We start from the raw sequence: 57671 nt of genomic DNA, 5'->3' as shown, positions 1-57671 counted from the left end.
ATAACATCTCTAATATCGACTAATTTATCTCTATCAATTACTTTTTGTTTATTTTTCATAATAAAATCGCTCCTCTATTATTTTTATCTTTCTTTAAAACAAAAGACAAAACACTTTTTTTAAAATGTTCTGTCTTTTATATTAAAATTTCTATCAGACTACAATAATGCAGTCTGACAGAAATATATTTTAATGTATTTTAAAAATCTTTTCTTTTGTACTGTATTCTAATATAACAGGATTATATTGCTGGCTCATTCCCCAGTACGGAATATACAAACTGCTTCTAAAAGCTGTCACAAATACCACCGATACGTATATAACGCAGTTGACAAATCTGCACACGATATTCGCAGTATCCCTCATTTAGTATGTAAGGTACATAACAGTGACTTTCTAAAATTTATGAAATCGCTCCAATACTTTTTTGTATCATCTTGGCAATTCTTCATAATATTTAGAAATCATTTGTATACTGATATAAATAGTTCCCTATTTTTTGTCAAGGTACAGTAAAAAGGTATCACTTGAAACCCTCTTACTATATAGGTAACTTCTCGCCTTTTTTTACCCCCATTTTAAAAAAATTTTTTTAACTTTTTTTCAACGCTTACAACGGAATTGATAACACGGCTAACTCCGCACTTTTCCATTTTTGCAATTTCCGTATAGCTATAACCACAAATACGGTTTAAGTAAAATCTCCTTTGTTGTGTTTTTGTGCAAGTGCTTACAATTTTTTGGATTTCCTTTAACTGTTCTCTATTGATGCAGTAGTCCTCCAAATTTTCAGCCACTCTTTTCTGATGTACTATGTAGTCGTTCAACTCTCTCGCATCAATATGTTTTCTTCTTTCGTATCTTTGATGTTCTTGTTCCTTGTTTTCTTCCTGTAGCACTTCATATACTTCTTCGGATACTTCAACAGTAATCATTTTTCCGTTGCCGTCTTTGATTTCAATTTTCATTCTCTTACCCTCCAAATTTTGAATTTTTTCTGAACTCAAATTTGGATAGGTGGAGAACGACACTTTTTTTCAGACAAAAAAAGGCACAAACAGAATATGATTTCTGCTTGTACCTTTACAACAAAAAGTATTTTAATCAATATTAGCAAGACCTCCATCCCTTTTGTGTGAAAATCACACAGCATTTGGAAGTGGTCTTTAATGATATTATGTAAATAAACTTGACCATTCATTCAACAAGAAAATATTTTTAACTACAAACAGTTATCATTTGAAAAAGAATGAATGGAATATGCTTGTACATTTTTAAGTTTTATCGTAAGTAATTTGTTTCAAGGAAAATAAATGATTTATGAAAGATAATTTTCCAATTTCGATGTTTCAATAAAATTCAGCATTTCCTGTATTGCTTCTGACTGCATACGTTTTAATGTTCGTTCTGAACGACCATTTAGCACTCCCCATTTCTGTTCAAATAATTCTATTGTTTCACTCCATATGCACTGATTGATAAGATGTATTTCTAATACAAATTTGTGTGGCTCTTTCAATAAATTCAAACATTGATTGATGATTTTTAATTGAAGTGCTGCTTTTTGGCACTCCAATTTTATCTCTAAATTGTCATAAAGAATTAAACATTCTTTCCATATTTCCACTTTTGCTGACAGTTGTTTATAAGATACTAACATTTCCTTAACATCTGTTTTTGTCATACAATTTCCTCCTTTGTTTTTTCATTTATCCCAATATTCTTTTATTATATAAACAAAAAAAAAATCAACATTTTACTACAAAATGGCACTAAAATGTCATTGTTTTGTCACTTAATAAAACATATAGTATGTGTTAAAATAGTAATTGATACTAATGGTAATATTCCTCCTAAGTAATTTCATTATCCCTCTAAAACAGGAGGGATAATTCATAAAGGTAAATTTATTGATACAATTCTATTTAGAAACGAAACAACAAAAGTATTTTGAAGAAATTGTAATAAAATTCAAACCATTACTTCATTGTTATTCTAAAAAATTGTATGATTTAGAGTATGAGGACAGTTTTCAAGAATTAACATTAACTTTATATGAAGCAATTCTTCATATAAAACAAATAAAAAATGAATATTCTTGTCTTTTGTATATCAAAAAATCTATTTTACATAAATTTTACAGCCTTTATGACAAAAGTAAAAAATTGAAGCATGAAAAATCAAAAATAGATAACATATATTTTTTTAATCCTTTGGAATCTCAAATAGAAAACTGCTTATTTCAAATAGATATAAAACAATATTTAAAAAATAAAAGGAGGCTAGAATATATTGTATTTTATAAGGCGATGCTTGGATATACAGATACAGAAATTGCAGTTGAATTAGGATATTCCAGACAGTATATTAATAAAATAAAAAGATGTATTTTTTACGATACAATACAAAATTTCTCTTAATTTTAATACTATTAGTTTTATATATAACACTTATATTCACTGTATTAAAAGTAATACTTTTAGTATACTTTTTATACAGAATATATTTCGTAATAGTATAAAATTAAATGGAGATAGTATTGAATGGATGAAAAAGCACTCGGAAAACAGATTAAAAAATATAGAAAAAAAACTGGATATACACAAGAAAAACTTGCAATACAAATAAACAAAAGCTCTATATTTATATCTTATATTGAACGTGGCATAAAATTTCCAAGTTTGAGTACATTAATAGATATAGCAAATGCACTTGATATTTCTCTTGACATGTTAGTTGGAAACAGTGTAAATAGCAATTTAACGGCAAATTTGTGCTATATCAATAATAAATTAATACAACTTTCTCCAAATAGACAACAAGTACTTTTCAGAATAATGGAATCTATGTTAGATATTGAACTAGACAACCAGAAAAATAGTAATATAATAGAATCATAACAGGTTACTTATTGGGGAAAAGATATGTTAATACTTATTTTTGATACAGAGCAGGAAAAATGCAAATTTGAATTGATTTACGAAAAATATAAAAAGTATGTAATGTATACCATAAAGCGTTTTATTTGTGATGATTTTTTAGCAGAAGACTTATTTCATGATGTTTTTATTGTGATTGCAAATCATTTAGACAATATTAATATGGAACAGGAAAAAGAAACCAAAAATTTTATCATCACAATTACAAGACACTATACTATCAATCATTTAAAAAAGCAGAATCATATCAAAGAAGTGTCTTTAGAAGAACAAGTTCAAGAAAAAGATATATTAGATGAAATTGTCGTAAAAGAAGCAATGGAAAAATTGAAACAGCAAATCCATATGTTAGATGAAAAATATAAGACTGTGTTAGAATTAAAATATATCATCGGTTTTACAGATAATGAAATTGCAGAACTGTTAGGTATTACAAAGAAAAATGTGCAAATCCGCTTATATCGTGCTAAGAATTTATTACGCTCAAAATTAGGAGAAAAAGATGTATAAAAAAGAATTACAGGACGAATTGTTTGAGTCTTTGCTCAAGGCTGCTGTCATCGAAAACGCATTAGAAGAAATGAACGAATGGATAGATGACGAAACAATAGTAAAAGAAATAGAAGTCCCTAAATCATATGATGATAGAGTTATAAAAACATATCACAAAATCATAAAAAAGCAAACAATAAAAAAGTGGACTAACTACTCTAAAAAAGTAGCAGTCATGTTTTTGATAATAGTTTCTGGAATTTTTGGTTTGCTTTTGCAATCTGATAAAGTGAGAGCAGCTTGTTATCAAGTAATAGTAGAATTTTGTGACAAATATGTTGGCTTTGATTTCAATTCTTTTTCAGAATCTCCTAAAAAAATTACAGTAGGTTATATACCAGAAGGTTATGTGGAAATAGAAAATAATACTGATGATTTTAGAACTTCTATCATATATCAAAATGAGCAAGGAAAAGAAATTAGGATACGATACCTTTTTCAATCTCCAAATATTCAAATTGATAAGGAACATTATGTTATTACTTCTTATAATAACAATACAGAATATTTCTTTTTATCTCAAGAAGAAAATTTTCCAAATATATTATTATGGTATGAAGATACAGGTTGTTATAGAATACAAGGATATTTAGAAAAAGATGAATTATATAGAATAAAAGAAAATATTAAATAAACTATTGTATTCATGTAAAACAATATCTATTTTTTAAAGTAAAGGAGAGATTTTGATGAATAGTATAAAGAGATTATTCATCTCTACAACTTTAGCAAGCATTTCAATATGTTCTTTGAGTGGAATACAGGTATTTGCACAAGATAATTTTTATGAAGCAACAATAACAGAACAATCTGTTATGCCACGTTACAAGTATATTACTTCTGCTGAACTTAGTCTTAATGTTAGTAGTTCTGGAGCTAAATATAGCATATATATACAAGGAGATAGCATTACCAAAATTTCTGGTACATTGACATTATATAAAAATGGTGAATATGTATCCTCAAAAAGAATTTCAGAAAATAGTAACAAGGTTGATACCTCTGGTACATTAACTGCTTCTGGCAGGGGAAGTTATGAGTTGATATTTAATGGAACTGTTAGCACAAGAAATGGTTCTGAGACAATTACAATATCTGAAACAGATTCTTATTAAGCAGAAATCATTGAGTGAGAAGGATGAGCCAATGAGAACAAGCCCAGTGTTTATACAGATTGCAAGCAATTTTGTTTAGTGATTGGCAACGAAATGGCAACATTTTCTGAATTACCCACATAATAATTTATTTCAAATTCATAAAAACCTTACTGATTTTCAAAAAGAATTGGAAGTCAGTAAGGTTTTTTTATTTTCTTACTCATTACTTTTGTTATCCAATTCTGTTGTAAAAATATCATTGATTGCCTGCGATGGAACTTTTGCCCAATGATTGGAGGTGTCAAATTTAGGGTAATTGTATCTCCATTGGTCGTACTGCTCTTTTGTAATTTCGCCTTGTTCTAATTTTTCAGATTGCTCTTGCCACGCTTGAAACATCTGTAATAGGGAAAGGTCAGATTTATCTAAGTGTAGGCAAATTTCATCGTTTATAGTAGTGATTTTTAAACCATATAAATCTTCTAAAGCAAAAAAAGTATGTAGAAGTCCTGTATAGTTGTCTATATTTGGAACAGTAAGAGCATTAGGACTAACATCAAATATATCAGCTATCTTTTTTACAAGCTCTTGTTTGGGTATTCGTGCTTCTGCTTCATACTGTGCCATACGAACATCAGAAGTTTTGCCAAGAAAGCCGAGCGTTCTGCCAAGTTGTTTTTGTGTTAATTCTTTTTTCTTACGGAAAAATTTGATACGTTTGCCGATTGCCATAATAAAAACCCTCCAAAATAAAATATACTATTTTTAGTATAGCACAAGAAAAATGAAATAGCAATAAAAATTAAATAAAAAAAGTTAATATATTTTCTCTAATCCATTGACTTAACTAAAAATATTTAGTAATATAAATAATATACTAAACTAAACTATTTTATTTAATAGATAAGGAGGAGAAAATATGGAAAATAGAAACTTTATGACGGTCGATGAAGTGGCAAAAGAATTAAAAGTATCGAAGTCCTATGCTTATAAAATTGTAAAGCAATTAGATGAAGAATTAAATAAACTAGGCTATTTAACATTTTCAGGTAGAGTAAACGCAAACTATTTTTATAAAAAAGTTTGTTATACAGAGCAGTAGTTAAATGTAAAGCGAAAGGAGTTGACAACATGGCTGTTTATAAAGATGGTGACAAATGGAGGGTAATTTATCGTTATACGAATTGGAAAGGAGAGAAGAAACAGACACAAAAACGAGGTTTTGCAACAAAAAAAGAAGCTCAAGCGTGGGAAAGAGAAATCATGTTAAAGCAGCAAACGAAGCTAGATATGACTTTTGCAAGTTTTTTTGAAATTTACGAACAGGACAAGAAAAAAAGGCTAAAAGAAAATACTTGGGAATACAAAAGTCATATCATTCGTACAAAAATATTACCTTATTTTGGTGATAGAAAAATTGCAGAGATTGAAGAGAAAGATGTGATTGCTTGGCAAAATAAGTTAATGAGGGAAGAAAAGTATTCTCCGACTTATTTGAAAACGATAAAAATGCCTCAGTTTCTTTGTGATGAGGTGTAAGAATACATTAGTATGCTGTATGAAATAAAAGAGAATGAAAGATTATTTCCAGTTACAAAATCATATTTACATCATGAAATGGACAGAGGTTCTCAAATCGCTAATGTAAAAAGGATACGAATACACGATTTGCGACATTCTGCAATTTCGCTTTTGATAGAAATGGGATTTTCAGCACTTGCCATAGCTGACAGAGTGGGACATGAAAGTATTGACATCACATATCGTTATGCACATCTGTTTCCCAATAAGCAAACAGAAATGGCAGAGAAATTAAATTTGGAAGGAGGAGAACGCTTTGAATAAAAATTTAGACAAACAAGGAAGATGGAGAAATAAAACGGTTTCATTCAGAATGTCGAATGAAGAAATAACATTATTGAATAACCTAGTTTCGCTATCTGGATTAACAAAACAAGATTACATTATCAAAAGATTACTTTGTAAAGATGTTATAGTAGTAGGCAATACAAGAGTATACAAGGCTCTAAAAAATCATATAGAGCAGCTTTGTATAGAATTAAAAAATTATCAACTATGCAAGAAATTGACGATGTAGCACTGTCGACAATTCAATTTATTAATCAAATTTTAAAGGATATGAAGGAGGAAAAACAATGAATAAAGAAAAAAAGATTGTCCCTATTTCATCTGTTGGCACAGATAAAGGACAATCAATGTACACTAACAAAAGTATATCAGAAAGCCAGAAAAAAAGCAATTTACAAGCCACAGAAAATTTAAAAAATTTTGAACAGGGGGTGTTGGAAACGATTACAATGGAAGAATTGTATGACACAGTTTATCCACTAAAGGCTGCTGTTGTTGATAAATTAATTTATAATGGTACATACCTTTTTGTAGGTGCTCCAAAAATCGGAAAGTCGTTTTTGATGGCACAACTAGGCTATCATGTCAGTATGGGTTTACCTTTGTGGAATTATCAAGTCAGTCAAGGAAGTGTTTTATACTTAGCATTGGAGGACGATTACAGCAGAATACAAAAAAGATTGTCAAGAATGTTTGGTATGGAAAGTACGCCTAATTTTCATTTTGCAACAAAATCAAAAGCATTAAATGAAGGATTAGAAGAACAGCTTACTCATTTTATCAATGAGCATCCAGATACAAAGTTAATTATGATTGATACTTTGCAAAAAGTAAGAGAAATCAATGGTGAAAGATATAACTACTCCAATGACTACGATATTGTAATGAAATTGAAACAGTTTAGCGAGAAACACAACATTTGTATGCTTATTGTTCATCATACCAGAAAATTGCAATCAGAGGATTGTTTTGATATGATTTCTGGCACGAATGGTTTGCTGGGTGCCGCCGATGGAGCCTTTATACTTCAGAAGACGAAACGCATTGATAACAAGGGTATACTTGATATTGTTGGACGTGACCAACAAGACCAAAAAATTTATTTGGAGTTTGATAGAGAAAAATGCCTGTGGAAATTTATTAAAATGGAAACAGAGTTGTGTAAAGAACCACTTGACCCAATTGTAAAAATGGTTGGCGAAATGGTAATAAAAAATAAATCAGATTGGATTGGAACTGCTTCAGAATTAGCTGCACTGCTACCAAAGGAAATATCACCAAACGCTTTGACAAGACGTTTAAATGTTAATGCAGAGCGATTGCTTGAGGAGTTTAACATTTATTACGAAACAAACCGAAATAGGACAGGCAGACAAATCAAGTTGACATTGATAAAAAAATAAAAAGTGTGACGATATTTTGTTTGAATATCGTCACATAAAAAGAAAAATATCAAATAGCTAAAAACATTAAATTTACAAGGTTTTTAAGACATAAAAGTGGTAAAAAAATGATAAATGTGACGATGTGACGGTATTTTAGACAGCAGGGAAAATATAAAAAATATCGTCAATATCGTCACAGATACAAAAAATATAAAATAAGGCAGCAAGAAAACCTTGATTTTACAGCATTTTTTGAATGTGGAGTTTGAAAAAAAGCGTGACGATATTTTAAAATTTAACAAATAAAATATCGTCACAAAATTAAAAAATAGAGGTGTAAAATATGAAGCAAGTACAAATTAGTGAGGATTTATTTCTATTACTGATTAAATACCATATTTTGAAATGTCATAATGATGAGGAAAAAATTATAAAATGCTAAAGGAAAAATATGACAGCATAGTCAAGCGAAATTTGTATACAAGATATAAGACTGCTCCAACAGAAGAAGAAAAGGAAAAAGCTAGACAAGAGTATTTAGATAGAAAAGGAATGCACTCCAGTTTTCGATGGTAGGGTTTTTCTTTGTTTACTATTAACAGAAACGTGACACGTTTCTGTTTTTTAGTTGACAAGAGGAATTGCCTTTTTAAACACAAAAAGTAGTGATTTGAAACAGATGTATATTACTGGTGTCCAAAAATGTTGTATGTACAACGTTTTTAGAAATAAGTATAAATAGAAGTATATAAAGTCAATACAATAAAAACAGGCTTCAGAAGTGTTGTATCTACAACGCTTTGAAAACAAATATAAGGTATTCATATTATTTTATAAATTATAGAGGGGTATATATAATGTATGTATATATTATATATATATAGGGGATAGTATTGTTTTATCAATAATTTTCTTTCTTGATGGCGAAAAAAGAAACAGAAATTTTTTCTTTTTAGCTATTGAGAAAGATTTTTTTTGCAAAATTTATATGAAAATAGTTTTATTTTTTAATAGCAATTCTTATTGATAATACATAAAAAAGAAACAAAGAAATTTTCTATTTTAAGCTACTAAGAGGAAATTTTTTTTGTAAAACTTTTAAGAAAGTAAGGAATTTTTATGCAATAAAATTTTATTGAAAATGGTTTTATTTTCAATAGTAAATATTATATATAGTACAATAAAAATGATATTCCAAAAAAAGGGAAAGCCACGCCGTAGGCGTTTTGCAAATTTTTAAAAAATTTGCATTTGGGGTTTGGGGGTGCTGAATGTCCACTGGACATTCGTTTAGCACCGACCGGAACAAAGCGTAGACACGCCCCAACAAGCGTGGAAAGGGATATCCCTTTCCCCTGCTTGTAATTGTTGTAGAACTATGTTTGTATACACTGTTTATGTTTTCTAAATTATTTTAAATTTATTTATTAGTTTTTAAAGAATTTTTTGAATTTAAAATACTTTCAGTTATCTTTTTTATTCTTCTGATTAATAAGAAAAAATGATATACTAGATTCAATAAAAAAATTTTTTATAGCGATATATGAAAAGGATTGGTTAATATGAAAATATCTTTAAGGGAAGCAATCAGTTTTGGGGGATTATTTCATGCAGAAATTTTAGCAGGAGAAAATAAATTAGATACTATTTTTATTGAAAGTGTTACAACAATTGAAGTAACAGACCATTTAATTGGAGAATGGGTAAAAGAAAATCAATTATGTATTACGACAATGTATGCCATTCGAGATAATTTACAACAGCAGTTAAATTTAGTAAAAATATTACAAGAGAAAAAATGTGCAGCACTGGTAGTATGTCATGTAGGCATTTGGATAGAGTATTTGGATACTTCTTTTATTTCTTTATGTAAAACAGAAGGTCTGCCTTTAATAAAACCAGATATGCATGTTTCTTACTTAGATATATTAAATCCTCTTATTTATCGTCTTATGAGTAATGATAAGAAAAAAAATCTTTCTTATCATGAATTAAATAAAGAAATATTAGATATGATTATACAAGGGGAATCATTATCAAATATTATAAAAAAAGCAACAAAATATTACAAAAATCAAGTAACATTTTTGGATTCTTATTGTCATTGTATTTATTCTAGCAAAACATGGAAACAAGTGGAAGAAGAAAAAATATATATCCGCAAAAATTTTAATATTGTTTTTTCTCATTTACTCCGAAATAGTTTTTTAGACACAATAGAATTGCTGCCTGATAAATTGATTTATTTAGTACAAACAAAAAATAATGTATTAGGTTTTTTGATATTGGATACTCCCAAAGAATTAGAAAGAACAAAAAATAAAATATTGCAAATTGCAGAAACACTAAATACAATTTGTGCACTTGTAATAGGAAAACAAACACATACTATGCAGATGAAAGAATATTATATTCATGAATATGTTACAGATTTATTGGTATGGAATTTTAGAACAGAAAATGAAGCTATTACAAGAGGAATAGAAGCAGGAATTCAATTAAAAAATAAAAATATTTTTATACTAGTCAATCTAAACTCCTTCCGTAATTTGAATAATATTGATAAAGAAAGTCTTTATATAGAGCAAATTAGAGTTGAGATACTACCTAAAATCAATCAAAAAATCATGAAAATCGATTCAGAAGCTTTTTTACATTTATATAGTGACCAAATATTTATATTATTAGATTTAAAAAAACAAAAAGAAATATTAACTCAACGAATGGACGAGATTATTTATATATTTGATAAAAATAAAATTTCGGTATCTGTAGGAATTAGTGAAGAATTTGCATCTATTAAAAACATTCCAACAGCATACAAAGAAGCAACACAAGCATATAATTTAGGGCGACAATATTTCGGTGAAAAAAAAGCAATTCATTATTCAGATATTTATTTTTTTCAAGAGATTATGCAGTTGAAACAAAAAGAAGAAACAATTTTATTTAGCAATAAAGTATTACAAAAATTGATTGATTATGATAAGCAGCATCACACAGAGCTTTTGCATACACTTGCTATGCTGCTAAAATACAATGGCAACATAACAAGTATAGCAGAACTCATGCATTTGCATAGAAATACATTGTTATATCGAAAAAATAAAATATTAGAAATATTAGGATATTCTCCATTTGAAATGCCATACTATTTTAGTATTATAATTGCTTTGCAAATCAATGAAATGTTTTAAAAAAAAGTCCTATTGTGTAAATGCACAATAAGGGGACTTTTTTTTGTTTCACTAAACAGTGACAAAATAGCTGTATAAATGCTAAAATAAATGCAACTTAAGGTAAATCAATGTGCACAATAAAATACCAAAAGGAAATATAACTTCAAAATATACTTTCAAAGGAGGAAGAAATATGTCAAAAACAATTTTGAAAAGTGAACAAGAAATTCGTGATTTTATCAGAGGTTGTACTCTTTTGGGTACTGGTGGCGGCGGTTTAGAAGAAAATGGTGTACAGTCTTTATTGAGCGAATTTGCATCTGGTAAAGAAATTGGATGGATTGATGTAGAAGATATTCCAGATGATGCAATTACAGCGTGTCCTTTTTTAATGGGTTCTATCGCACCTCACACACCAGAATTGATTGAAGAAATGAAAAGTTATAATATGACAGAAGAAACATCACTTTATACAGAAAAAGAGAGAATTGCAAATTCTATTAAAGAATTAGAAGAATATACAGGTAAAAAAATTTCTGCTGTTGTTCCATTGGAGTTAGGTGGTGCTAGCACACCAGGTTGTATTGGCGCTGGTTTGGCTACAGGAATTCCTGCTGTTGACGGAGACTATACAGGCAGAGCAATTCCTGAAATTCCTCAAACAACACCCTATTTGCACGATAAAAAACTTTGGCCTTTGGCAGTAGTAGACGAATTTGGCAATACAAGTATTATTAAAAATGCTATAAATTATAGAGTTGTAGAACGCATAGGCAAAAAATTAAGTGAACCTGCTTTTGGTTTAACAGGAGATACTGGTTTTTTGATGACAGGTGCAGAGATGAAACAAGTTATATTGAAAGGGACACTTTCAAAATGCTTAAAAGTAGGTAAAATGATTAGAGAAGCAAACGAAAACAAAACAGACCCTATTCAGGCAATTGTAGACACTTTAAATGGCTATTTGCTGCTTCAAGGCACTCTTACGAAAAAAGAAACAGAGGATAAAGAAGGTTATTATTGGGGATACCATACTATAACTGGAAATGGAGAATGGGAAGGTCATACTATAAAAATATGGTTTAAAAATGAAAATCATATTTGTTGGAAAGATGATAAAGCAATTGTTACCAGTCCAGATTCCATTATTGTAGTGCAAAAAGACACAGGTATGCCTTGCACAAACCCAAAATTGAAAGAAGGTATGGAAGTAGCAGTAATTGGTATTCCAGCGGTAGAAGAATTTAGAAGTGTAAAAGGACTAGGGATATTGAGTGCAAAATATTTTGGATTTGATATTGAGTATGTTCCTATTGAAGAAGCAATGAAATAGAAAAAGAAATTAGGGAAATGGTCTATATAATAGCTCATTTCCCTATATTATAACATTTGTAAACACTTCTTTAAGGAGGGGTAAAATATGGAAAAAGATAAAATAACAATATCTGTTGAAGAATTTGGTAAAATGAACGACTATGCAACGACAAGAGTACCAATAGATGCAAAAATGTCCACCTATTCTATTACTATGGTAATTATTGGTCTTATTATTGCTTTGTCAGCACTTTATACAGGAGCAGCATTTGCACAAGGACTATCTTTAAAAGAAATGCTGATTGCTGATTTTTGTGGAAATCTTATATTATGTTTTTATGCTGGATTTATGGGGGTGATTGGTGCAAGAGAAGGAATGAGTGTTACAATGATTGCAAGACATTCTTTCGGCAGAGTTGGTTCTGGTTTAATTTCAGTAATTGTTGCAGTTTCATTAGGCGGTTGGTATGCTTATCAGTGTGGATTTTTTGGAAATACGATTTATGCTATGTTTCCTAAAGCTGGAATTATTACACAACCTGTTGTTGCTGGAGTTTGGGGCGGTATTATGATGATGCTGACAGCATATGTTGGCTCAAAAGGTTTGGAAAAATTAAGTTCTTTTGCAGCACCTTTAATTTTTGTTATGTCACTTATAGGAATGTATATTGCTATTCGTAATGTGGGCAGTTGGGGAGAAGTCGCACAAATTAGCGAAGAACTAAAACAAAATGCAAACAGCACTATAACAATCAGTACAGCAATCGTATCTGTTGTAGGGGCATTTGCTACAGGAGGTATTATACAGCCTGACGTGACAAGATTTAGTAAAACAGCAAAACAGTCACTTGTAGCAGCAGTTACAGGATTTCTTGTAGTACAGTTTGCAGTTATTTTAGCAGGTTATGTTATTTGTGTTAGTTGTGCAAATTCTGATATTGCCGCAGCTATGCTTCAAATTTTAGGGATATGGTCGCTTTTAATATTGATTTTTGCACAATGGACTACAAACGATAACAATTTATATTCTTCTTCTCTTGCTGTTTGTGCACTATTTCCAAATTTAAAGAAAAAGAAAGTTGTAATTATAATTGGTTTGATTGCAATAGCAGTTGGAGCGACTGGTATCGTCAATCATTTTGTAGTATTTTTAAATATTTTAGGTATCCTTGTACCTCCTGTAGGTGGCATTATTATTGCTGATTATTTTATATGTAAAAAAATGTATTATCATTTTGGGCAGGGCACAAAATATGGTTTTCTGTCTGTCACAGCAGTAGTTGCATGGCTAATTTCCTGTATTGTAGGATATTTTGTTTCTTTTGGTATAGCTTGTATCAATTCTATGGTAGTCGCATTTGTAATTTATCTCATATTGGAAACACTGTTTAAAAAATCACCAAACAAAAAATATATTGGCGGATTTTATGAAGAAGATGATTATGGTATGACAATGAAATGTCAATAAATGTATAATACGAAAGGAGCAGTTAAAATATGAATGATATTCATTCAGATTTTTGGAGAGACATTATTGAAAATCATCCATTAGAATATTTTAAAAAAATAGTACAAATTCCCCATCGTAGTACAGATGAAACGAATATTTGTCAGTCATTAATTTATTTTGCACAACAACATTGTTTACATTGGGAAAAAGATGAAGCTGGTAATTTGCTGATACAAAAAGAAGGAACAACAACACAAAAACAATTTCCTGTGATATTACAAGCACATATGGATATGGTTTTTGAAACAGAAGATATTGTGCAATATCCCTATGAAAAAGCAATTCATATGATACAGCAGGGAGATATTGTAAAAGCAAAGGGAACTTCACTAGGAGCAGATAATGGCTTGGGAATAGCAATTATATTGGCAATATTAGCTTCTAAAAATTTGCAGCATCCGTCTATAGAAGCATTATTTACTGTTGAAGAAGAAGATGGACTTATTGGAGCATCAAAAATTCAAAAAAACTGGCTGAGAGGAAAATATTTAATCAATTTAGATGGAGAAGAAGAAAATGTTGTAGTAGCAGGCTGTGCAGGTGCATTTCGTTCTGAAATTCAATTACCCATTGTTTTGGAAAAAATAGAACAACACCGATATTTTATGCTACAAATTTGTGGGATTTATGGAGGACACTCTGGTTTAGATATTCACAAAAATAGAAAAAATGCTATTGTGCTTCTTCAAAGATTACTTATAGATATTTATAAAGAAATTACTATTCGTATTTGTAAATTAGATGGTGGAAGCAGAATGAATGCAATCCCAACAAAAGCAGAAGCTGTAATAGCAGTTCCTGAAAGTTTGGTATCTTTATTAGGAAGAAAAATATTAGAATTAGAGAAAGAAATAAAAGTAGATTTAATCAAAGAAGATATGAATTTCAAATTTTCATTTTCTGAAGTATTAGAACAAAAATGCTGTAATGCAGAAACCACAAAAAATATATTTCAAATTTTTTCTGAAATTCCTAATGGTATTTTAGAACGATATGACAATAAAATAAATTCTGTAAAAACTTCGTCTAATGTTGGTATAGTAGAAACAAAAGATAATATGATGATTTGGATTAGTAATACAAGAAGTAGTAGCAAAAATAGTTTAGACAAAATAATGCAGCAAAAGCAAACATTAGCAAATAAAAGCAATGCAAATGTTATATTTGATTCTTATTATCCAGCTTGGGAATATCAAAAACATTCTTCATTAAGAGAATTATATATAAAAATTTATGAAAAATTATATAGTAATAAATTACATATCAATGTAATTCATGCTGGTTTAGAGTGTGGTATACTTTTAGAAAAATTTTCTGATATAGATGCGATTTCTGTTGGGTCTAATATATGGGATGTACATTCTGTTTCTGAGCATTTCTCTAAAGCGTCGTTTGAAAGAATTTGGAATGTAATACAAAAAGTTTTGTTAAAATTGTGTGAAAAAGAATGATAGAGAGGCATAAAGGTTACTGAAAGTAGTTATTATAATAAATTTCAATAACTTTTTTCATATGAAAACAGATATAGCATTTATCATTAAAAAATCGTAGAGTAATTAAGAAAAAAATTATGTTATAGTTATAATATAAAAAAATATATATTTTACTGTCAAAAAGGAGGTTATTTATATGACATCATTTAGTTCATCATTAGGTTCTGCTTTTAATAGAACAAAGTGACATGATACTGCCCATATTTGCATATTTTCAGGAATGTTTTCTATGTGTACAGTAAATTACTTGTGAAATTGGTCTTTTGGCAATAAGGGGGACAGATGCTGGTTATTCTATTACAACAGGAGAAAATTAAGTTGCATCTGAAAAATGTTATTTTATAGCAAATCCACTATAATTTAAAATTAGTGATGAAAATAAAAAATTACTTATAGCTTTCAAAAAAATAAGCTGATTAAGGATTATCAAGAAGATACTAAAAAGAAGGATATTACAAAATAATAAGATATAAAAACAGATGAAGGTATTATCAAAAGAATTAAAAAAAGATATATAATACAATGATATTATTTATAAAGAAGAAAAGTCTTAAAAAGAATGTAGTTATTTTACAGGGTAACCGAATAAAAATTTTTATCAAAAGATAACTTTTTGTTTTTGTATTCTTTGTTATGAATCAATTTTGAATAATATATTTTAAGAAAAAATTGAACGTTTTGAATTCATAATATGAATTTTTTTGCTTTTAAATAATATTTTTTTATGTGGTTGCCCTATTAATTTTATAAATATTATTGATTTTTTTAATGACTTTGGTATAATAAGCATATGGCAACAATTTGGCAACAAAAAATCAGTGAGTCAGAATAAAATATGGAATTGAAAGAAAATATCGGCAAAAATAATACAGAAATGAAGCATATACATTTAAGTTCTGTTTAAGTTTGCCGAGTGGGAGTAGTACCCAAAACTTCAGAAAGCCTTGAAATAACAGCATTTCTGAAACTGCTTTGTCCTCTCTGATATTAAAATGATATTAAATTTTAGATAGACCTTTTCGTTGATTTGTATAAAACGAAAGGGTCTATTTTTGTTTTAGGAATTTCTCCATTGTACAGATGGTGTAAATTTTCCACCACCATCACAAGTATAAGGAAAGTTTAACTTCCATTCAAAATATTCCTTTTTAGTAATTTGTCCATTTTTCAGCTCTGTTTTTCGAGTGAGCCATTCTGTTAAAAATTGGTTTACAAGGTTGTAATTGAGAAAAATACCTACTGGTGCAAGAGTAGTCCAATTATCAGAATTTTTGTATTCTACTTCTGTACTAAGTTCTTGGTTTTCAGTCATTTGAAATAGGTTGACTGTATTGGAATTTAACTCGTCCATCCAGAAAAAGGTCTGCATAATATCCTCTGCACTTCCAGAAACTTCTACATAGAAATTTAAGGAATTTACATGAAGTGCTTCGGCAATTTGATTCAAAAGTTCTTTTTTAGGGGTTCGATAGTTTGTTTCATATTGAGCAATGCGGTTTTCAGTCAAACCAACTGCAAGACCTAGCTCCCTTTGGGTCATTTCCCTAAAAATACGAATTCGCTTTATTTTTTCTCCAACAGTCATAAGATTTACCACCTTTTTTGTTATTTTATACTTATTATAACTGATATTTGGAAAATAGTAAATAAAAAAATTAACAAATATGTGAAATAAATACTTGCATTAACAAAAAAGATAATATATAATAAATATAGAAATTTTAACAAATAAGCGAATAGTAAAAGGTGGTTGGTAAGTATGAATAAAAATTTATTTATAAAAGCAGAAGAAATAGCGACAAAATTGGGTGTATCAAAGCCATACGCGTATAAACTCATAAGAAAATTGAATGAAGAATTAAAAAACAGGGGTTTTATTACAATTTCTGGAAAGGTTAGCAGACAATTTTTTGAAGAAAAAATTTATGGACTGAGAGAGGGGAAAAGTTATGTCAGCTTACAAAGATAAAAAAACTGGAAAATGGTTTGTATTTTTCTATTATCATGATTGGCAAGGAAAAAATAAAGGCAAAACAAAACGAGGATTTCAGACAAAACGAGAAGCGTTGGAATGGGAAAGAGAATTTAAACAAAAGCAGCAGCTTAGTCTTGACATGAGTTTTGAAAATTTTGTTGAAGTTTACAGTAATGATATGAAAGCAAGACTAAAGCTAAACACTTGGTTGACTAAGGAAAATATCATTCAAACAAAGTTAGTTCCTGCTTTTGGTAGCAAAAAAATGAATGAAATCCGTCCTGCTGATGTAATTGCATGGCAAAATAAAATGCTTGCTTACAAAGACGAAAAAGGTAACTCTTATTCAGAAACATATTTAAAAACAGTGAATAATCAGTTGAGTGCAATATTCAATCATGCGGTACGATATTATGAGTTGAAATCCAATCCTGCTTCAAAAGCTGGAAATATGGGCAAAGCTCAAACAAAAGAAATTGAATTTTGGACAAAGGAGGAGTATTTAAAATTTTCAGAAGCAATGATGGATAAACCACTTTCTTTTTATGCTTTTGAAATGCTTTACTGGTGTGGTATTCGTTTGGGAGAACTTCTTGCGTTGACACCAGCCGATTTCGATTTTGAAAAAGGTATAGTGACTATCAATAAACCTTATCAAAGGCTTCAATGTGAAGATGTTATTACTGAACCGAAAAAAGATATGAAGGAGGAAAACCAATGAGTAAAGAAAAAAAGATTGTTCCTATTATATCTGGTGCAACAGAAAAGGAACAATCAAAAGATGTTAACAAAAGTATAGCAAAAAAAGAACAAAAAAGCAATTTACAAGCCACAGAAAATTTAAAAAATTTTGAACAGGGGGTGTTGGAAACGATTACAATGGAAGAATTGTACGATACAGTTTATCCACCGAAGGCTGCTGTTGTTGATAAATTAATTTATAATGGTACATATCTTTTTGTTGGTGCTCCAAAAATTGGAAAATCATTTTTAATGGCACAGTTAGGCTATCATGTGAGTATGGGCTTGCCTTTGTGGAATTATCAAGTCAGTCAAGGCTCTGTATTGTATCTAGCCTTAGAGGATGATTATAGCAGAATACAAAAAAGATTATCCAGAATGTTTGGAATGGAAAGTACACCTAACTTCCACTTTGCTACAAAATCAAAGGCATTAAATGAAGGACTAGAGGAACAACTTATTCATTTTGTCAAAGAGCATCTATCGTCACACAAAAAGGAAATCATCAAATAGCTAAAAACATTGAATTTACAAAGTTTTTAAGACATAAAAATGGTAAAAAAATGATAAGTGTGACGATGTGACGGTATTTTAGACAGTAGGGAAAGTATAAAAAATATCGTCAACATCGTCACAAAACTAAAAAAGATAAAATAAAATTGTAAGAAAGCCTTGATTTTACAGCGTTTTTTGAATGTAAATTTTGAAAAAAAGTGTGACGATATTTTAAAATTTAACAAATAAAATATCGTCACAAAATTAAAAAATAGAGGTGTAAAATATGAAACAAGTACAAATTAGTGAGGATTTATTTCTATTGCTGATTAAATACCATATTTTGGAATGTTGTAATGATGAGGAAAAAATTGTAAAAATGTTAAAGGAAAAATATGACAGCATAATCAATCGAAATCTATATACAAAATATAAAACTGCTCCATCAGAAGAAGAAAAGGAAAAAGCTAGACAAGAATATTTAGATAGAAAAGGAATATACTCCAGTTTTCAATGGTAGGGTTTTCCTTGTTTACTATTAACAGAAACGTGACACGTTTCTATTTTTTAGTTGACAAGAGGAATTGCCTTTTTAAATACAAAAAACAGTAATTTGGAACAGATGTATATTACTGGTGTTTGGAAATGTTGTATGTACAACGTTTTTAGAAATAAGTATAAATAGAAGTATATAAAGTGAATAAAATAAAAACAGCCTTCAAAAGTGTTGTAGCTACAACACCCTGGAAGCAAATAAGGGTCTTCAGATTATTTTATAAATTTATAGTGGGTGTATAGTATGTAGTGTGTATATATTATTAATATAGGGTATATAACATTTTTTTATCAATAATTTTCTTTCTTGATGGCAAAAAAAGAAACAGAAATTTTTTCTTTTCAGCTATTAAGAAAGATTTTTTTTGCAAAATTTATATAAAAGTAGCTTTATTTTTTGATGGTAATATTATTTTATAGTATAAAAAGGAACAAAGAAATTTTCTATTTTAAACTGCTAAAAGGAAATTTTTTAATGAAAGATTTTGTTCAAAATCATTTTATTTTTAATAGTAAATATTATATATAGTACAATAAAAGTGACATTCTAAAAAAAGGAAAAGCCACGCCGAAGGCGTTTTGCAAATTTTAAAAAAATTTGCATTTGGGGTTTGGGGGAACACCAACAAGCAAGGAAAGGGATATCCCTTTCCCCTGCTTGCAATCAGTGCAGTTTTTATTTTTTATATCATTTTTATAATTACCAAGTTTTTATAAAATTATATAAGATAGAAATATATTTACTTTTTGGGGAAAGATTTTTTTCATTTAATGATAACATAATTTTAAATAAAAAAGTATAAAAATACTGTTGAAATAAAGAAAAAGTAATGATATTGTATTAAACATAGTAAAAGTTATAGAAGTTGTTTATAACGAAATAATGACATCTGAAAAACCAAATAAAAGCAGAATTCATGTTATAAAAATAATAAAGGAGAATATAAAAATGGCTGAAAAAATAAATAAAACAAATGCCAATATTGGATTTGAAAAGCAATTATGGGATGTTGCCTGCGTATTATGGGGACATATTCCTGCAGCAGAATATAGAAAAATTATTATAGGTCTTATTTTTTTGAGGTATATATCCAGTGCTTTTGAAAAAAGATATCAAGAACTTATTGAAGAAGGCGATGGATTTGAAGATGAACGTGATGCATATACAATGAATAATATTTTTTTTGTACCAGAGGAAGCTAGATGGAGTAAAATTTCTTCTGCTGCCCATACTCCTGAAATTGGAACAGTGATTGATAATGCTATGAGAGCGATTGAAAAAGAAAATGCTACTCTTAAAAATGTGCTTCCTAAAAATTATGCCAATCCTGATTTAGACAAGCGTATTCTTGGTGATGTAGTAGATATCTTTACAAATAATATTGATATGAGTAATACAGAAACAAATGAAGATTTATTAGGACGTACTTATGAATATTGTATTAAAAAATTTGCTGAAAAAGAAGGCACTAGTGGAGGCGAGTTTTATACTCCATCAAGTATTGTAAAAACGCTTGTTGAAATTTTAAAACCTTTTGAAAATTGTCGTATTTATGATTGTTGTTGTGGTAGTGGAGGTATGTTTGTACAAAGTGCAAAATTCATTCAAGCGCATAGTAGAAGACGAGATACCCTTACTGCTGCTATATATGGACAGGAAGCAAATTCTGATACATGGAAAATGGCAAAAATGAATATGGCAATTCGTGGTATTGATGCTAATTTTGGACCTTATCATGCAGATACTTTTACAAATGACTTACATCCTAATTTAAAAGCTGATTTTATACTTGCTAATCCTCCATTCAATTATCACCCTTGGAACCAGGATAAATTACTTGACGATAAACGTTGGAAATATGGTATTCCACCAGCAGGAAATGCAAACTTTGCATGGATACAACACATGATACATCATCTTGCACCAAATGGAAAAATTGGTTTAGTACTTGCAAATGGTGCATTATCTACGCAATCAAGCGGTGAGGGAGAAATTCGTAAAAAAATAATTGAAGACGATTTGATTGAAGGAATTGTAGCAATGCCAACACAGCTTTTTTATAGTGTAACAATTCCTGTTACATTATGGTTTATTACAAAAGGAAAAAAACAAAAAGGAAAAACACTATTTATTGATGCACGAAAAATGGGACATATGATTGACCGTAAACATAGAGATTTGTCTGATGAAGATATTCAAAAATTATCGGATACTTTTGTAGCTTTTCAGAATGGAACACTGGAAGATGTAAAAGGATTTTGTGCTGTTTGCGATATAGCAGAAATAGCAAAACAAGATTATATTCTTACACCAGGACGTTATGTAGGCATTGAAGAACAAGAAGATGATGGTGAACCTTTTGAGGAAAAAATGACAAGGTTGACTTCTGAATTATCCGAAATGTTTCAAAAAAGCCATGAATTAGAACAAGAAATTCGTAAAAAATTAGGGGCGATTGGATATGAAATATAATATTCCAGATAGGGTTTTAAAAGATATTACTTCTATGGCAAAGAAATGTAATATACAAAAAGTAATCCTTTTTGGCTCTCGTGCAAGAGGAACGCATAGAGAAAGAAGTGACATTGATATTGCAGTAAGTGGCGGTGATTTTGATGAGTTTTATTGGTTAGTAAATGAACAAGCATGGACATTACTGATGTTTGATATTGTAGACCTCAATAAAAGAATTTCAGATGAACTGAAAAAAGAGATAGAAAGAGATGGTATTGTACTTTATGAGAAAATATGATAATTTTTGTAAAGCATTAAATAATTTAAAAGAAGGAACACAACTTCATGAGCCTTATAATATTGCAGAGCAAACGGGAATGATTGGATTATTTGAGATTTGTTTTGAACAATCTTGGAAAATGATGAAAGAATTATTGGAACGACATGGTAGGTCTGAACAAAGAATCGGTTCACCTAGAACAATTATAAAAATTGCTTATCAATGTGGCATGATTTCCAATGAAGAAGGTTGGCTTGCTATTTTAAATACAAGAAATACACTTGCACATACTTATAGTGATGAACTTTCCCTAGAAACGATTAGAAATATAAAAGAAAATTACTTGTCATTGTTTGAAAATTTAAAAAATGAAGTGGATAATGATTGGCTTAATTATGATGAAAAATAAAATTAGGGAGAGATTAAAGGTGATAGAGTATGAAATATAAATTTGAAGATATTGCAGAGTTTAACCCAAAAGAAAATATTAAAAAAGGAACTCTTGCAAAGAAAATAGCTATGGAAAAGTTACAACCATTTTGTAGAGATATTCCTACATATGAAATAACTGAATTTAAAGGTGGCACAAAATTTAAAAATGGTGATACAATAATGGCAAGAATTACTCCTTGCCTTGAAAATGGAAAAACTGCAAAAGTTAATATTCTTGAAAATAATGAAATTGGTTTTGGCTCAACTGAATATATTGTTTTTAGAGCAAAACCCAATATTTTAGATGAAGATTTTTTATATTATTTAGTTTGTAGTTCTTTTGTAAGAGAACCAGCTATAAAATCGATGGTTGGCTCATCTGGCAGACAAAGAGTTCAAATTGATGTAATCAAAAAACTTGAATTAGATTTACCTTTATATGAGGAGCAAATAAAAATAGGAAGCATTCTTAAAAGTATTGATGATAAAATAGAACTGAACAATAAAATAAACAAGAATTTAGAGCAGCAAGCACAGGCTATTTTTATCAAAGAGTTTCTTTGTTTTGATGTTATTCCAGATACTTGGAAAGAAAGTTCATTAATTAATATTGCAAATTATTTAAATGGTCTTGCTATGCAAAAATTTAGACCAAATGAAAATAAAAATAGTTTGCCTGTACTAAAAATAAGAGAACTACGTCAAGGTTTTTGTGATAATTCAAGTGATTTGTGTTCGGCTAATATTCAACCTAAGTATATTATAAAAAATGGTGACGTTATATTTTCATGGTCGGGTAGTCTTTTAATTGATTTTTGGTGTGGCGAAATTTGTGGTTTAAATCAACATTTATTTAAGGTTACTTCAAATACATATGATAAATGGTTTTATTACTTATGGACAAAACACCATATTGAACAATTTACAATTATTGCTATGGATAAGGCAACAACAATGGGACATATAAAAAGAAATGATATTGAAAAGGCAAAAGTAATCATACCGCCGAAAGAGGATTATTTACGTATTGGTGCTATATTACAACCAATTTATGATATAATAATACAAAATCGTCTTGAAAATAATAAATTATCTTTATTGAAAGATACTTTATTACCAAAATTGATGTCTGGTGAAATTGATGCTTCCAAAATAAATGTTTAAATTGCAAAATTGTTGTTTAATTTAGGAGAAACATATAAATGAAAAATACACAGATAAAGATAAGTGATATTAGGTCAAATAGAATTGCACCTTTTGAAATTGATGATAAAAAATTGATAAAACTGTTCAGTTACTTCTTACATATTGCACCTACTATTAATAGTGGTACTGCTATGTCAATTGACTCAAGTAAACTTGAAGGAAATTGGAATAAATTTATCGAACAAGTATCTCCAAAACCACACCTTTTTAGAAGTTCAAGTTATCCACTTGAAAATTGTTTAAAGGACTATGATTTACACTCTGATGCTATTGTAAATAGAAAAAGTAAAGGGTTTATTTGCAAACGAAAAGATAATAAAGGTAAAGAAAAAGATTGTCAATGTTTCCTACGACATCTTCGTAATTCTATTGCACATAGTAATGTATTCATGCTTCATAAGGGAAATAGAAAATATTTACTCTTTGAAGATTTTAATAGAAATAATGCACGAACTTCTATAATACTTTGTTCTCAAACAGATTTACAAAGATTGAAACAAGAAATAATGAAACAGGAGAAATAATTATGTCAAATTTTTTTACAGAAGCAAATTACGAAAATGCCATTATAGAATTATTTCGAGAAATGGGTTATCATCATGTTTACGTTCCAAATATTGAAAGAGATTTTAATAATCCTCTCTATGAGGACGAACTAGAGCAAGCATTATATCGTATCAATACTTCTATGCCTGACGCTGCTATTGCTGATGCTCTCTACAAATTAAAAAATTTTGAAAGTGCCGAACTGATACAAAAAAATGCTCTATTTATGGATTACATACAACACGGCATAGAAGTACGATATTTTATAAAAGAAGAAGAACATTCTGGTATTGTTTATATTGTAGATTATAAAAATCCAGACAATAATTCTTTTATTATTGCTAATCAGTGGACTTTTATTGAAAAAAGTAATAGACGTCCCGATGTACTTATTTTTCTGAATGGTTTACCTGTTGTACTTATGGAATTAAAATCTCCTTCTCGTGAAGAAACCGACGTATCAGAAGCCTATCAACAAATACAAAATTATATGCAAGAAATTCCATCTATGTTTATTTATAATTGTATTTGTGTAATGAGTGACCTTTTAACTTCAAAAGCAGGAACAATTACATCTGGTGAAGACCGCTTTATGGAATGGAAAACACAAGACGGCAATTATGAAAATACACAATATGCACAGTTTGATACCTTTTTTAAGGGAATGTTCCAAAAAGAACGATTGCTTGATATTATAAAGAATTTTATCTGTTTTTCTAAGGAAGGCTTAAAACAATTTAAAATTCTTGCAGGTTATCATCAATATTTTGCTGTAAATAAGGCAATTCTTTCTACAAAAAAAGCAACAGAAACAGATGGCAAAGGTGGCGTATTCTGGCATACACAGGGCAGTGGAAAATCATTGTCTATGGTGTTTTATGCTCATCTTTTACAAGAAGCATTAAATAGTCCTACAATTGTTGTATTGACAGATAGAAATGACCTTGATAATCAACTTTATAGTCAGTTTGCAAAATGTAAAGACTTTTTACGTCAAGAACCGATTCATGCTGAAAATAGAGAACATTTAAAATCTTTACTTCATGGCAGACAAGCAAATGGTATTATTTTTACTACTATGCAAAAATTTGAAGAAGCCTTTGATACACTATCTGAACGTAGAAATATTGTTGTTATGGCTGATGAAGCACATCGTGGACAATATGGCTTAATTGAAAAAGTAGATTCTAAAACAGGAAAAATAAAAGTTGGTATAGCACGAATTATAAGAAATAGTCTACCAAATGCTACTTATATTGGTTTTACAGGAACACCTATTTCTATCAAAGACAAAAGTACACGTGAAGTATTTGGAGATTATATTGATGTTTATGATATGACACAAGCTGTTGAAGATGGTGCTACTCGTCCTGTTTATTATGAAAGTCGTGTTATTAAACTAAAATTAAATGAGGAAACATTAAAGCTCATTGATGCAGAATATGATTTTATGGCAAATAACGCTGACCCTCAAGTGATACAAAAAAGCAAAAAAGAACTCGGTAAAATGGAAGTTGTACTTGGAAATGATGAAACGATTGCTTCTCTTGTAGATGATATTCTTTTTCACTATGAAAATAACCGTGAAAAACTTTTAACTGGAAAAGCAATGATTGTAGCATATTCTCGTACTATCGCTATGAAAATATATAAAAGAATTTTACAACTTCGTACAAATTGGACAGAAAAAGTTGCTTTAGTTATGACAGAAAATAACAAAGACACTAAAGATTGGAAAACTATTATAGGAAATAAACGATATAAAAATGAATTGGCACAAAAATTTAAAGATAACACAAGTCCTTTAAAAATAGTTATTGTTGTGGATATGTGGCTAACAGGCTTTGACGTTCCTTCTCTTGCTACAATGTATGTGTACAAGCCTATGAGTGGGCATAATCTTATGCAAGCAATTGCAAGAGTAAACCGAGTTTTTCAAGATAAAGAGGGAGGTTTAGTTGTTGATTATGTCGGCATTGCTGCTGCTTTAAAAGAAGCAATGAATGATTATACCTCTCGTGATAAAAAAATTATGGCGATACAGATATAACAAAAGTTGCGTATCCCAAATTTTTAGAAAAATTATCTATTTGTCGTGACATATTTTACGGTTATAACTATTCTGAATTTATATCTGGTAATGACCTAAAACGTTCCAAAATTATTACTGGTGCTGTAAATTTTATGCTTGCAGTAGATAAAGAAAAAGAACAAGAAGATTATATAAAAGAGGCATTAATGTTAAAACAGGCGTTATCTCTTTGTTCCTCATTAGTAGAAGAAAAATTACGTATGGAGGCTGCATTTTTTGAAGCTGTTCGTGTACTCATTATGCGTTTTATTAACAAAGGAAGTGGAAATAAATTTTCATTGCCTGAAATAAATGCTCGTATCAATGAGTTACTAAAAGCGAGTATCAAAAGTGAAGGTGTGATTAATTTATTTTCTGATATATCACAACAAGTTTCACTTTTCGACCCCAAATTTCTTGAAGAAATCTCAAAAATGAAAGAAAAAAATATTGCTGTTGAACTTTTAAAAAAATTAATTGCAGAACAAATACATATTTATAGACATACAAATGTTGTAAAATCTGAAAAATTCAGTGAAATAATACAAAATGTAATAAACAAATATTTAAATGGTATGCTCACAAATGAACAAGTTATTGAAGAATTGCTAAATTTAGCAAAGCAAATTGCTGAGGCACAGAAACGAGGAGAAGAACTTGGGCTTACAGTAGATGAATTAGCATTTTATGATGCTTTAACAAAACCACAAGTAATAAAAGATTTTTATGAAAATGAAGAATTAATAGCTATTACAAAAGAATTAGCAGAAACACTTAGGAAAAATCGTACAATAGATTGGCAGAAACGTGACACAGCAAGAGCAGCAATGAGAATGATGATTAAAAAACTTCTAAAAAAACATCATTATCCACCAGAAGGTATGGATTATGCTATAAAAATAGTTATGACACAATGTGAACTTTGGACGGATAATAATGCAGCAGATTAACTTAACTATTTCAAAATAAATAATAATTTGATAATAATATAATGTTGCATATAAATAAATATTTATTCAAAAATTTGAATAATAAAAATGCTTGCTGATATTAAATTGATAGTAAAAAAATTTTTAAATAGAAATACATGGACAAATAAAATGAATTTTGGTATAATATAAATAATAAATACTATATAAAATACTATAAATCTAAAAAGGTCTGTTGACTTACAATAAATAAAAAACTATAATAAAGGCAGTTCTAATGAATAGAGCTGCCTTTATTTTTCATGCTAAATTTCAGATGATTTATTCTTTTTCATACCAAGAATAAAATCTTATATTTGACAAAGTGGACTTTTCCCAAGCATATGTAATTTTTGTGTCATTAAAGCATTTGTATCCTGCCATAGACATATATAAATCTGAAACAGAACTAGCTGTATTTCCGTGAGGATAGATAATAACAACATGGTCAGAAGTAATACCAATTGTAGTATATCCTTTATTTGCACAGCTTTGAGCGTCAGCATAATTAACAGAATACCAATGAGGAGTTTTGTTTCCTTTTAATGCTTCTAACATTTTTGCACAAGTACCACTTGGAAGTGGTGTACCATATTCTTCTGCAACATCTTGAGCAAAAATATTACAATATGTTTTACCTCCACTTGGTTGATATTTTGATGTACCTTCCACATCAATGTCGTCTATTACTTTTTTGTAGTCATCTTTAGAAATTGCCATACTGCTTTTCCTCCTTTTTTTGTTTCACTCTATGATTTTTTAACAAGTTAGGCATACTTTAAATGGTTAGCTTTTTACATCTAAAGTTTTTACTTGTTATATTAGATAAAGATAAAATTTTTGTATATTAGCAACCAAAATAATAAAAAATTTGGAAATTAGTAAATAGAAAGGATAATGGATATGAAACAATTTAAAAGGATAATCGCTACTACAATTTTATGTTCTCAAATTTTAACACAAGTATGGGCAAATGAAGTAGTGCAAACGCCTTGTTATATTAATATAGTTGATGTAGAAAACAGTGATTTTGAAAATGGAAACTGGAAATATAAATTTACTGCTTCGGATAGCACTTCACTTACATTAGAAGAAGGACAAAAGCATACATTCCTTATTATAAATGGTAAAATATCCTTCGAAAATGTTGTCATTCAAAATGATATTTCTTTTATTTCACTGGAAGGAATTTGCAAAGAATTAAATTTGCAAAAAGAAGAAAATAAAAATAGTATCAAAAATGGACTAGATAGTATTGTAATAGATAGTTCTCTTTCCGTCAAAAAGAATAATGAAATACTACCAACAAAAGCAATTTATGTAGAAAATGAAATATATGTACCTTTAAAAGAATTTGTAACCGCTTTGAATGGTGCTGTTAGCTATACTACAAAAGAAATAATGCCTTTATATAACCCTTTGATATGTATTGATACAAGAGAACAAAAAGTAACAAAAGAACAAGCATTACAAATGGCAAAACAAAAAATGAATCAATGTTATCAAAATTTTTTATTAGAGCAAAAAAATGACAATGCAAATAAAATGCTCATACAAATTCAGCAAAAAATAAATGATATGCAGTGTATAGAGGATACAGCTAGTTTTTGGATAATAGACGCTCCTTATTTACTGCTTATAGATAAAACAACCGGAGAAATTTATTATAAAACAGGACATGGAAATGCAGGGCATGGTTCTTATGTTGAAATGAGTGATAAAGTGGATACTAATGTAACAAATTTTTTTGAATTTATACTAAATCATGGTTTTTAAAAGAATAAAAAATTTCTGTTTTTTTTATTTTTGTAAAAGTTTCGTTGCTATTTTTACTTTTTTTCTCTCTTTATATGATGTAGCAAGTAAAGCCTATAAGAAAGGGACAAGCTTATAGGAAAGTCCCATTTGCTATAAAAATTAAAAATAAAAAGAGAAAGAAGTGGATTTTATGTCAGCTAAATTTTATCAAAAAACAATAAAAATTGCAACAGGAGAACAGATTACAGCTAAATTTTATATTGCTTCTCCTATGGACTTTTGTGTTGAACCAACGACAGATAGCAATGCAACTAATTGGGCAAAAAGCGGAGCCTTTGGAACAAATGCCTCTTTTTTTACAGTACAAGCTAACAAAAAAGGATATATGACTGCATTACATATTTTCAGAAATAAAGATATGTCGCAATATCCTGGTAATACAGAAGGCGGAAGCAATAACTATGAAAATCTGAATGACACAAAAACGGCTATGGACGTTTTATGTTGTAATGGGACAACAAAGAAAGTAAGCTTATTGTCAAAAATATCTTCTTGGTCACCATCAAATCATCATGGTGTGACTAACATGGAATGGGGTGTTGGTGGTTTTAATGTTTTACCATACAATTCCTATGCGAATGAGAGTGCATTTTTAAAGGCTTTTAAGGAGTATTATCCTAATTTGTATAATGGTCGTACAGAAGTTCATACCCCAAGAACTGCTATGGGTGTTCGCTCAGATGGTTCTGTTATATTAGCAGCTTTATTTGGCAATTCTACCAGTGATTTAAACAGTGGTCCTAATATCTATGGAGTACATCTTCTTATGAAATATTTTGGCTGTACACAAGCAATTTGTTTAGATGGTAGTAATTGTACCAAAATATCTTATAAATCAAACGGTTCTGCTACGAGTGCAGGTGCTAGTACCAGACTTACTTTTTGTAGAATAAGATTACTGGTAGATGTCGCAAATTCTTGTGATTGGACAGGACAATAATTTATCCAGTAAAAAGAAACCCACTATTTTTTTGTAGTGGGTTTCTTTTTTAATCAATTTCTATGATGGTATTTTTATCAGGGAAAAAGGGATTTCCAAATACTGCAATATCTTTTTCTGATAAATTTTCTGCTACAGCCATAGATATTTGAATCAATTTCAAATTTTTTAGGGGATATAATGCTTCTAATGTATTCAACGAAAAATTTCCGTCTGTCAAAAATAGCTCCTGCAATTCTTTCATTCCAGATAATACAGAAATATCAGAAATATCATTTCCTATCAAACCTAATTTTTCTATATGATAAAAATTTTTTAAAAAGGAGATATCTTTGAAAGGAGTATCTCCTTGCTGACAGTAATTGATATTACATTCTGTCAAATTTTGTTTGTTTGGCAATTTTTCAATGGACTGATATTCTTGTGCGACGCAGTTAGATAAATGCAAGGATTTTAAATTCTGTAAGGATGACAAAAAAGAAAAATCGTTTATACTGCAATTTTCTATAAAAATAGATTCTAAATTTTGATATTGTGATAGTATAGAAGAATCATTTAAAATTACACCACATATGCGAATTGTTTTTATCTCATCAATAGGATAATCTATTTCTTCCAATGACAAAAATTCGATTGCTGTTTCAGAAGAATATAACATATCTTCATATTTAAAATTGATTTCTATTTGTGTGTTTCCAGTATATTCATTACCAATATACTCACTGACTTTATTTTCCTCATCAGAGCAAGCTGAAAATGAGAAAAGAATAAAAAGAAATAAAAATAGCCTTTGAAACATCTGTTTTACTCCTTTGCTTTTATTTACATTCTATGGCAATTGTTTGTATATCATCAAATTCTTTTACTGTTTCATCTAAGCTAGAAGTATCAAAATAAAAATAAAAATCACTGTGACCATTTCCACCGCCACCACGAACAAATGTAACAGGAATATAAATGCCATTCACAGATACTTTGATATGTTCATTTACAAAATCCGTTCCTTCCTGTACTTTATTTCCTTCTCTATCTTGATTTAGCATTTTATTCAGCATACTGTGTAATTCTTCTGTTTCATCCATTACATTCATTTCAAGTTGAAACCCAAACATCAAATTTCTTTCTTCATCCCATGTTACAGTAAAATCTGTAAGATATTGTATATTTTTTTCAGTAATATCAAATTTGTTATTTCCTGTTCTTTTAAATTCTACAGCAAAATCGGAAATGTCTTTTGAAACATCTCTCTCTTCTTGCCTTTTTATTTTTAAATCCCATATTTTGTAGTAAGATGGTGAAACGTAATCAAAACATATCTTTCTTTTTTCAGGATACCATGTTACATTACCATAATACTCCAAATCGTCCATTAAAATAATACTCTTGCCGCCTATATTGTAAACATTTACGTCTATACTTTCATCGTCAGTTTGTGATAGAACTTCCAAAATGACACGATTACCTGCATCATAAGATTTTTCATCTCTATCAGCCCCATAAAAAAGTCGTGCAATAATATCAGTTTCGTAAATATTTGCTGCAAAAGAGCCAATTGCCTTTGTATTTTTGGGGGGAATATAATCTGCTGTTATTTCATTGGGAGATGCAATATCATATTCTATTCGCAGAGTACGTTCAGAATCTGAATACCAAACATCAAAGCCATATTTTTCTAAATCTTCTGCAACAATTCCTGTATAGCCATTGATATTATAAGACGGAATTGGCAAGCCGTTAATGTAAGCAACAATATCTGTGTTGACTGCTTTTCCAATAATATCTCCTGTTTTCGCAAAAACAATACTGCTGCTTATCACCATACAAAACAATAAAATAATACAATTTTTCAATTTTTTCATAAAACATTCCTCCTTCATTGATGATATGATTATAAATTTCTTTTTATATATAAACAACAAAAAAGACAAATTTACTACAACTTTTTTAAAAAAAGTGTGGTATATACGCTACACCAGATACATAAGGCTTTATGCTGTATTGCTCTCCTGTATGATAATTATTGATTTCCCAATCTCCTATTCCTATATCGCCATATTTAGACAATAATTGACTATTTACATGACAAATAACATTTTCAAAAATATGTACCATGCTATTCTTTTCTCCTAAATGCAAGACACAAAAAGGTAGTTCAGACTGGTTCAATTTTATACCATAAAGATACCAGTCAACAATATGGATAATACTGCCTTGCTTTTCTTCTTCTCTATAATAATAGTATAATGTGTCATTATAAATAGCAAAATCATTTTCATACATTTTGTCTTTTCCTGATAAAATTGTTTTTGTTGTGCCATTTTCTAAAGAATATGCTTTTAATAGTGTTTCATTTTCTTCTTTTTCGTAGTTATTTGTCCCATAATATAATGTATTATCATAAATTGAGAATGTAGAAATAAAATCATCTTCTAATTCTATTTTATGAAAATGCTTTTGTTGATATAATGGGAGAGCGTAGAATCCAGATTCCAATAATTCATCATTTTGATATACTATTTCTCCTCCCCATGTTGGATTTTCTCTGATATAAATGTATATCGTATCATTGTATTCTCTCATCTCAAAGGTTTTATTATTTATATTGATTTCTTTTGTGATGGTATTAGGGATTGTTTCTTTTGTAACAACATTAAAAAAGTTGTTTTTTTCCATATCATACATCCAAGTATCCGATAGAAAAAAATATTCATTGATATAGATATTACCAATCAGCTCACTTTTTCCACCATTTATAGGAATACGATAGAGTAACGGATAGTTGCTTGTTGGTGCATCATATATGTTAATCCCTTTAAAATAAACATATCCATCATTGCATACTCGCATATCCCTTACTTGAACAAATATATCAGAAGATAGTCCAACCTCTACATTTTTTTCTAAATCATATCTAAAAAGCTGAGGTAGGCACTTTTCTGTTCCAATATCCTTGAAATAGTATAAAAAGTGGTCTTTTTCTGCAAAAACACCTCCATTGGTTATATTTTGATAATTTGTAGATTCTGATGTTTGTTGTTTTGTTATGTTTTTTGTTTGTTCTAAGACTGTTTGATTTGCATAGGTGATACAATATTGATGAAACAGAATAATGATTAGCAGAATAACAGAAAATGATTTTTTAAATTTTTTCATAAATAATCCCTCCGATTTATATGTACATTTATATTTTATCTATATAAACAAAAAAATGATATAAAATACTACAAAATATTTTATTTTTTTAAATATTTTGTGTATCATACTAAATATAGCCCTTGCTTTCTGCAAGGGCTAAAAATTTTTAAATATTATTCTGTATATTCTCTGTCATAGAAAATATTTACTACTTCTGTAGTTCCGCTATGATTTGTACTACAGCAATCCGTATTATATTCCAAATACAAGGAACGGTTGGAACTGTTGTAATTGAATGGTACATTTGGTGTTGTTTTACCAAGTTTGCAATTTTTCCACACTACATTTCTGAAGTATCCATCATTTCTAAAATCAGGAGTTTGTTTATCTTTACTTGATTCGCCTAAAATTGGTACATAAGATGTCATAAATAAGAAACTTCTGTCAAATTTTTTGATGCCAGTTTTACTTGATTCTATTGTATAAGTTTTTCCATTTACAGTAAAGAAAATATTTCCTTTTTCATCAAAAGTATATTGCATTGTGACATCTTTATTAGGTAAGTATTCACCAGAGCTATTTTTAGTAGATGTTACAATAACATCATCAAATTTCTTAAATCCAGCATTTTCTCCTCCAGCGATGTTATAACAAGGATACCAGTTACCATTTGAATGAGGACTACAGATTAATCCAAAATCTACAGTAACATCATCACTTTGTGTAGAGATGTAGACAAATGCATTGCAACCTTGTTTAGAATTGGTAGAAGCCTTTAAACGAGCCTGACTTAAATTTACTGTAGCAGAGCCTGTTCTGTATCCCAACCACATATTGGCATATTTTACAACATATCCGCCATTGTCAGGTTCTTTATTCCATGCTTCTACTTTAACACCACTCATTGTTTGAGAAATAAAACTGTTGTCATAAAGATGACAATCTTTTTTAATGACATGAGAATAAGCAAAATCTTCTATCCATTTTTCTGCCTCTTTTGGTTCATTACAAGAGCCATAATATGCTGTAAATTGATATTTATGGTAATCACTATTTTTATCAAATACAGTTGCTCCTGTGTCGGTTCTTTTTACCACGCCATTTGCTTTTGTTCTAATTAATTCGATTGCTGCAAATAAGCTCTTTTGAGCAGCTCCTTCTTTATAACTACCTACATAAGCCTGATATTTCACATTTGTTGCTGCCCTTTGGCTTTCTACTTCTGCTTTTTCTAATGTAATTCTTGCTACTTTAGCTTGTCTTTTTGCAGGAGAAATATAAATATTTGTATCAAGAAATACAGTTTCTTTTTCTGCATTTTTGTGTGCTGTTACTTCGCCAACATAAATATTTTCTGCCTCTTCTATGCGAATATGATATGCTTTTTCCAATTCAACTGCACCTAGAGTAACACCTGTATTTTCTGGTGTAATTGTTTCATGTAAAAGAGTATTATTTTCTAAATCCTCTAAAAAACAATCTACTGTTTTGCTTTCTTCTTGCATATTCAGATGAGTAATTGCCACCATATACTCTTGATTTTTGTTTGTAATACAATCCATTTGAAAATCTACTTTCATATTGTTTCCTCCTTATTTGTCTATATTTTTATATTTGTAAGTTCTGGGCATACACTGGAAAAACCGCCCTATTTTTCCAGCTTATTATCACCTACATAATAGAAAGAGGAATTGAATACAAAATTAGCAACCTAAATTTATATTTTTTTAAAATTTTAAAAAATATATTATTTACATTCTATGGTAACGCTTTGAATTTCATCTAAATTTTTTACCTCCTTTTCCAATTCTATATAATATGTATAACCGCCAAAATTTGGTCTTAGTTCTATTGCAGAAATAGCTATTCTTTCTCCATTGATAAATACTTTGATATGTTCATTTGCAGCAGCAATATTCTCTATCACAGCATTTCCTTCAGAATTAATAGTTAAAATAGCATTTAATAACTGCATTAACTGCTCTGTTTTTGCAATATCATGGTCATCAATAGAAAAGTCAATTGTAATTTTAGCATTTTCAAACCAACTTTTTGTAAAATCTCTTACAGGTGTTTTTTCGCACCAGATGACTCTAAATGAGGAAAGATATTGATCATTTTTTCCTTTGACATTAAACCAGTCTTCTTTGCCTGGTCTTGTAAGTTCTAGAAAAAAATCAGAAATTTCTTCTGTTTTTACTTTTTCATATGCTATATGTGGTTTTATTTCCCAATATGGCATATAGTCAAAAGAAATTGTTCTTTTTTCTCCATTCCATGTGATGTAACTAGAATGACAATGCTCTAATCCATCTATATTAACTAATAATTGTCCGTTTATACTGTAAGAAGTACCATAAGTAATATTAAAACCATTTACTCTTGTATAAATATCAGTAGCTTGAGCAGTAAAGGCTACAGAACCAATTTTTTTATTCTCTTTTTGTGGGTTATAGTTTGCAGTTACTTTTTTATCAGGATTATATTCTATATATAAACAACGTTCTTCGTCAACGTAATTCAAATCAAAGCCATAGTTCTCTAAATCTTTTGCAATGACTACTGTTTCTCCATAAAAATTATAAGAAGGTATTGGAAAACCATTAATATAAGCTGTAATATCAGAATAAATAACTTTTTCTGTTTCTGCATAAACGTGATTTCCCATTATGAGAATACAATATAATAATACTAGCAATTTTAAAAATCTTTTCATAAATAATTCTCTCCTTTCCTTAATAAAGTGTAAACTGTATTTTTCCTGTATGAATATCAAATATTCTCCAAGCTCCTACATTCCACTGATATGCATAGGTAGCATGACAAATTGCATTTTCAAAAATATGCATTTGATTTCCAAATAAATAAGGTACTGCTATAACAGCTTGACTTCCTTCTTTATCTAATGAAATACCATACAAATTATGATAATGTTTTCCATTTTTTTCGACACCATAATGATAATATAAAGTATCATTATAAACAGAAAATTCATATAGTTCATCATTTTCTGTTTCTTTTGTTTCTATTATTGTTTTTGTTGTATGATTTTGTAAGGAGTACTGTTTAATTGCACTTCCAGTATGATAATATAAATTGTTATTATAAAATTGAAAATTATTTGCTTTTTCTTTCAATTCTATTTTATGGAAATCACTTTGTTTATGTAATGGTAAAGCATAGATGCCAGCTTCTAGAGGTTGACCATTTTTATGGCTTGTTGGAATAACATTCAAATCTACATGATAGGCATCCAAATAAATAATATCATGATATTCACAAGAACTATTTGCTGGTTCTTTTAGTAGTATAGCATCAAGAGAATTTGTTACTGTATTTTGTATGGTTTCTTTTGTCACTAAATTATAAAAAATGTTTTTTTCTGACCAATATATCCAAGTATCAGAAAGAAATGCAATTTCTTTATATTTACAAACATATTCACTTTTTCCACCATTGATAGAAACTCGATAATATGCACTGTTATCTTCTTGTTCTTTTATGTCTTCTTCTTTTTCTGCTTTAAAATAAACATATCCATCATTACAAACCCTCATATTATAAATTGGTGCAATAGGGTCGTATCGAAAGTAATCTTCACATAATAGAGAAGCTGTTTGTGTCTGCAAATTATATTGAGAAAGCTGCAATACATTGTGAAATACATTATGATTAAAATAATATAAAATATGATTTTTTTCTGCAAAATATCCTCTTTTTTCTATATTACTTTTGCTTGTAGATTGATTTTCTGATATATTTTCTACTGCATAAACAGGCTGTGCAAATATCATACTGCACAATAATAGCATACTAATGATTCTTTTCATTTTTTTCATAAATAACACTCCCCTTTTTTATTTTTCTATACTATAAATAAACATCAAAATGAGTAATTTTACTACAACTTTTTTCAATGTTTTTTGTATTCTTTTAAAAACAACTAAAAATTTTGTAGTATTTTTAGCTTTTTTATTGTTTATTTCTATAGAAGAAGTTTATAATCAATAGAGGAGGAATGTTTTATGAAAAAATTAGTAGGCTGTATGATTTTATTATTTTGTTTTCTGTTAGGAGGAACGGTTGCTCATGCTGCAGTAGGTGATGTCATTGGGAATATCTATGCAACAGACATTGTTACCTACCTCAACGGTATGAAAATACCCTCTTATAACATCGGTGGAGAAACAGTAATTGTAGTGGAGGATTTAGAAAAGTATGGTTTTCAAGTGGAATGGCATGAGGAATCAAGACACTTAAGTGCGAATGCAAGTTGTATGCCTGAAGTTGCTCCTGAATATAAATCACTCAAAAAAGGTTCTTCGGGAGAAATCATTGGAAATATTTATGAAACAGATATAAAAATATCTATCAATGATGAATCTGTTGAGAAAGAGCATATTTATAATATTGGTGGTAAAACAGTGATAGAAGTATCTGCAATTTCTGAGATTAACTCTAACAAAGCATCTTATGGACCTTTTAGAACAAATGGTTATTCCGCATATGGTTTTCGCTTTGCTTGGCATCCAAAAGAAAGAATCGTAGAAATAGAGGCAATGATGGGTGGCAAAGAAATTCAAACAGATTTTGGAATATTTCCATTAGATTTGCTTTCTATTCAGTATCCTTATGTATCAAACTATACAGGAAATAAAGACGCTTATCAATATTATGAAATGATTTCTGATTTTTCTGATTTTGAAGGAAATAATATGTTTTATTTTGGCTATGATGCTGATGGACATAATAAATATATGAATTTAAGACCACTCTTAGAAATAGCAGATATAACAGTAAAAGGACGTGAAGGAAATATGCTTGTTTTAGAAAAAGGAACAAAGCAATCTCTACATACTTATGAAGACAAAGACCCTCTTTGTGTACATCCACAGCAATATATACTAGGAAGTGTTACTTTAAAATCAAGTAATTGTCCAGAAAAAGAATTTTCTGTTTTTGTTTATGGAGGAGAAATTTATATTGAGGAAAAGGATATTGCAGAATTTATTGGAATACCATTTAGCTATACTTATAGACATATTTGGTTTGACGGAAAAGATACAAAATTGATTGACAAAGTAGTAATCCCTTAAATAGAAAACCCCTTATGCTATTTTATAGCATAAGGGGTTTGGTTGTTATTTGTTTTCTACTTTCCAAATATGATTTACATGTTTAGTACTGTTTGTTCCTAATATAAATTGACATATCTGAACAGCTGAAGTAGTGTGAGCTGGAACAGTGTAATTTGTCCAATGCCATGTTCTATCTCCAGTGCTGCCAACTCTTTGGTAAACTGTATTATTGGAGCCAGAAGACAAGATATAGAAATTTTCCTTTTCGTTTCCCTCTCCAGGCTGTATGTATCCTTTAAATACAGCATCTCTGTTTGTATCATTATTAAATCTTAAAGGAATATAATATTGTACACACCAATTACCTACATTATGTCTTGGAGTAGGTTCACTAGGTCCTGCAATTTTATTTGTACCAGCAATGTAAATAGGAACCATATCACTTTGTGCTTTACCATTTACTTCCATTGCATTTTTCGGATACTTAGAATAGCAAGTCTGGAAAAATTTTCCTCCATTATTCAAAACATCACTTGCTTTCAGTGTGATTTCTGCAGCAGTCAGAAAATAACCTGCTCCATATCCAGAATATTGTACAGATGTTCCATCATATCGGTATTGAGAACCAGCACCAGATATTTTATAGCGGTCTAAAAAAGCATATACTGTTACAATCACAGTTCCAGAAGTATGAAATCTTAAATTTCCACTAAAAGCACATCCTTTAGGAATCACTTTATCTAAAATCCAAAATGAACCATTGGGTGCTACTGTTTTAGTTGTTGTTGTGCCGCAATCACTTGCTCCATTAAAAAATCTCGCCCATGAACCTGCATTTACATCTTTCCACTCTCCACTAGCATGCCCACAATTTGAAGGTGTAATTTTAACAGAGCTAGAATTGGGATTAAAAATTTGAATGCCATAGTGAATATTATCTACTTTTTTATAGTCATTATAATGAGAATAAAATACTTGTATATCTCCTGCAGATACAGTTTTTTGATTTATCCATACATTACCTTTATCACTATCTCCAAACATACTGTCTGAAGTGATGTACTCGGGATAATTGCAATAAATCCAACGATTGTCTGTGTCCATAGAAAATTTCATAGCAATTCTGCTGTTACTTCCACTCGGAAGGTTCACTGTTCCAAGATTTGCTTCTCCTGTTAAAAATTGAAAAGCCATTTTAATCATCCTTTCTTTTTCTTCTTTTAAAAATTTCTTTTTATAACCGGTTACGCTATATAAAGAGAAATAAAAATTGATTTTGTAAACCTAAATTTTAAATTTTTTAAAAATTTTTTGATTTAAAATTTTAAGTATCAAAATAATTTCTCTGTTTTGTAACCGGTTATATACTAGAAAGAAGAAAAAAGGACAAATTTGTAAACTTAAATTTTTATTTTTCTAAATCTTTTTTTCTTAACTGGTCAACTTTAGTATCCAAAACATTTACTTGTGTAACTACTTTGTCTACTTTATCATCAACAGCAGTAAAGCGCTCATTTAATTTATCATTTGACGCTGAAAAATTATGTATAGTTGCTTCAAAAAGTGCTTTTAACTCTGAAATTACTTCTGTATTTTTTGTAATGACTTCTAGCAATTCAGATTCTCTCTGCATATATTTATCCAGTCTTGCAGCTTCTGTTTCTTCCTTATCTGCTTTATTTTTAGATACGATTTTATAAAATGGTATCAACACTAAGATACAAGCCATCATCATTAATATAAAGAAAATAATCAATATACTATCTGTTTTTTGAATCATGTTGTTAAGTAGTTCCGTTTCATTCGTTGTCATTTTGCTTCACCTCCTGTTTCTTTATTTGCAACTTTTTTCTAAAAAATTATATAAAAAATGTTTTCATCACCTCCTCAAATTAATAGCTTTTTTCTTTAAAATCTGAGATTGTTTTTAGTTTTTTCTTGATTTTGTTTATCTGTTTATTTACAGCTTGTCTTGATACACCCAACATTGCGGCAATTTCTCCATCCGAAAATCCATTTACTATTTTTAATTTTAATAATATCCATTCTTTTTTGTTAAGTACTGTTTTATATCTATAAAAAATAATATATCTTTTACAGAATCATTGAAACTTTCATCGATTAAAATATTATCAAATGCGGTTTCCTCTTTTAAAAAACAAATTTTATTTTCATATTCTTCCAGTTTTTTGTTTAACTGTATAATTCATGGTAAATAGAATTTTTGATATAAGATAAAGTGTATTTATCTTCATAAAACTGTTTTTTCTCTATAGGAATTTTTATGATAATATGTAAAAATGTTTCCATTAAATCGTTGTAAGCATCTTCATAAGATAAAAGCCAACTATACTTTTTTAGCAATAGTTCAAATTTTTGGCACAATGCAAGCATACTTTCTTTATCATTATTTTTCGCTTTTACAATACAATTGTACAAACTTTTTACTTACATATTCATCTCACCAGTCCATTTCTGCTAGGAATTTTTTCTTTAACTGGTAAAGATGAATGTGGCGTTATTTTAGCAACTAAATTTTGAAAAAAATTTATATTTTTGAATTTTTTTGTATCTTATTAAGAAATAAAAGTAGTTGATTTATTGAACTTAATAAAATCTATTTTTTAAGAATATAACTAAAATTTTTCTAATCACTTTTTAAGCTAAGTAATCTATTAGAAAAACTATGGAAATATTAAAAATTGGTATATAAAATCATTTCTGCAATGATTGCAAGCAGGGGAAAGGGATATCCCTTTCCTTGCTTGTTGGTGTTCCCCCAAACCCCAAATGCAAATTTTTTTGAAATTTGCAAAACGCCTTCGGCGTGGCTAAAAACAAAAAACGCAAATAAAAAAAGAGGGAAAACAACATCAAATTGTTTTCCCATTTTTTATATTTCTTGGTCTTTTTCTGAGCTTTTTTGTTTGGTTTGAAGCAGTTTATCCATGTTTTGCTTTGCTGTTTGATACTCCAGCATTTCCTTTTTTGCTATTGTATATTGTTGATAAAGCTGTTGTTTTTCTGCTAATAAATTTTGATATTGTTGCTGTAATTCCTTTACTTTTGGCAGCTTTTTTTGATTGGTTTTTTCAAAAAATGCTTTTGCTTTTTCGTGCTTTATGATGTCCTCACTATGTTCTTTTTGAAAATTTTGTTTGTCTTTTGCTTTCTGATATTGCTTATAAATATCAATGGTTCTAGCGTAATAAATGATGTTCGTCTTTAACTCTAAAACCTTTTTTATCTGTTTTTCCTTTTGCTTTAATTGGTCAGATATTTCATTAAATTGCTCTGTACTATTCTGTACTTGTTGCTCTAATGTCTGATAATTTATATTGTTTTCTGTTAAAAAATTTACGGTATTTGCTGCCTGTTTTACATTAAATATTTTTGCCCATTGTTCATAAGCTGCACCTTTTCCATCTTTCTTTTTTTGCTTTCCATTCTGTATATTGTTTGCCTTTTTTTTGCGGTTCTTTTATAGTAGAAAGGGTATAATCCTTATCTTTTTGTATTTGACTTGGCTCTGTCTGCACTGTAATATATTCCACTTCTGGAACAGGAAGTTTTAGCATATCCGCTGTTTGTATGTCTGTCGCTTCTTTCCACAAATTCATCAATTCAGGAAGGTTATAAAATCTTGCAAAACGGGTTTTGAAACGAAATCCCGTTCCTTCTGGAGCAATTTCCAGTGCAGTTACTTTTTCTCCAAAGTCTGCTGCCCAGCAATCAAAAAATGTCATGTTATTCTGTTCTAACATATCATATTGCAAATATTTCATCATAGTGTATAATTCCGTTATGGAATTCGATATAGGCGTTCCTGTTGCAAATGTAATGCCTTTGCCTTCTGTTATTTCATCTAAATAGTGACATTTCGCATACATATCACTTGATTTTTGTGCCTCTGTTTGAGAAATTCCTGCTACATTTCTCATTTTTGTATATAAAAAAAGGTTCTTATAGTTATGACTTTCATCAACAAATAACCTGTCAATGCCCAATTCTTCAAATGTAATCACATCATCTTTTTTAGTATCATCATTTAATTTTTCTAATTTTGCTTCTAAATTTTTTTTGGTTTTTTCTAACTGTTTTATTTGAAAGCGTTCTGCTCTTTCAGCTGTTAATTCTTTTATACCGTTTTCTATATCGTCTAATTGCTGTTGTATATTTTGCTTTTGCCTTTGTTTTGATAGAGGAATTTTTTCAAACTGTGTATGTCCTATAATAACAGCGTCATATTCTCCGGTAGCAATACGAGAACAAAACTTTTTTCTGTTGAGCGGTTCAAAATCTTTTTTTGTTGCAACTAATATATTTGCACCTGTATAGAGTTGTAAAAATTCTCTGCCCCATTGTTCTGTTAAATGATTAGGTACAACAAACATACTTTTTTGACAAAGCCCCAATCTTTTGCTTTCCATTGCTGCCGCTGCCATCGTGTACGTTTTCCCTGCTCCTACACAGTAGGCGAGTAGTGTATTTTGTCCATAAAGTACACGAGCCACACCATTTTTTTGGTGTGGCTGCAATGTAATTTCAGGGTTCATTCCTACAAAAGTAATATGACTGCCATCATATTCTCGTGGTACAGTAGAATTGAATATTCTATTATATTTTTCGCAAAGTGTTCTTCGTCTTTCAGGGTCATTCCATATCCATTCTTGAAATGCCTGCTCCATTGCTTCCTGTTTTTGTTGGGCAATGGTAGTTTCTTTGGTATTTAATACTTTTTTCTCTCCATCATTCTCTCTTATTGTGTCATATATTTTAATGTCTTGTTGATTGAGTGTTTTTTCAAATATGGTATAGGCACTTATTCTAGTTGTACCATATGTTACAGTAGCATGAGTATTGTTAGAATCTACGCTTTTTCCTTTGATATTCCACGTATTTGTAACACTGGAATACATTACATCAATATCAAACGTTTTGTACATGGGTGTTTCAAGCAATTCAAATAAGAACTGTTTATAATATTCTGGCTCTATCCATGATGTAGCAATACGCACTTCAATTTCTGACACTTCTAAATCTTTTGGTTGTACTTTTTCCAATGCTGTCACATTGCTTTCAAATTCGGGATATAATTCAGCCATTTTTTGTGCCTGCTTTAATTTCCTTCTGACATTGCCAGACAAATATTCATCTGCTGTTTGCCAGCCAACATATTTATTTTCTGATATTGTACCACTTTGAGGTGTTTTAAATATAATTCCCTTTAAATCGTTTATTACTTGTTCTATTTTTTCACTTCCACCCATCAAACTCGCCATGAAACCAATATCTATACAAGCCTTTTCTGATATAGATACTGCAAGTGCGTCTATGGCAGTATCTACATGAGTAATTGGCTCATATTTTTGTATAGTTCTTTTGGTAAACATATCTGCTTTTCTTTCCAGTTTTCCATATTCGTCAATGATTTCCAAAGAACAGAGTAGGGGATAAGAGGAGTCTTTTTGAAATAATTTTTTATTTACCTTGCCATTGATAACACCATATTTTTTATAAAAAATATCGTAAATATGGTTTAAATGCTGTTGTTCTGATTGAATTTCTTGCTCATTTTCTCCATTTAATTGCAAGTCAATCAATTTTCTTGTACTATCTCTGATTTCTAAAAGCCCTTTTACTCTTTCTTTTTCAGTATCTTTTAATGGAACAGCATACATCAAGTGATTTTCTCTGAAAAAAATATCTTCTTTTCCTTCCACGATTGTATAACTAAAATTTCTAACACTTTCATCAGCAGGTAATGTTTCAATTTCTTCTTCTAATTCTTCTATTTCAACTGTTTGAAATAATGTTTTGTTAGGCAAAGAAATATGTGTCATTGCTTGTTTTAATTGTTGTTCTAATATTGCACCATCAATAGGAATACAAGCAGTTTCTTTTTCATTGCCATACATATTATTCCAATAAACCATTTGCCCCAATATCATATGTGGATTTTCTACAAAATAATTGTTTACTGTAATACCATTTTCCAATGTTCCTATCTGTACCCAACTTGGTTGTTTTTCTAGCGGTGTTTCTCTTTTTTGCAAAAATAATATGTCTGTTGTCACTTCTGTACCTGCATTTTCAAAAAAAGCATTGTTAGGCAATCTAATTGCCCCTAACAAATCTGCTCTTTCTGATAAATACTTTCGTACACTATCATTTTCTTTGTCTAATGTTCCTTTACTTGTGATAAATGCAATAATACCACCTGTTTTTACCTTATCTAATGTTTTGGCAAAAAAATAGTCATGTATCAAAAAGTTGTGTTTATCATACTTTTTATCCATGACTTTATAACTGCCAAAAGGTACATTACCTATTGCTATATCAAAAAAGTTATCTTCAAAATTTGTTTTTTCAAAACCATTTATTGTAATATTTGCCTTTTGATAAAGTTGTTTTGCAATTCTGCCTGTTATACTGTCCAACTCTACACCATACATAGAAACATCTTTCAAACTTTGAGGAGCAAGCCCAAAAAAGTTACCAATACCACAAGAAGGCTCTAACACATTTTTGAATGGTAAATCCATATTTTCAATGGCTTGATACATTGCTTTTATTACAACAGTATTGGTATAATGGGCATTTAATGTACTTGCTTTTGCTAGTTTATATTCTTCTGGTGAAAGTAACTCTTTTAATTCTGCATATTCTTTTGCCCATTTTCCATTTTGACTGTCAAATGCTTCAACAAGTCCTCCCCAGCCAACATACTTAGAGAGAATTTGTTGTTGTTCTGTATTTGCAAGTTTATTTTCTGTTTCTAATTCTTTCAATAAATGAATTGCTGCTACATTTTGCTGATATTTTGTTTTTTTGCCTCCTGAAATGCTAAAATCATCAGTAATATGAAAATTTATATTTTCTGTTTTTTGTTTTTGTTGTGTTCCTATATTATTAACAGTTTGTTTTTCTTCAACTTTTTTAAATTGGTTTTCTATTTGTTCTCTAACAAAAGAAATTTTCTCATTTCTGAATAGAGGAAACCAGCCTTTTACTTGTGTATCAAGCAAACTAATTGTTCCGCTTTTAAAATCAATGCTATCCCATTTGAATAATTGATTATCTATTTCAATTTCATTTATCAAAGGAATATATTCTTTTTTATCTGTCAAAAGTATTTTTTGTTTTTGTAATACTATTTTTACTTCGTCTAATGATAAAGGTGTTTTTAAAGCAATACTTTCTTCTATATTTTGAATGGTTTCTCTATCTAACTGTTCAGCAATACTTTCAGCATCTTTTCCATAAAATTGATAAAATCCTTCTATATCCACACCAATGAAATAATCAGTATATTTTTGTTTTAAGTCATCATATTGTAATAACTGTTCTGATTTTTGCTGTAGAGGTTGTATATACAACGTTTGTGATTGCTCTGTTTCTTCAATGGGTATTTTATGTATTTGTGATTGTTGTGGTTGTAAAATGGTGTTGCTTTCGTTATTTTCTTCATTAGATTGCTTTATGTCATGTTGTTGTAAAGGCTCATTATTTTCCTGTTGGTGTTGTACATACAATGTTTGCGGTTGCTCTGTTTCTTCAGTAGATATTTCATATACTTGTTGTTGTGGCTCTAAAATATCATTATTATTTTTATTGTTTTCTTCTGTATTAGACTGTTGTAAAGGCTCGTTTTTTTCTTCCTGCTGCTGTATATACAATGCTTGCAATTGCTCTGTTTCTTCAGTGGATATTTGATACTCTTGCGATGATAGTATATCAAGAGTCATTTGTTCTACATTTTTTTCTGCAACAAAAAAAGCAGAACTTTGTTGTTGTTCTGCTTTTTCTATATTTTTTGTTTGCTGTTCTATGTTAGTAATATCACGATTTTTTATTTGATATTTTAATATGAGTGAAACTGCCTTTTGTATAAAATCCCATGGCAAAAGAGATTGAGAAATTTTATTGTTTTTGTTTTCACTCCAATAGAATAGCCCATTTTGATGATATTCAAAACCAATTTGCACACTATTGATGTCTGTTTGTAATGTTTCATTTTTGTATACTGTCTTAATAAATTCCGTTCTTTCACTTTCTTCTGTATGGTATTGAAAGTATTCTACAATTTCTTGCCAATCCTTTTTTAAAAACACACTCTGTTCTAAACAGCCTAATACAATTTCTTTGGGATAACTGTGTATAAATTGAGGAAGTTTTTGGCTTCCTCTTTGTTCCTTTCCATTTTTAGATTGTTCTAAATGTATATCATTTCCTGTCTGACGATTTCCTCCGCTCTCTGACGAATGTTGTTCATTTTCTGTACCCATTCCATTTGATTTTCGGCTTTCAATTTCTCTGTTACGCCCTCTGTTTTCATCATTTCTTCTATCAGATTGTCCTCGTACTGTTGTGCTGTTTCGTCTACTTCCAGAAGGTAATTCCAAAGTTTGTCCATTAGAAGCATGGAGTTGTATTTGCCCCTGTTTGTCTTTTTGAGATATTCTCCCCTCATCAAGCCGTATTTGCCCAGTTCCCTGTCGTCCTCCTCGTTGTCCATCTCCAAATCTGGTATGAGGTAATCTCCCACTTTGATATAATTCAGTTCTGCCATTTTCAAAACTCCCTTCTTTTATTTCAGTTTCACGCTTTAAAGTGTTAAATTGTTCTTTATATTGATTATATTCTTTTTTTTGAGATATTGCAATAGATTTTTCAACTGTTTTGACTGTTTTTTCTATATTTCTTAATACATCATTTGAAATTTCATTCACAGCCGTTCCCAAATGGTGCAACATTTCAGGTGTGGTAAACATCATAATATTTTGCAAATCTTTATCAGAAATATATTTGCTTGTATCAATACCACATCTATGTAGTAATATATACTGCATACTTGCTATACAAACCTCTCTAAAAATATTTTGTGCTTGCTGTTGGTCTAATTCTCCTAAATAGGTATCTTCTAAATTCAGTAACATATTTTTAAAATATTGGCTGTTATGCGTGTCTACCATAGAAACTGCTATTTCCATGAGCTTTTTTGCTATGTCTTTTTGTTCTGTATTACCTTCATATTGTTCCAACATAGCAAGTACATTTTCATAATGTCTTTGTTCCATTTTCCATAAATAAGGTGTTTTACTGATTTTAGTGGTTATCGTATCTTCTAATGCAAAAACGTAAGTTAAATAAGGTTTTTGGTTTTTTTCTCGAATGAGTGCAATGCCTTTTGAACCAGATTTTACCTATCTTAACATTTTTTTGTTCCATATTGGTATGACAGCACAAGCAGTGCAATCTGGTCTTTGAGCGTGTATCATAATCTGGTCGTCAAAAGAGTATTTATAAAATTGACTTGCTGTGTTTAAATAGCTTTTCCAATTTTCAACATTACTTGTTATCATATCGCTTGTTTCTTGCGACAGTTCTATCATTTTTTTGGTTTTGTTGAATTTTTCCCACATAGTCATGCTCCTTTCTTGATTTTATGTACAACAAAAAAAGCGAATGAATTACTTCAATCATAACTGTAGTAATTTCATTCGCTTATTGTTTTTATTTTTTTCTCATTTTTCATATTCTTTTTTGTTTTAAATAATTTGAAACTTAAAATTATTTAAAAAAGATTTATTGTCATTATTTATGTAGTAATTGTTTTAGATTCATTAATAATTACAAAATGAAAAGCTTCTAATTTTGTAAAATAATTACTTCTATATATACTATTAATTCCTTTTTCAATTCCTTTCATAATATTACATCTGTATATTCCTTTTCCGATTGCAATATAACCTTCTCCATAAGAATCTCTATCACCATCTTCAATATTATATTGTATTATAAAATGTCTTTTTGTTGATTCCTTAGGAAAAGGTTGCCGAATAGCAATTCCTCCAATAGCAGATTTTATATTAAACATTACTAAATTTGAATCAGAATTGATTACTTTAGTATATTTCCTTTCATTTATATTGTAAGTATACAAAAAAGAAACATCTTCTAATAACCAATTATCATAGTCTATTGCTAATAAAATATCATTTAATTTAATATCATCATAAAATGCTATATCTATTAAATGGTGACCCTGTTTATTAGTAGTAGAAGAATATTGATATTGCAATTCAAATTTTTCTTCTTTTATAAATTGATTTTGTTTTATAAAACCAAGTTTTTTCACAAATATATGAGAATTAAAAATTGAAAATATAAATATAAATAATATAATCCAACTCGGATTTTTGATAATCTTTTTTATATGTAACATAATTAAAACTTTGCACCATAGGAATAATGTTTCGTTTTGTTATCTATTAAAAAACTGTCAAACAAATGGAGTTGATATACAAATAGTCAAAACTAAAGCAATTGACATAAATTTTTTTACTATCATAAAATCACTTCTACTTTAATAAAAATTAAAAACTTTAAAACTTTCTCTTCTATCCTCATTGTCATTATTTTTTTATTAATTATAATATTTTTGAAAAAGTGTGTCAATTGGTGAAATTATTACAAATTTTACCAATATATAAAGATATTTTTGTCGTTTTTGTCTTATTATGATGTAGTTGATATTAGTACGAGGGTATGTCGCTATTTTTTTTCATACAGTGATTGTAAATATTCCAGTGTTTGTTGTGTCGTATAACCATAAATTTTGTTTGCCTCTCTCTGCAATGTGGTTAAATCATATAATTTTGGTGGTTTTTCTATTTTTTGTTTTTGTTCTACACTCTGAACAACAGCAGTTTTTCCCAAACATTTTTGTTTTAATTTTTCAGCGTCTGTTTTACTTTCTATTTTTTCGCTGATGGCACAAAAATCAACGCAGTCAATTTCTACTTGATAAAATTTTTGTTTTTGAAAGCTACTGATTTCTTTTTCTCTTTCTGTTAAAAAGGCGAGAGTAGGGGTCATGACTCTGCCAACATTTAAAGTTTTGTGATAAAGACATGAAAAAAGTCGACTTGCGTTAATGCCAATTAACCAGTCGGCTTTTGCTCTGCACAATGCAGCGTCATATAAACTATCATATTTTTGACTATTTTCTAATTCTGCCATACCTTTTACTATGGCACTGTCCTCTAGTGATGAAATCCAAAGTCTTTTGACAGGCTTTTTACAGTTGCATTTTTGATATACTAGGCGGAATATCAACTCTCCTTCCCTTCCTGCGTCTGTAGCACAAATCAATTCTGTGACTTCTTTTTTTGCTATCAGCTCTTTTAATATTTCAAACTGTTTTTTTGTACTAACATTTACAGTATATTGCCACTCTTGTGGAATGATAGGTAAATTTTGATAATTCCATTTTGAGTATTTTGTATGGTAGGTATCTGCTGACGCAAGCGACACCAAATGTCCTACACACCATGATACAATGTAATCCTTTGCTATGATATAACCATTTTTTTTGCTTGTAATGCCTAACACTTTTGCAATACTTTCTGCAACACTTGGTTTTTCTGCAATAATCAATCTCATACTATCCCTCCTTATAAAAACAGCCTTCAAACTGTTACTTGAGGTTGTTTCATATTATATGTATCCATCTGGAACATCATCATAATATTCCACATCAGAAGTTTTATTTTTTTCTTCTGCAATATCATCTTCATTTACAAAAATTTCTTCTTTGTTTTCCTGTTCGTCCTCATTGACAATTTTTTCTTCTGCTTCTTCATCATCGTCATCAATATATTCTTGTTTTGGTCTGTAAACTTTGAAATAATAACCAACAACGATAGCAATTACAATGCCTATGATTGAAAAAATAAGTGTTCCTTTTTCTGTAGGAATTTCTCCTCTTTTTGTTTCAGTTTCTTGCGTTTCCTCTGTATCTGTTGTTGTTCCAACACATTTTTTTAAATTCACACTACACAATTCACATTGCACATTTACCATACCTGCAACACATTTTTGAGTGCAGGTACAAACAGGCTCTTTTTGTTCTGGAATAGCTGTTTCTTTTGGCTTTTCTGCACTTGTCAGTGAAAACAAATCTTGTTCTGTAACCTCATTTAAAAAATAAACATTTTCACTTTCTCTTGCTCTGTCTACAATCAAATAAAATATATTTTCATTGGGAGTAGATATTGTAAAAAACTCTTTTTCATTTTCTGTTTTAACATCATCTACTACAGTCGCATTTCCTTTGGGTGTAAATCCTCTGGGAGTGGTATCTGGCTTGTTTTCGCTGTCCATGCTTGCGGATGCAGAACTGGTTGTTTGTGTCTGTACCATAGCAATCGCCTGTATAGGTAAAAGCATTATAAAAATACACAAAAACATTGCCGTAAAATATTTTATGCTATTCTTTTTCATCGCTAATGACCTCCTTTTTCATTTTCTCAATGATTGCCTTTACATTCATGTCTTGAATTGCCTTCAAAACATATTTTAATTCTTCTGGTTGTACTTTTATACTTCTGACTGTTTGTACAATTTCATCATTTTCAGCTTGTGTTTTTTGCTTTTCTAAATCTTCAAGCTGTATTTGTAATTCGAGCATTTTTTCTTTTAATTTTTCAATATTTTTTGCAATTTTTTCTGATTTCATCATAGTATTTTTCCTCCTAAAAATTCTTTTTGTGTTGTATTTATAGTTTTTGAAAATAAAAAAGTAGCTGATTATCTATTTATATAATCGCTACTTAAAATAAAAAGTATTTAGTTTATATATATCCCTTTTTGCTAAGTAATTTATAAATCAGTGCTTCTCTTACCACTACTGTTAGTACATAAGAAACACATTTAAATATTTGAAAAATATTATCTGTATGGCTTTCTTGACATTTACTATAAAATTCTTTATTTTCTGTATCTTTTGAACAACTATTTCTTTGTATTTCAATTATTGTTTTACGAATGTCTGCTCTTTCTTCTGGTGAATCAGCATTTTTCATATTTTCAAAAAGTATGTCATATGCAGGCTGATTTGCTTTATATAACTTTTCTAGATACTCTGCATTGTCATCAATAATTTGCATATCATAATTAGACAAATTATTCATTCCTGTTTGGACAATATCTTTATATATATCTAGTTGATGAAGTTTTAAATTTTTCTTTTCCGACTTCTTGTTTAGAGTATTTTTGACCATAAAAAAGTTCTCCTTTCTCCTTTTTAGTTAAAAGTTTTTATAAGATAATTATAAGATAATCACACATCACTTGTAATGAAATAATACATTTATTTAATTATTAAATATTATTATTTTATCATAAGTACATATACAATTTCAATAAAATTCACTTAAATTCCTTTCTAGTATTTTTTATAAATAACATTTTTTATATTAACTATCACTTTTCTGATTTATTAGCTCTGTATGTTATGTAAGTGGTGAAAGTATAAATTAAACAAGTGTAGCTATCTTTTTCATTTTTTTATCTCTGCTTATCATAAAAGTCTACCAAAACCATATAGATGTTTTTGCCAATAATTACTGTTGATATTTGCATAGGAAATCGGATCTCCGGCGTGCAACATTTGTCCGTTACCTACATAAATGCCAATATGGCTTACTGGGTTTACACTATCATATGTACCAGTAAAAAATATGAAATCACCAGGTTGTGCATTTTCTGTAGAAACAGGGGTACATTGATTATAAATACCTTGTGCGGTTGTTCGTGGTAAGTTGTGAACTCCCGATTGTGTATATACCCAACATATAAAACCACTACAATCAAATGAAGTATTGGGATTACTTCCTCCCCAAACATAAGGATAACCAAGATATTTTTCTGCTTCTGTTATCAATGCTCCAAAACTACCATCTCCCATAGCACTTCCTGAATATTCTGGTATCACAATACCGCCTTCTGTTCCAGGTAATGTACCTTTGCCATCATCGCCATTCTCTACAAAATACATAGGATTTAGGTATTGCCCATTATGAGTGACTTCTAAATGAAAAGTTTTATCACTTGTAAAAGCAATTTCTTCTCCTTTTTTTACTTCTTGCCCTACAGAAACATTACACATTGCCCAGCCAGCGTATTTACTTTGATATGCCTTACTATCTTCCATCACAATATAATTTCCTAATATACTATCACTACTAATTTCTGAAATTACACCATCTTGCTTTGTGTGGTATTCTGTTTTCGTAAAGGAGAGATTTATCTATGAAAACGCAAATAAGCATACAGGAACGCCTGAAAGACCTGCGTGTGGAAAAGGGACTGACCTTAGAACAGCTATCACAGCAGACGAAAATCCCAGCTTCCACGCTTGGCTCTTATGAATCTGATGATTATAAAGAGATACCCCATAGGAACATCGCTGACTTGGCAAAATTCTATGAAGTATCAGCGGACTATCTGATTGGTCTGACCGAAAACAGACAACTTGACAATATTTCCATATCCGACCTGCATCTGAGCGATGCCGCCCTGTCGCTTCTCAAAGACCGGAAAATTAACACGCTGCTCCTTTCAGAGCTTATTACCCATGAGCAGTTCAGAAAACTCATGCTTGACTTAGAGATATATGTTGACGGTCTTGCGGATATGCAGGTCAAATCACTTAATTTTGTAGTGGATACAAGCAGAAAATCGTTGCTAAAACGCCACAATCCCGATGAGTATAACCTGCAATTAAATACTCTGAACGCACAGCATATTGAACTGAATGAGTATTTTTCCCATGTAATTGATGATGATATGCACACCATTATCAAAGACATTAGAAATGCCCATAAAGGCGATATTGACTCCGCCCCGTCCAAAACCCTGACCGAACATTGGGAAGAAATTCTTGAAAAAGCGGAAAAATTTGCGGGTACTTCAAAACAAAGGCTTGCATACATATTCAGCCAGTTTTTGAAAGTCAAGCCGACTGAAAAGAATATTGACGATATGGCGGATATGGTCGGACAGTCTGAAATCCTAGAGCCTGACGCAAAGAAACGCAGGAACAGTGCAAGGAAAAAACGCACGAAGGACTGAATTTCTGCAAAACAAAAGGAACTGCATATTATCCGCAATTCCTTGTTTCCAAAACTGCAAGGCATTATTCCTCTGCCTTGACCAATTCTACTACGTCCTTCAGTTCACAATCCGGCGCATCGCATATCCGTATGAGCGATTCCAGCGAAATATGCTGCCCCTTGTTCATGTTGGCAAGCACATTTGTGGTAAGCCCTGCTTCGATGCGCATCTGGCTCTTGGTCATTCCCCTTTCTAATAGCAAATGCCACAGAGGTAAATAACTGACTTTCCGCATAGCAGTCCTCCGTTATCCGGCAGGTGCCTTTCCTGCCTGTTTTCTGTATTTGTTTTATCCATTCTATCAGAGATATTGTCTTTTATCAATCAAATCTTGACTGTGACTTTGCTCCAGCGTTATTATTTCTATATCCTTCCAGTAAGTTAATAATTCCCCATACACCAAGCCCTGCACCTAACGCCATTACTAATGCTTTCAATGTTTCGATTGCCTGTGTAAAAAATTCCATAAAATAACCTCGCTTTCTGTCGCTTATGCGACCATCACATATTAAAAAGTTTTGTATATATAAAAAGACCACTGTCATTTGACAGTAGTCTTTTCTATACTACACGATATTTGTTTCATACACTTCAAATACATCATCTGATTTTACTTTTAACTGATGTTTGAGATACTTTTGTACATAAAATTTATTTTTTTCGTCATAGTCAGACAGTTTTTTATACTGTGGGTGTTTTGTAATATCATATTTATTGGAAAAGAAAGGGCGAACACCTTGTACTTGTAAAATACATTTTCCGCCGTCCATGACTGCAAGTTCATCTGTAGTCATCAATTCTTTTCCTAATTTTTGATAGTTTAAACCATAGCTTTTTTGATTGCTCCTTGTTTCACTTTCATTGCATATATCAATGGTTTCTTTTCCTAGTGTTTCAGAAATTTCTTTTAATGTACTTCTTTCTTTTCCTCCTAAAAACAGTACACAAGAACAGTTTCCTATAATAGTTTCAGCATGGTCTTTGTAAATTGCTTTGAGCTGGCTTTGTGTCTGCACAATAATATGTGCTGAAATTTCTCTACTTCTTATCACAGATATTAGATGTTGAAAGTTAGGGATTTTTTGGTTTGCGAACTCGTCCAACAAACAAGTTACATGAATAGGCAATGCACCACCATGCTCTATTGCTTTATCACATAATGTATTAAACATTTGTGTGTACATCATAGCTGCTATAAAATTGAATGTGACATCTGTATCAGAAACAATAACAAACAGTGCTGTTTTTTCTTCTCCTAATTTATCAATTTCCAATTCATCTGTTGTCATTAAATTTCTAACTTCTTCCATATCAAAACAAGAAAGTCTAGCACCGCATGAAATCAATATTGATTTTGCTGTTTTTCCTGCTGCAAGTTTATATTTTTTGTATTGTCTTACTGCAAAATGGTGAGGATTTTTCTGTTCTAATGCTAAAAATAACATATCTACAGCATTTTGAAAGTTTTCGTCATCTTCTCTTACTTCTGACGCATTTAACATTTCTAAAAGTGTTGTCATGTTTTTTTCTTCTTCTGGTGCTTCATACCATATGTAAGCAATCAACGCTTGATAATATAATGCTTCAGCCTTCTGCCAAAAATCCTCACTGCCTTTGGTATCCTCCCCTTTGGTGTTTTCCATAATACAATTCACTAATTTTAATATATCATTTTCACAGCGAATATATTGAAAAGGGTTATATTTCATAGATTGTTTAAAATCAATAGTGTTTAATATTTTTATTTTGTATCCGTTTTCTTCTAACATTTTACCACACTCTATTACTACTGTACCTTTTCGGTCTGTTTGTCAAGGACATAGAGAAAAGTTTTCTTCATTTCTTTGCGGATAGGTCGTTTTCCAGTAACCGCATGACTTTATCGCTCATGCGCTCTGTGCTTGTCTGGCTGAAATGGAGCGATAATTCATAGGTGGTCTTGCCGATTTTCCGCTTGACGGTCTGCGGTTTCGGGGCGTCGGTGGTCTTAGTGGCTGTCTGTGTGATTTCCTGCATAGGCTCTCCTTTCTGATTTTGGCAAAAGAAAAAGCAGGAAGTCCGTTTCAAGATTTCCTGCTCGGTAGTGCTACTGTGAGGGTAGCGATTATTCAATTTTCAATGGCTGTGTTACACAATAGAAGTCCATTTTTGAGGGCAAAGGTATAAAATACCGTCTTTGTGATTTTGACGCTTAAAAAGCCTTGTAGAATAGGCGTTTTAAGCCGCCTACTGCGTAACATAGTTCCGTTATACTGGCTTGACTAAATGATGTTCAATGAATGTTTCAAAAGTATTTGCCGCTCCTCCATGTTCCACGATTTTTCCATCTATCACTTTATCAATGTCAACGCCTGTTATTTCTAAAACTTTATTTGTCGGTTTTATACCTATAAATTCGCCTTTATGAGTTCCACGCATAATAAACTCTGAAATAACATAATCTCCGTCTGAATACTGACGGATAATTTTCATTGCATAATCGGGATAAGTTTCTTTTAGGGCAACAAGATGTTTTCTCATACCGACTATTCCTATATGGATTTCTTTTTCTCCCACTTTCTGTACGCAATCATCTGATATATAGCGGTCTAACTCATCAAGCCTGTTTTCTGAAACAATAACCTCATAAAAGGCTTTTACAAGTTCGGCGTTATTCATTCAACCCACCTCCATTTTGTCGCTATTATACCACTTATCCGGCACGATTACAATTCCATATCCCGCCGTTTGCTCTGCGCCTTTTCTCTGGTCTGCTCTGGCTGTACCGCCTGTTCCACGCATTTCTTGACGGCTTCGGCTTCCTGCACCTCCGCTTTCAAGGTCTGCAAATCGCTATACAAGCTACTTTTCTTTTGGGTAAGGTTGGCAACCTCGGATTTCCATGCTTTTAGCTTCAGCACATTGTCTTTCCCTAAATGCTCTTTGAGATAACGCTCGACACTTTGATACAAAGTCAATGCGGCTCGGTGGCTCTCAAAAAATGCGTCCTGCTTCTTAGGCTTGGTCTGCATATAGGCTTTGTAGGTAGGGCGGTGTTCCAGATATTTCTCGGCTTGGTCTATCAGTTCTTTACGCTCATGGAGTAGCTTTTCTGTCTGCTTGATTTCCCCGTTTGTATTCCAGTATCGCTTTTTCATCTCCGATACAACTTCCTGCAACTGCACAAGGGTAGTGATGTTTCTGCTCTGCAAGAAATTAAACGCCTTTGCGTACAGCTTCAAGTCTTGGATTTTCCCGTACCGGCTCTGCGGTGCGGCGGCTTCTGCATAGGCTCTGTTAAGCAATTCTAAAAGGGTGGGCGGCTGTTCTGGACGCTCGGAAGGGATAGGAACGGAAGGGAATGGATTGACCGATTGATTTTCCTGTGCCTGTGTAGTCTTTTCTTTTATCCATGCTGTGAGGGCGGCAATCCGGCGTTTGACTTCCTTTAGCAGACGGTTTTGTTCCCGTATTTCTCTGTTCTGGTTGCCCTTATCAGTTACAATCCCTCTGCGCTCCATTTGGGTGGCGGAAACGCCCATGTGGACGGTTGGTATCTGCTCTATGCCTTGTCGCTTATAGGAACGGTGGTCTATGCGTTCCGGTCTGTCCTGTGCGGCAAGATAGCGGTTTGCAATATCCGCCCACGCCTGCCGCCATACCTCGGCTTTCTCTTGGCTGTTCCAGTCAACCGTATCAACCTTGCGGCTCTTAAATGTGCCGTTTTTCAGCTTGATACGCTGACCGTCCTTGTTTAAAAGATATTCCTTTTTTGACTTTGCTCCCCACTCGCCGGACTGCTCCAACGGGCGCATGGTAAGCATGATGTGGGCGTGAGGGTTTCCGTCCCCTTTATCGTGAATGGCAAAGTCGGCGCACATTCCAACCGACACAAAATTTTCTTTCACATACTCCTGAACAAGCTGTATCTGCTGTTGCCTGTCAAGTTCTGCGGGCAGAGCAATCTCAATCTCCATTGCAAGCTGTGAGTTCTTGGCTTTCTCGATTTTCTCCACGCTGTTCCATAGGGTAGAACGGTCTACAAACTCCGGCGGCGCATGGGGCGGCAAGAGGATTTCCGTATGCACAATACCGCCTTTCCTCGTAAAGTCATGGGTAACGCCGTCATAGTGGTTTGTGAGGGTTTCTCCGCTTCGGTAAGCGGCGGCGGCAACGGCTGATTTGCCTTTCCCTCTGCTGATTATCTTAATACTGCAATGATATATCGCCACGCTGTCAACCTCCTTTCGGGCGGCATATTCAGACTTCATGGCAGATGACAGACTGCGAAGCAGGGTATCGTCTGGCGTGAAGTACACAAGGGGTAGGGAATGAAATTCCCGTAGGGGAGAGTAGCTCCCCTGTATCAGCGGAACGCTGATAAAAGCCCTCGGCAGAGCGCACACACCCGTAAGGGTGTATAAGTGCGCCCTTGTCAAGCAAGGGAGATTTAATTCTCCCCGTTTTCTTCCCAGATTTCCCGTAAATGCTCCTGTGCCTGTGCGGTCTGAAAAGCAATCTCCAACAAGTCCTTTATCTGCTCGTTGCTGTACCGTTCCGGCTTCTCCAACAGGCTTTCCAGTATCGCCCCACGCTCAATAAGGCGGTGTGTCCTTGCCTTGCGTTCTGCGTCTTTTTTCTGGTTGAGAAGTTTCCGCTTTCTGTTCTATAACTGCCGGATTTCTTCCTCGGCTTTTG

The 57671-nt window shown here is 30.6% G+C and carries 52 protein-coding genes and 11 pseudogenes (1 of these 63 cut by a window edge); 28 read left to right on the top strand and 35 right to left on the bottom strand.

Features of this window, described 5'->3' with window-relative positions; all coding sequences use genetic code 11:
• From C820_RS13110 to C820_RS13100, 3 genes are all read right to left on the bottom strand, one after another.
• Positions 1-59, bottom strand: partial view of a DUF6870 family protein gene (locus C820_RS13110; protein ID WP_004036935.1) — the beginning only. Its footprint begins 157 nt before the window's first position; 59 of the gene's 216 nt are visible here — the first part of the coding sequence; it begins with the start codon at positions 57-59; its stop codon lies beyond the left edge, outside the window.
• A gap of 519 nt (positions 60-578) precedes the next feature.
• On the bottom strand, positions 579-968 hold the full coding sequence (locus C820_RS13105) for an RNA polymerase sigma factor (protein WP_004036936.1): 390 nt from the start codon (positions 966-968) through the stop codon (positions 579-581).
• Between the two features lie 350 nt (positions 969-1318).
• Entirely contained in the window at positions 1319-1684 is a 366-nt protein-coding gene (locus C820_RS13100; RefSeq protein WP_004036937.1) for a hypothetical protein, read from the bottom strand.
• Between the two features lie 226 nt (positions 1685-1910).
• Between C820_RS13100 and C820_RS13095 the strand changes: the two genes are divergently transcribed.
• The 5 genes from C820_RS13095 (at position 1911) to C820_RS13075 (ending at position 4606) form a co-directional block, all read left to right on the top strand.
• Complete coding sequence (locus C820_RS13095) at positions 1911-2420, top strand: sigma-70 RNA polymerase sigma factor region 4 domain-containing protein (RefSeq protein ID WP_004036938.1); 510 nt, start codon at positions 1911-1913, stop codon at positions 2418-2420.
• 123 nt (positions 2421-2543) lie between these two features.
• Positions 2544-2900 (top strand): helix-turn-helix domain-containing protein, encoded by a 357-nt coding sequence (locus C820_RS13090; RefSeq protein WP_004036939.1) that lies wholly within the window; start codon positions 2544-2546, stop codon positions 2898-2900.
• 24 nt (positions 2901-2924) lie between these two features.
• Positions 2925-3449: an RNA polymerase sigma factor gene (locus tag C820_RS13085; protein ID WP_004036940.1), complete on the top strand. Its 525-nt coding sequence runs from the start codon at positions 2925-2927 to the stop codon at positions 3447-3449.
• Complete coding sequence (locus tag C820_RS13080) at positions 3442-4125, top strand: DUF4367 domain-containing protein (protein ID WP_004036941.1); 684 nt, start codon at positions 3442-3444, stop codon at positions 4123-4125. Before C820_RS13085 ends, C820_RS13080 begins: the two co-directional genes overlap by 8 nt.
• A gap of 55 nt (positions 4126-4180) precedes the next feature.
• Positions 4181-4606, top strand: coding sequence for a hypothetical protein (locus C820_RS13075; RefSeq protein WP_004036942.1), 426 nt, complete (start codon positions 4181-4183; stop codon positions 4604-4606).
• Positions 4607-4804: 198 nt separating this feature from the next.
• Here the strand turns inward: C820_RS13075 and C820_RS13070 are convergent, their stop codons facing one another.
• Positions 4805-5320: a helix-turn-helix domain-containing protein gene (locus C820_RS13070; RefSeq protein ID WP_004036943.1), complete on the bottom strand. Its 516-nt coding sequence runs from the start codon at positions 5318-5320 to the stop codon at positions 4805-4807.
• A 187-nt stretch (positions 5321-5507) separates the two neighbouring features.
• Here C820_RS13070 and C820_RS13065 point away from each other — a divergent pair, with 187 nt between their 5' ends.
• From C820_RS13065 to pepD, 9 genes and pseudogenes are all read left to right on the top strand, one after another.
• Positions 5508-5690, top strand: coding sequence for a MerR family transcriptional regulator (locus tag C820_RS13065; RefSeq protein WP_004036944.1), 183 nt, complete (start codon positions 5508-5510; stop codon positions 5688-5690).
• A gap of 29 nt (positions 5691-5719) precedes the next feature.
• Positions 5720-6433, top strand: a pseudogene (locus C820_RS13060) (tyrosine-type recombinase/integrase).
• Positions 6426-6686, top strand: coding sequence for a plasmid mobilization protein (locus C820_RS13055; RefSeq protein ID WP_004036947.1), 261 nt, complete (start codon positions 6426-6428; stop codon positions 6684-6686). Before C820_RS13060 ends, C820_RS13055 begins: the two are co-directional and overlap by 8 nt.
• Positions 6687-6744: 58 nt before the next feature.
• Positions 6745-7860 carry an AAA family ATPase gene (locus C820_RS13050; protein ID WP_004036948.1) on the top strand — a complete coding sequence of 372 codons (1116 nt, stop codon included), beginning with the start codon at positions 6745-6747 and terminating at the stop codon, positions 7858-7860.
• Positions 7861-8185: 325 nt separating this feature from the next.
• Positions 8186-8418 (top strand): annotated as a pseudogene (locus C820_RS13045) (hypothetical protein).
• Positions 8419-9404: 986 nt separating this feature from the next.
• Positions 9405-11039 (top strand): PucR family transcriptional regulator, encoded by a 1635-nt coding sequence (locus C820_RS13040; protein WP_004036950.1) that lies wholly within the window; start codon positions 9405-9407, stop codon positions 11037-11039.
• A gap of 175 nt (positions 11040-11214) precedes the next feature.
• Positions 11215-12354, top strand: coding sequence for an S-methyl thiohydantoin desulfurase family protein (locus C820_RS13035; protein ID WP_004036951.1), 1140 nt, complete (start codon positions 11215-11217; stop codon positions 12352-12354).
• Positions 12355-12441: 87 nt separating this feature from the next.
• Entirely contained in the window at positions 12442-13803 is a 1362-nt protein-coding gene (locus C820_RS13030) for a purine-cytosine permease family protein (RefSeq protein ID WP_004036952.1), read from the top strand.
• A 29-nt stretch (positions 13804-13832) separates the two neighbouring features.
• A complete protein-coding gene (gene pepD, locus C820_RS13025; protein ID WP_004036953.1) occupies positions 13833-15296 on the top strand; it encodes a beta-Ala-His dipeptidase in 1464 nt (487 codons plus the stop codon).
• Between the two features lie 1099 nt (positions 15297-16395).
• Here pepD and C820_RS13020 read toward each other — a convergent pair.
• Complete coding sequence (locus C820_RS13020; RefSeq protein ID WP_162213078.1) at positions 16396-16923, bottom strand: helix-turn-helix domain-containing protein; 528 nt, start codon at positions 16921-16923, stop codon at positions 16396-16398.
• 174 nt (positions 16924-17097) lie between these two features.
• Between C820_RS13020 and C820_RS13015 the strand changes: the two genes are divergently transcribed.
• The 10 genes and pseudogenes from C820_RS13015 (at position 17098) to C820_RS12970 (ending at position 27044) form a co-directional block, all read left to right on the top strand.
• The gene (locus tag C820_RS13015) at positions 17098-17307 is read left to right on the top strand and encodes a DNA-binding protein (RefSeq protein ID WP_162213079.1); all 210 of its coding nucleotides are present in this window, start codon (positions 17098-17100) and stop codon (positions 17305-17307) included.
• Positions 17288-18007 (top strand): annotated as a pseudogene (locus C820_RS13010) (tyrosine-type recombinase/integrase); the annotation flags it as partial. The gene C820_RS13015 and the pseudogene C820_RS13010, both read left to right, overlap by 20 nt.
• Positions 18008-18030: 23 nt before the next feature.
• Complete coding sequence (locus tag C820_RS13005) at positions 18031-18567, top strand: AAA family ATPase (protein WP_004036957.1); 537 nt, start codon at positions 18031-18033, stop codon at positions 18565-18567.
• Between the two features lie 268 nt (positions 18568-18835).
• The gene (locus tag C820_RS13000) at positions 18836-19069 is read left to right on the top strand and encodes a hypothetical protein (RefSeq protein ID WP_004036958.1); all 234 of its coding nucleotides are present in this window, start codon (positions 18836-18838) and stop codon (positions 19067-19069) included.
• Positions 19070-20053: 984 nt separating this feature from the next.
• Complete coding sequence (locus tag C820_RS12995) at positions 20054-21577, top strand: type I restriction-modification system subunit M (protein WP_004036959.1); 1524 nt, start codon at positions 20054-20056, stop codon at positions 21575-21577.
• The gene (locus tag C820_RS12990) at positions 21567-21857 is read left to right on the top strand and encodes a nucleotidyltransferase domain-containing protein (protein WP_004036960.1); all 291 of its coding nucleotides are present in this window, start codon (positions 21567-21569) and stop codon (positions 21855-21857) included. Before C820_RS12995 ends, C820_RS12990 begins: the two co-directional genes overlap by 11 nt.
• Positions 21844-22248 carry an HI0074 family nucleotidyltransferase substrate-binding subunit gene (locus tag C820_RS12985; protein WP_035296665.1) on the top strand — a complete coding sequence of 135 codons (405 nt, stop codon included), beginning with the start codon at positions 21844-21846 and terminating at the stop codon, positions 22246-22248. Before C820_RS12990 ends, C820_RS12985 begins: the two co-directional genes overlap by 14 nt.
• A gap of 29 nt (positions 22249-22277) precedes the next feature.
• Positions 22278-23435, top strand: coding sequence for a restriction endonuclease subunit S (locus C820_RS12980; RefSeq protein ID WP_004036964.1), 1158 nt, complete (start codon positions 22278-22280; stop codon positions 23433-23435).
• Positions 23436-23473: 38 nt separating this feature from the next.
• Entirely contained in the window at positions 23474-24001 is a 528-nt protein-coding gene (locus tag C820_RS12975; protein WP_004036966.1) for a HEPN family nuclease, read from the top strand.
• Between the two features lie 2 nt (positions 24002-24003).
• Positions 24004-27044: pseudogene (locus C820_RS12970) on the top strand (type I restriction endonuclease subunit R).
• 300 nt (positions 27045-27344) lie between these two features.
• On the opposite strand, the gene C820_RS12965 reads toward C820_RS12970, so the two are convergent.
• A complete protein-coding gene (locus C820_RS12965) occupies positions 27345-27782 on the bottom strand; it encodes a hypothetical protein (RefSeq protein WP_004036970.1) in 438 nt (145 codons plus the stop codon).
• 183 nt (positions 27783-27965) lie between these two features.
• On the opposite strand from C820_RS12965, the gene C820_RS12960 reads away from it, so the two are divergent.
• The gene (locus C820_RS12960; protein WP_004036972.1) at positions 27966-28838 is read left to right on the top strand and encodes a hypothetical protein; all 873 of its coding nucleotides are present in this window, start codon (positions 27966-27968) and stop codon (positions 28836-28838) included.
• 172 nt (positions 28839-29010) lie between these two features.
• Positions 29011-29820: a phosphodiester glycosidase family protein gene (locus C820_RS12955; RefSeq protein WP_004036974.1), complete on the top strand. Its 810-nt coding sequence runs from the start codon at positions 29011-29013 to the stop codon at positions 29818-29820.
• Between the two features lie 49 nt (positions 29821-29869).
• Here the strand turns inward: C820_RS12955 and C820_RS12950 are convergent, their stop codons facing one another.
• The 6 genes from C820_RS12950 to C820_RS12925 all read right to left on the bottom strand — a co-directional run bounded on the left by C820_RS12950 (position 29870) and on the right by C820_RS12925 (position 36794).
• Positions 29870-30619, bottom strand: coding sequence for a leucine-rich repeat domain-containing protein (locus tag C820_RS12950; RefSeq protein ID WP_004036976.1), 750 nt, complete (start codon positions 30617-30619; stop codon positions 29870-29872).
• Positions 30620-30638: 19 nt separating this feature from the next.
• On the bottom strand, positions 30639-31679 hold the full coding sequence (locus tag C820_RS12945) for a hypothetical protein (RefSeq protein ID WP_004036983.1): 1041 nt from the start codon (positions 31677-31679) through the stop codon (positions 30639-30641).
• Between the two features lie 85 nt (positions 31680-31764).
• A complete protein-coding gene (locus C820_RS12940; RefSeq protein WP_004036985.1) occupies positions 31765-32973 on the bottom strand; it encodes a hypothetical protein in 1209 nt (402 codons plus the stop codon).
• A 155-nt stretch (positions 32974-33128) separates the two neighbouring features.
• Complete coding sequence (locus tag C820_RS12935; protein ID WP_004036987.1) at positions 33129-34535, bottom strand: hypothetical protein; 1407 nt, start codon at positions 34533-34535, stop codon at positions 33129-33131.
• 167 nt (positions 34536-34702) lie between these two features.
• A complete protein-coding gene (locus C820_RS12930) occupies positions 34703-35671 on the bottom strand; it encodes a hypothetical protein (protein WP_004036995.1) in 969 nt (322 codons plus the stop codon).
• 19 nt (positions 35672-35690) lie between these two features.
• Positions 35691-36794 (bottom strand): hypothetical protein, encoded by a 1104-nt coding sequence (locus C820_RS12925; RefSeq protein WP_004036997.1) that lies wholly within the window; start codon positions 36792-36794, stop codon positions 35691-35693.
• Positions 36795-36980: 186 nt separating this feature from the next.
• On the opposite strand from C820_RS12925, the gene C820_RS12920 reads away from it, so the two are divergent.
• Positions 36981-38051 carry a hypothetical protein gene (locus C820_RS12920; RefSeq protein ID WP_004036999.1) on the top strand — a complete coding sequence of 357 codons (1071 nt, stop codon included), beginning with the start codon at positions 36981-36983 and terminating at the stop codon, positions 38049-38051.
• A gap of 45 nt (positions 38052-38096) precedes the next feature.
• Here the strand turns inward: C820_RS12920 and C820_RS12915 are convergent, their stop codons facing one another.
• From C820_RS12915 to C820_RS14665, 16 genes and pseudogenes are all read right to left on the bottom strand, one after another.
• Entirely contained in the window at positions 38097-39227 is a 1131-nt protein-coding gene (locus tag C820_RS12915; protein ID WP_004037001.1) for a hypothetical protein, read from the bottom strand.
• A 214-nt stretch (positions 39228-39441) separates the two neighbouring features.
• Positions 39442-39846: a hypothetical protein gene (locus tag C820_RS12910; protein WP_004037003.1), complete on the bottom strand. Its 405-nt coding sequence runs from the start codon at positions 39844-39846 to the stop codon at positions 39442-39444.
• Positions 39847-39925: 79 nt separating this feature from the next.
• A complete protein-coding gene (locus C820_RS14610) occupies positions 39926-40117 on the bottom strand; it encodes a sigma factor-like helix-turn-helix DNA-binding protein (RefSeq protein WP_502799884.1) in 192 nt (63 codons plus the stop codon).
• 109 nt (positions 40118-40226) lie between these two features.
• Positions 40227-40472: a hypothetical protein gene (locus C820_RS12905; RefSeq protein ID WP_035296325.1), complete on the bottom strand. Its 246-nt coding sequence runs from the start codon at positions 40470-40472 to the stop codon at positions 40227-40229.
• A gap of 256 nt (positions 40473-40728) precedes the next feature.
• Positions 40729-40923, bottom strand: coding sequence for a hypothetical protein (locus C820_RS12900; protein WP_035296328.1), 195 nt, complete (start codon positions 40921-40923; stop codon positions 40729-40731).
• 598 nt (positions 40924-41521) lie between these two features.
• Positions 41522-44929: pseudogene (locus C820_RS12895) on the bottom strand (helicase-like domain-containing protein); the annotation flags it as partial.
• A gap of 327 nt (positions 44930-45256) precedes the next feature.
• Positions 45257-45781, bottom strand: a pseudogene (locus C820_RS14675) (MutS N-terminal domain-containing protein); the annotation flags it as partial.
• Between the two features lie 467 nt (positions 45782-46248).
• The gene (locus tag C820_RS12890; protein WP_083863562.1) at positions 46249-46605 is read right to left on the bottom strand and encodes a TnpV protein; all 357 of its coding nucleotides are present in this window, start codon (positions 46603-46605) and stop codon (positions 46249-46251) included.
• A gap of 634 nt (positions 46606-47239) precedes the next feature.
• Positions 47240-47458: a hypothetical protein gene (locus C820_RS12885; RefSeq protein WP_004033139.1), complete on the bottom strand. Its 219-nt coding sequence runs from the start codon at positions 47456-47458 to the stop codon at positions 47240-47242.
• 176 nt (positions 47459-47634) lie between these two features.
• A complete protein-coding gene (locus C820_RS12880) occupies positions 47635-48261 on the bottom strand; it encodes a hypothetical protein (protein WP_004033142.1) in 627 nt (208 codons plus the stop codon).
• 329 nt (positions 48262-48590) lie between these two features.
• Positions 48591-49481, bottom strand: a complete 891-nt coding sequence (locus C820_RS12875; protein ID WP_004033145.1) for a DNA topoisomerase — start codon at positions 49479-49481, stop codon at positions 48591-48593.
• A gap of 54 nt (positions 49482-49535) precedes the next feature.
• A complete protein-coding gene (locus C820_RS12870) occupies positions 49536-50321 on the bottom strand; it encodes a DUF4366 domain-containing protein (protein ID WP_004033150.1) in 786 nt (261 codons plus the stop codon).
• Positions 50308-50559 carry a DUF4315 family protein gene (locus tag C820_RS12865; RefSeq protein ID WP_004033151.1) on the bottom strand — a complete coding sequence of 84 codons (252 nt, stop codon included), beginning with the start codon at positions 50557-50559 and terminating at the stop codon, positions 50308-50310. The genes C820_RS12870 and C820_RS12865 overlap by 14 nt, the downstream gene beginning before the upstream one ends.
• A 112-nt stretch (positions 50560-50671) precedes the next feature.
• Positions 50672-51100 carry a hypothetical protein gene (locus C820_RS12860; protein WP_004033152.1) on the bottom strand — a complete coding sequence of 143 codons (429 nt, stop codon included), beginning with the start codon at positions 51098-51100 and terminating at the stop codon, positions 50672-50674.
• A 299-nt stretch (positions 51101-51399) separates the two neighbouring features.
• Positions 51400-51804, bottom strand: a pseudogene (locus C820_RS14670) (C40 family peptidase); the annotation flags it as partial.
• 84 nt (positions 51805-51888) lie between these two features.
• Positions 51889-52128: pseudogene (locus tag C820_RS14665) on the bottom strand (M23 family metallopeptidase); the annotation flags it as partial.
• A 2-nt stretch (positions 52129-52130) separates the two neighbouring features.
• On the opposite strand from C820_RS14665, the gene C820_RS12850 reads away from it, so the two are divergent.
• Positions 52131-52952 carry a helix-turn-helix domain-containing protein gene (locus C820_RS12850; RefSeq protein ID WP_004033159.1) on the top strand — a complete coding sequence of 274 codons (822 nt, stop codon included), beginning with the start codon at positions 52131-52133 and terminating at the stop codon, positions 52950-52952.
• Between the two features lie 64 nt (positions 52953-53016).
• On the opposite strand, the gene C820_RS12845 is transcribed toward C820_RS12850, so the two are convergent.
• The 7 genes and pseudogenes from C820_RS12845 to C820_RS12815 all read right to left on the bottom strand — a co-directional run.
• Positions 53017-53229, bottom strand: a complete 213-nt coding sequence (locus tag C820_RS12845) for a helix-turn-helix domain-containing protein (RefSeq protein WP_035295401.1) — start codon at positions 53227-53229, stop codon at positions 53017-53019.
• Between the two features lie 100 nt (positions 53230-53329).
• Positions 53330-53461 (bottom strand): annotated as a pseudogene (locus C820_RS12840) (Maff2 family mobile element protein); the annotation flags it as partial.
• A gap of 99 nt (positions 53462-53560) precedes the next feature.
• Positions 53561-54802 (bottom strand): annotated as a pseudogene (locus C820_RS12835) (VirD4-like conjugal transfer protein, CD1115 family); the annotation flags it as partial.
• Positions 54803-54830: 28 nt separating this feature from the next.
• Positions 54831-55010, bottom strand: a complete 180-nt coding sequence (locus C820_RS12830) for a transposon-encoded TnpW family protein (RefSeq protein WP_035295403.1) — start codon at positions 55008-55010, stop codon at positions 54831-54833.
• A gap of 231 nt (positions 55011-55241) precedes the next feature.
• Positions 55242-55652, bottom strand: a complete 411-nt coding sequence (locus C820_RS12825) for an ester cyclase (RefSeq protein WP_004033165.1) — start codon at positions 55650-55652, stop codon at positions 55242-55244.
• Between the two features lie 47 nt (positions 55653-55699).
• Entirely contained in the window at positions 55700-57205 is a 1506-nt protein-coding gene (gene mobQ, locus C820_RS12820) for a MobQ family relaxase (protein WP_004033166.1), read from the bottom strand.
• A gap of 218 nt (positions 57206-57423) precedes the next feature.
• Positions 57424-57627: pseudogene (locus C820_RS12815) on the bottom strand (DUF3847 domain-containing protein); the annotation flags it as partial.
• Between the last annotated feature and the right edge of the window lie 44 nt (positions 57628-57671).

It is taken from the genome of Clostridium sp. MD294 (genome assembly GCF_000364165.2).
GTDB lineage: Bacteria > Bacillota > Clostridia > Lachnospirales > Anaerotignaceae > Coprocola.
The sequence above is the reverse complement of the archived record's forward strand: the minus strand, read 5'-3'. Positions and strand labels throughout refer to the sequence as shown.

Bases quoted from the DNA above. Each gene is read 5' to 3' on its own strand.
- C820_RS13105 (WP_004036936.1), bottom strand. From the start codon at position 968: ATGAAAATTGAAATCAAAGACGGCAACGGAAAAATGATTACTGTTGAA.
- C820_RS13100 (WP_004036937.1), bottom strand. From the start codon at position 1,684: ATGACAAAAACAGATGTTAAGGAAATGTTAGTATCTTATAAACAACTG.
- C820_RS13090 (WP_004036939.1), top strand. From the start codon at position 2,544: ATGGATGAAAAAGCACTCGGAAAACAGATTAAAAAATATAGAAAAAAA.
- C820_RS13085 (WP_004036940.1), top strand. From the start codon at position 2,925: ATGTTAATACTTATTTTTGATACAGAGCAGGAAAAATGCAAATTTGAA.
- C820_RS13080 (WP_004036941.1), top strand. From the start codon at position 3,442: ATGTATAAAAAAGAATTACAGGACGAATTGTTTGAGTCTTTGCTCAAG.
- C820_RS13075 (WP_004036942.1), top strand. From the start codon at position 4,181: ATGAATAGTATAAAGAGATTATTCATCTCTACAACTTTAGCAAGCATT.
- C820_RS13070 (WP_004036943.1), bottom strand. From the start codon at position 5,320: ATGGCAATCGGCAAACGTATCAAATTTTTCCGTAAGAAAAAAGAATTA.
- C820_RS13065 (WP_004036944.1), top strand. From the start codon at position 5,508: ATGGAAAATAGAAACTTTATGACGGTCGATGAAGTGGCAAAAGAATTA.
- C820_RS13050 (WP_004036948.1), top strand. From the start codon at position 6,745: ATGAATAAAGAAAAAAAGATTGTCCCTATTTCATCTGTTGGCACAGAT.
- C820_RS13040 (WP_004036950.1), top strand. From the start codon at position 9,405: ATGAAAATATCTTTAAGGGAAGCAATCAGTTTTGGGGGATTATTTCAT.
- C820_RS13035 (WP_004036951.1), top strand. From the start codon at position 11,215: ATGTCAAAAACAATTTTGAAAAGTGAACAAGAAATTCGTGATTTTATC.
- C820_RS13030 (WP_004036952.1), top strand. From the start codon at position 12,442: ATGGAAAAAGATAAAATAACAATATCTGTTGAAGAATTTGGTAAAATG.
- pepD (WP_004036953.1), top strand. From the start codon at position 13,833: ATGAATGATATTCATTCAGATTTTTGGAGAGACATTATTGAAAATCAT.
- C820_RS13020 (WP_162213078.1), bottom strand. From the start codon at position 16,923: ATGACTGTTGGAGAAAAAATAAAGCGAATTCGTATTTTTAGGGAAATG.
- C820_RS13015 (WP_162213079.1), top strand. From the start codon at position 17,098: ATGAATAAAAATTTATTTATAAAAGCAGAAGAAATAGCGACAAAATTG.
- C820_RS13005 (WP_004036957.1), top strand. From the start codon at position 18,031: ATGAGTAAAGAAAAAAAGATTGTTCCTATTATATCTGGTGCAACAGAA.
- C820_RS13000 (WP_004036958.1), top strand. From the start codon at position 18,836: ATGAAACAAGTACAAATTAGTGAGGATTTATTTCTATTGCTGATTAAA.
- C820_RS12995 (WP_004036959.1), top strand. From the start codon at position 20,054: ATGGCTGAAAAAATAAATAAAACAAATGCCAATATTGGATTTGAAAAG.
- C820_RS12990 (WP_004036960.1), top strand. From the start codon at position 21,567: ATGAAATATAATATTCCAGATAGGGTTTTAAAAGATATTACTTCTATG.
- C820_RS12985 (WP_035296665.1), top strand. From the start codon at position 21,844: ATGAGAAAATATGATAATTTTTGTAAAGCATTAAATAATTTAAAAGAA.
- C820_RS12980 (WP_004036964.1), top strand. From the start codon at position 22,278: ATGAAATATAAATTTGAAGATATTGCAGAGTTTAACCCAAAAGAAAAT.
- C820_RS12975 (WP_004036966.1), top strand. From the start codon at position 23,474: ATGAAAAATACACAGATAAAGATAAGTGATATTAGGTCAAATAGAATT.
- C820_RS12965 (WP_004036970.1), bottom strand. From the start codon at position 27,782: ATGGCAATTTCTAAAGATGACTACAAAAAAGTAATAGACGACATTGAT.
- C820_RS12960 (WP_004036972.1), top strand. From the start codon at position 27,966: ATGAAACAATTTAAAAGGATAATCGCTACTACAATTTTATGTTCTCAA.
- C820_RS12955 (WP_004036974.1), top strand. From the start codon at position 29,011: ATGTCAGCTAAATTTTATCAAAAAACAATAAAAATTGCAACAGGAGAA.
- C820_RS12950 (WP_004036976.1), bottom strand. From the start codon at position 30,619: ATGTTTCAAAGGCTATTTTTATTTCTTTTTATTCTTTTCTCATTTTCA.
- C820_RS12945 (WP_004036983.1), bottom strand. From the start codon at position 31,679: ATGAAAAAATTGAAAAATTGTATTATTTTATTGTTTTGTATGGTGATA.
- C820_RS12940 (WP_004036985.1), bottom strand. From the start codon at position 32,973: ATGAAAAAATTTAAAAAATCATTTTCTGTTATTCTGCTAATCATTATT.
- C820_RS12935 (WP_004036987.1), bottom strand. From the start codon at position 34,535: ATGAAAGTAGATTTTCAAATGGATTGTATTACAAACAAAAATCAAGAG.
- C820_RS12930 (WP_004036995.1), bottom strand. From the start codon at position 35,671: ATGAAAAGATTTTTAAAATTGCTAGTATTATTATATTGTATTCTCATA.
- C820_RS12925 (WP_004036997.1), bottom strand. From the start codon at position 36,794: ATGAAAAAAATGAAAAGAATCATTAGTATGCTATTATTGTGCAGTATG.
- C820_RS12920 (WP_004036999.1), top strand. From the start codon at position 36,981: ATGAAAAAATTAGTAGGCTGTATGATTTTATTATTTTGTTTTCTGTTA.
- C820_RS12915 (WP_004037001.1), bottom strand. From the start codon at position 39,227: ATGGCTTTTCAATTTTTAACAGGAGAAGCAAATCTTGGAACAGTGAAC.
- C820_RS12910 (WP_004037003.1), bottom strand. From the start codon at position 39,846: ATGACAACGAATGAAACGGAACTACTTAACAACATGATTCAAAAAACA.
- C820_RS12900 (WP_035296328.1), bottom strand. From the start codon at position 40,923: ATGGGAAAACAATTTGATGTTGTTTTCCCTCTTTTTTTATTTGCGTTT.
- C820_RS12890 (WP_083863562.1), bottom strand. From the start codon at position 46,605: ATGGCAGAACTGAATTATATCAAAGTGGGAGATTACCTCATACCAGAT.
- C820_RS12885 (WP_004033139.1), bottom strand. From the start codon at position 47,458: ATGTGGGAAAAATTCAACAAAACCAAAAAAATGATAGAACTGTCGCAA.
- C820_RS12880 (WP_004033142.1), bottom strand. From the start codon at position 48,261: ATGTTACATATAAAAAAGATTATCAAAAATCCGAGTTGGATTATATTA.
- C820_RS12875 (WP_004033145.1), bottom strand. From the start codon at position 49,481: ATGAGATTGATTATTGCAGAAAAACCAAGTGTTGCAGAAAGTATTGCA.
- C820_RS12870 (WP_004033150.1), bottom strand. From the start codon at position 50,321: ATGAAAAAGAATAGCATAAAATATTTTACGGCAATGTTTTTGTGTATT.
- C820_RS12865 (WP_004033151.1), bottom strand. From the start codon at position 50,559: ATGATGAAATCAGAAAAAATTGCAAAAAATATTGAAAAATTAAAAGAA.
- C820_RS12860 (WP_004033152.1), bottom strand. From the start codon at position 51,100: ATGGTCAAAAATACTCTAAACAAGAAGTCGGAAAAGAAAAATTTAAAA.
- C820_RS12850 (WP_004033159.1), top strand. From the start codon at position 52,131: ATGAAAACGCAAATAAGCATACAGGAACGCCTGAAAGACCTGCGTGTG.
- C820_RS12845 (WP_035295401.1), bottom strand. From the start codon at position 53,229: ATGCGGAAAGTCAGTTATTTACCTCTGTGGCATTTGCTATTAGAAAGG.
- C820_RS12830 (WP_035295403.1), bottom strand. From the start codon at position 55,010: ATGCAGGAAATCACACAGACAGCCACTAAGACCACCGACGCCCCGAAA.
- C820_RS12825 (WP_004033165.1), bottom strand. From the start codon at position 55,652: ATGAATAACGCCGAACTTGTAAAAGCCTTTTATGAGGTTATTGTTTCA.